Consider the following 54,357-nt stretch of genomic DNA (forward strand, 5'->3'; position numbering starts at 1 on the left):
GCCCCGCAGTCGCGAACAAAGGCGGTCCAGTGAGGGTTGGGCAGGTGTTGCTGGTTGCCGTGCTGGCGGTGCCGGCGCTGGGTGCGGTCGCGGTGGTGGCGACACCCCGGGACCGGGCGGCCCGGCTGGTCGGGACGGTCGCGGCGGCGCTGACCCTGGTGGCCGCGGTGGCGCTGGTGTTCGGCCGTCTGCAGTGGGTGGGCTGGCCGGGCGAGTTTCCGGGGGTGTACCCCTGGCACTACCTGGATCGGCCCTGGGTGCCCGGCCTGGAGTTGCGTTTCCACCTCGGCGTCGACGGCATCTCCTGGCCGCTCGTGGTGTTGACCGCGCTGCTCACGTTGCTCTGCTGCGCGTACACGGTGTGGCGGGTGCCGGACGGCGGCAGCGGCCGGGCGCTGGTCGCGCTGCTGTTGGTGGTCGAGGTGGGCATCCTGGGCACCTTCCTCGCCCTGGACCTGGTGCTGTTCTTCCTCTTCTTCGAGGTCGTCCTGCTGCCGATGTACGCGATCATCGCCGGCTGGGGCGGCGCGGACCGGCGTCGGGCGGCCCGGAAGTTCGCGCTCTACACGCTCTTCGGTTCGGTGTTGCTGCTGGTCGGCGTTTACGTGGTGGTCGCGGCCACCGGCACCGCGGACCTGGTGGCGTTGACCGGCGGCGCGGGGATGTCCCGGGGCACCCAGTTGGCCGCGTTCACCCTGTTCGCGATGGCGTTCGCGGTGAAGAGCCCGCTGTGGCCGCTGCACTCCTGGCTGCCCGACGCGCACACCCAGGCCCCCACCGTGGGCAGTGTCGTGTTGGCCGGGGTGCTGCTGAAGATGGGCACCTACGGGCTGATCCGGGTGGCGGTGGGGGTGGCACCGGAGGGTGCCCGCTGGGCGGCGCCGGTGCTCGGGGTGCTGGCCGTCGCCGCGATCCTGATCGGTTCGCTCGTCTGTCTGGCCCAGACCGACGTGAAGCGGCTGATCGCGTACTCAAGCGTGGGGCACATGGGTTTCGTGCTGCTCGGCGTCGCCACGCTGACCACCGTGGGCATCCAGGCGGCGTTGATCGGCAACATCGCGCACGGCGTACTCACCGCTCTGCTGTTCTTCCTGGCCGGTGCGGTGAAGGACCGTACCGGCACGGGCACCCTGGCCGAGTTGTCCGGGCTGCGGGAGACCGCGCCCCGGTTGGCCGGCCTGCTCGCGTTCGCGGCGATCGGCTCGCTCGGCCTGCCCGGGTTGGCCGGCTTCTGGGGTGAGGCGTTCGCGGTGATCGCCGCCGTCCAGGTGGGCGGCCCACTCTGGACCACCCTCGGGGTGTTGGCCGCGGTCGGTGGGGCGCTCACCGCCGCGTACTTCCTGCGCCTTTTGCGCCAGGTCACCCACAATCGGCCGAGTGTCGCCGTCGGTCGGGTCGGTCCCGGCCTGGCCGGTGCGGAGCTGACCGCGTGGGTGCCGCTGGTGCTGCTCGCGTTGGCCATCGGGCTGGCCCCGACGCTGGTCCTCGGCATCAGCGAGGCTCCCGTCGAGGACCTGATCGGGGTGGTCTTCCCATGACCGGCGTGCAGAGCGTGGACAACGTCGCGCTGCTACCGGCCTACCTGGCCGCCGGCACCGCCGTACTCGTGCTCATCACCGACCTGCTCCTGGCCCGGCCCCGGGCCACGATCGCGGTGGCGGCGCTCGGCGCGCTCGGCACCGCCGTCGGCGCCGCCCTGGTCGGCGCGGCCGGAGAGCGGCGGACGTTCTGTGTTGGCACCGACTGCTCCTGGATCTTCGGCGGTCGGGCCGCGCTGGTCGGCGCGGTGGTGGCGCTGCTGACCCTGGGCGTGCTCGGGCTGTCCGTGCCGGCGCTGCGGGGCGGACGGTCGCCGGTGGGGGAGTACTGCTTCCTGCTGGCCTGTTCGATGACCGGTGGCGTGGTGCTCGGCGCGGCCGGCGACCTGATCACGTTGATCGTGGCACTGGAGACGTTGACCCTGCCGCTGTACGTGCTTGTCGGCCTGCGTCGGGGCAGCCTCGCCAGCGCCGAGGCGGCGCTTACCTTCTTCGTGGTCAGCGTGGTCGCGACCACCATCACGCTGCTCGGCGCGGCGCTGCTGTACGCGGTGACCGGCGGGCTGCACCTGGACCGGCTCGGCGCGCTGCTCGCCGAGCGGCCGGAGGCGCGGGACCTGCCGCTGACCACCGCGGCGGTGGCGTTGCTGCTTGTCGGGTTGGCGTTCAAGGTGGCGGCGGTGCCGTTCCACGCCTGGGCGCCGGCCACCTACGACGGGGCGCCGCTGCCGGTGGCCGCGTACCTGTCGACGGCGTCGAAGCTGGGTGGCCTCGTCGCGCTGCTCGCCGTGGTGCAGCGGGCACTCCCACCGGAGCAGACCGGGCCGGTGCTCGCCCTGCTCGCGGTGCTCACCATGACCGTCGGCAACCTGGTCGCGCTGCGCCAGCGGCGTACCGTCCGGCTGCTCGCCTGGTCGTCCGTCGCGCAGGCCGGCTACATCCTCGCCCCGCTGGGGGCGTTGGCGCTGGCCGCCGGCCGCACCGACGAGGCACGCTCCGCCGCGTACGCCGCCGCGGTGGCGTACGCGGTCTTCTTCGTGGTGTTGGAGCTGGCCGCGTTCGCCGGGGTGACCGCGTTGCGGCCGGCCGGTGCGGACGGCGGCACGCTTGACGACCTGCGCGGCGCAGCCCGCCGGCACCCGTGGCGGGCTGCGGCGCTCGGGCTCGCGCTGGTGGGCCTGGCCGGCCTGCCGCCCGGTCTGGCCGGCCTGTTCGCGAAGGTGACAGTGGTGCGGGCGCTGCTCGACGGTGGGGCGGCCTGGCTGGCGCTGGTGGTGGCGCTGAATGCGGTGATCGGGCTGGCGTACTACCTGCGGGTGACCGCCGCCCTCTGGGCACCGGTGACGACGGAGCCCGGCCCGGTCGCGGCGCCAGCCGGGGGCGGTGCGGTCGCCGTACCCCTGGTGGGTGTGGTGGCCGTGGTGCTGGCGGTGACGACGGTGGCCGCCGTGGTGCTGGGCTTCGCCCCGCAGTTGGTGCTCGACCTCGCGGGCCGCTGACCTGCGAATTCCGGTCTCAGTGAACTCTCAGCGTTGAGACGGATGGTTGGCGGGTACCGGGTTGTTGCACCGGTCAGCGGATCCCGGCGATCCGTGCACCGAAGGAGACATCGTGCACCACAACCGTCTGAAGACCGCCGCCCTGCTCGGCCTGCTCTCCGCGCTGATCCTCGCGGTGGGCTACGGGTTCGGTGGCAGCGGCGGCCTGGTCATTGCCGTCCTCATCTCGCTTGTCATGAACGGCGTCACCTACTTCTACTCGGACAAGCTCGCGCTGCGCTCGATGGGCGCGCAACCGGTCACCGAGGCACAGTTCCCCGAGTTGTACCGGATGGTGCGGGAGTTGGCGACCGACGCCCGGCAGCCGATGCCGCGCCTGTACGTCAGCCCGACCGCGCAGCCGAACGCGTTCGCCACGGGACGTAACCCTCAGCACGCGGCGGTCTGCGTGACCCAGGGCATCACCGAGATCCTCGACTACCGTGAGCTGCGTGGCGTGATCGGGCACGAGCTGTCCCACGTCTACAACCGGGACATCCTGATCTCCAGCGTGGCGGCCGGTCTGGCCAGCATCATCACTCTCCTGGCCAACCTCGCCTTCTTCATCCCCCTGGGCGGCGGGGACGACGAGGACCGTCCGAACCCGGCCGTGCTGCTGCTCACCCTGATCCTTGGCCCGATCGCGGCAACCGTGATCCAGTTGGCGATCAGCCGGAACCGCGAGTTCCAGGCGGACGCCTCGGGCGCCGAGTTGAGCCGTGATCCGCTGGCCCTGGCCAGCGCGCTCCGCAAGATCGACGCGGTGGCCCGACGTCGGCCGTTGCCGGCCCAGGGCCAGCTCACCAGCACCGCGCACCTGATGATCGCCAACCCGTTCCGGGGTGGCGGCATGGCCGCGCTCTTCTCCACCCACCCGAAGATGGAGGACCGCGTCGCACGGCTGGAGCAGATGGCCGCCAACGCGGGGCCGGTGCAGTTCCAACGCTGACCCGCTGATTCACCGCCTCCGCCCGTACCCGCGCACAGCGGGTACGGGCGGAGTGCGGTATTTCGGTTGTCTGCCGGCACAGCGGTCGCGTTAGGGTCGTAACGGCTCACGCTCATTACATCTCTGGAGGTTTCCGGTGGCCGCGCTGCGTCAGTACCTGGGTGTCTGGCGGATTCCCGGCGCCCCGATGCTGCTGATCCTCGGCATCGTCGGGCGGCTCGGGATCGGCATGACCCCACTGGCGCTGCTGCTGGTGGTCGAACAGGTGACCGGGCGATACGCGCTGGCCGCCATCGCGGGCGGGATCTACGCGGTCGCCGGCGCCGCCCTCAGCCCGGTTGCCGGGCGGATCGCCGACCGGGTCGGCCCCAGCCCCGTCCTGCTGGTCACCGCCGTGGCTCACCCGCTGGCGCTCATCGGGCTGCTGCTGGCCAGCCGCTCGGGCGACGACGCGCTCCCCGCCATCTACCTCGCCGCAGGCGTGGCCGGCGCCACCTACCCGCCGCTCACCGCTGCCATCCGTGGCGCCTGGAACGACCTGACCGGCCCCGGATCCGGCCGCTACCCCCTGCGCAACACGGCGCTCGCCGCCGAGACCTCACTGTTCGAAATCGTCTTCGTACTCGGCCCACTGCTCGTTGCAGCCTTCGTGCTCATCGCCGACGCGGCGGCCGCGCTGATCGGAGCGGCAGTGGTCACTCTGGTCGGCACCACCGCCGTGGCCCTCGGCCGGGTGATGCGCGGTTGGCGTCCGCACCCGCGCGAGCACCACGCCCGAGGGCTCGGCCCGCTGCGGGTCGCCGGCTTCCCCGCCCTGCTGGTCTGCGTGGCCGGCCTGGGCATCGCCTTCGGTGCCGCCGGGGTGATCGTCCCGGCGTACGCGAGCGGCCACACCACCGGCGACCCGGAAAGTCTGGCCGGCCTTCTCCTGGCAGTGTGGGGAATCGGCAGCGCCATCGGCGGATTCTGGTTCGGCGTCCGCAAGCCGGCGAAGAACATGACCCGGCAGTTCGCCCTGCTGCTCGCCGCGCTGGCCGCCACCTTCGCCGTGTTCGCGGTGATGCCCACCCCGCTGGCGCTGGGCGTCGCCCTGATCGTCGGCGGAGCGACAATCGCGCCCGCGCTGACCCTGGAGAACACCCTGGTCGGCCGGATCGCCCCGGCCGGCATGCTGAACGAGGCGTACACCTGGGTGGTCACCGTCGCGGTGGCGGCGAGCGCTGCCGGCGGCTCGGTGGCCGGCCTGATCGTGGATCACGCCGGTGGCGTCCGGTGGGCGTTCCTGTTCGCCGGGGCGGCCGTCGCCGTCGGAGCCGCGGTCGCCGCCCTGCCCGCCGGGCCCATCGCCCGCGCCGAAACCACAGCGGTACGCGCCGAAGACCTCGTCCCGGTCTGACCCGTCCCGGTCGAGGCGCTGGCGTGTCGTACGGCTGTTCAGGCGCGGTGGTGCTGGCGGTACATGATTCGCTGGATACAGCGGACTGTGTATCGTCAGGATCGTGGAGACGCTGACGCACGGGCAGGTGCTGGCCCGGTTCGGTCATGCCCTGTCCGACCCGATTCGCGCCCGGCTGCTGCTGGCCCTCCGCGAAGGCCCGGGTTATCCGGCCGAGCTGGCCGAACTGGTGGGCACCAGCCGACAGAACCTCTCCAACCATCTGGCCTGCCTGCGCGGCTGCGGCCTGGTGGTGGCCGTGCCGGAGGGGCGACGCACCCGCTACGAGCTGACCGACCGGCGGTTGGCGCATGCCCTGGGCGACCTACTCGGCCTGGTCCTGACCGTCGACCCGGCCACCTGCGCAGCCGCAGACGACAAGGACTGCTGCTGATGGGTGATCCGACGGCCCAGGCGCGGTCGTCCGACGGGGCGGCGCAGCGACGACGGGTGCTTGCTCGGCGGGTACGACTGCTGGTGGCCGCCTCGATCACGTACAACGTCATCGAGGCGACAGCCGCGATCACCGCCGGTGCGGTGGCGTCATCCACAGCGCTGATCGGCTTCGGCCTGGACTCGGTGATCGAGGTGTCCTCGGCGGCCGCGGTGGCGTGGCAGTTCGCTGGACGCGACCCGGAGGCGCGGGAGAAGACAGCACTACGGATCATCGCGGTGTCGTTCTTCGCCCTGGCCGCCTACCTGACCGTCGAGTCGACTCGCGCGCTGCTCGGCGGCAGAGAGGCCGAGCACTCCACCGTCGGACTTGCCCTGGCCGCGCTGTCACTGCTCATCATGCCGGTGCTGTCCCACGCCCAGCGTCGGGCCGGCCGTGAGCTGGGTTCCCGGTCAGCGGTGGCCGACTCCAAGCAGACCCTGCTCTGCACGTACCTCTCGGCCGTGCTGCTGGTCGGGCTCGGACTCAACAGCCTCCTGGGATGGTCGTGGGCCGACCCGCTGGCCGCGCTGGTCATCGCGGCGGTCGCGGTCAAAGAGGGCCGCGAGGCGTGGCGCGGTGACGCCTGCTGCGCCGCGCCCCTCGCCCCGCCTCAACCGCCCACGGCGCCGACCCTCGGTGACAGCTGCGGGTGCCGACCCGGCTGCTCGTGCTGTCCGCGAGAGGAAGCGATGCGGCCGTAGGCCTGCACGGTCCGCAGGTTGTCTGCGGTCGAGCCGCCTACCGGTAGTTGTCGAACTGGAGGGCGACGCCGAAATCCTCGCCCTTGAGCAGGGCGATGACGGCCTGGAGGTCGTCCCTCTTCTTGCCGGTGACGCGCAGCTGGTCGCCCTGGATCTGCGCCTGCACGCCCTTCGGGCCCTCATCGCGGATCTTCTTGCTGATGGCCTTGGCCTTGTCCTGCTCGATGCCCTCGACAACCTTGCAGTCGATCTTGAAAATCTTGCCGGACTGGCGCGGCTCGCCGGCGTCCAGCGCCTTCAGCGAGATGTTCCGCTTGATGAGCTTCTCCTTGAACACGTCCAGTACGGCACGAACACGCTCCTCGGTCTCCGCCTGAAGGCCGATCGCCTCCTTGCTGGACCAGGAGATCTCCGCCCCGGTGCCGCGGAAGTCGAACCGAGTCGTGAGCTCCTTCGCCGCCTGTCGGACGGCGTTGTCGACCTCCTGGTGGTCAACCTTGCTCACAATGTCAAACGACGGGTTCGCTGCCATGTTTCTGCTCCTGCTGTCCGGCGGTCTGGGCCTGCCGTCGGCCACCGACCAGCGGCACGACCCCCTGACCGTACCCGGTTGCGTCGGCACCGGGGGCAGCCGCTATCCTTGCTTCCGCCGCCGCGTTACGACGCGGTGGGGTGCCCTGGCGGGTTGCCCGAGCGGCCAATGGGAGCGGACTGTAAATCCGTCGCGAAAGCTTCAGAGGTTCGAATCCTCTACCCGCCACCAGGTGCAGACACGGCCCCTGACCAGCAGAGATGCTGATCGGGGGCCGTTGTCGTTGATCTAGTCTGGGGCGCCCTTCACTGTTGTAGGTGCGCCGTGGGCAAGCGAGTCCCACGGTTGGACTGGCACGGCGGCCGTAAGCCCAGACCCTCGGCCCAGTTCACCCGTCCTGCTTCCGCACCGCCTGCCGCGACCGCGCCTGGTGACCCTGACCAGCCCGGCGAAGCGGGGCCCGGCCGATTGACGCGCTGCGCCGTTGGCCGGGGCGGGTGACACGCCGGCCAGGTCCGTGGCGCGGACATGCGCGGCGCTCGACGCGGAACGAGGCAGGCGACGGTGACGATCTCAACGAGCGGTGATACCCCGTGTCCCGATCGAAGAGTTCCACCTTGACCGATACGTTGATGATCTGCTTATGTTGATGACATGACTAAGCCATCCCCGGCGATGCGCGAACCCACATATTTCATCCTCGCCGCGTTGCAGGACGAACCGTTGCACGGCTACGCCATCGTCAAGCGCGCGCAGGAGTTGTCCGACGGGCGGGTGCGGTTGACGACCGGCACGCTGTACGCCGCGCTGGACCGGCTAACCGGTGAGGAGATGGTGCGGGTGGCCGAGGAGACGGTGGTCAACGGTCGCGCCCGTCGCACGTACGAGCTGACCGAGCGCGGATTGTCCGCACTGCACGAGGAGGCGGCGCGGCTGATCGCCGCGGCTCGGGTCGTTCGAGACCGCTCCGTACGGTTGACGGCCGCGACGGTTCGGACGGCGCCGGCATGACCGGCCTGGAGCGCCGCTACCGGTGGCTGCTGCGCGCGTACCCGCGGGACTACCGGCAGTACCGCGCCGACGAGATGCTGGAAACGCTGCTGGTCGCGGGCGAGACGGACCGGAGGCACCCGAGGCTTCGGGAATCCCTCGCACTCGTGGTGGGAGGTCTGCGGGTTCGCTCCGGTGTGGACCGGCTCGGCTCCCGGGAGACCCTGCGGTACTCCGCGCTGCGATTGACCGCGCTGTCTCTGCTCGTGTGCGGCGTTGCACTCGCGGCTCTGCCTCCCCTGTGGCGCATGTGGATGCTGGTGCCGGGTCGATCCGCCAGCTATGAGTATGAGGGGAGCCTGGTCACGCCCGTATTGCTGCTTCTCGCGGTGGCCGCCGCGGCATGGGCTCGTTACCGTCTCGCACTCGCCATGACGATCGGCGCCTTCGGCGCTGAGATCTGGTACGCCGTGGCGAATGGACCGTGGTATTTCGAGCCGTGGGCGGGGCTTGACACGCTGTTGGGGGTCCGGACGGGTCTCTACCTGCCCATGCAACCCTCTATGTGGGCGTGCGCGCTGGCCGCGCTGACGATGGTGCCGCTGCTCCGGGCGCGTCAATCACGGGCGGCACGACCATGGGTCTGGCTTGTCGTCGTGGCAATGACCATAACTGTCGTGACGCCTAATCCGCTCAATGGCTGGGTCGACCAGTTGACCCTGCCGGTCATCGTGGCCGCGGGGCTGGTGGCGGCTCTCGTGGGCGGGGTGCTCGACGTGCGGATATCGATCGCGGCCAGCGCAGTCCTTGTGGCGCTACTCCTGCCCATGTTGGCCGATAAGCAGAATCATTGGGTGCTTTACGGTCTGGAGGAGTTCGGACCGCGAGATGTTCTGCTCGGAGCCGTCCTCGGAGTCTTGGCGATCAATATCGCGGTAAGCCGATTGGCCGCCCGCCGGCAAGTCGCCCTTTGAGCAGCGCAGCACGGTGCGGGCCGACGGGAGAGTGGGCCATAAGCTGGCGCGATGGTGGCGGAGCGTGCAGTGATCGACCTGAACGACCACGATCGCCAACCGGCGGCGTACGAACCGGACCGCTTCGTACCCAGGTCGAAGGTGGTTGTGCGGTTGGTCGCTGTCTTCCTGGTCGGCGCTCTGCTTGGTGGTGCCGGTGTGAACGAGCTGCGAGCCTCGCAGGCAGAGCGGAAGCGCGCCGCTTCGGTCTCACTCGTGGCCATCCCCGCGTCTGCCGGAGGCGGAGGCTTGGACGTCGAGGGCGTCCTGCGGTTGGAGGGGCAGCTCGCGGTGATCAACATTGGTCCGGCGCCGATCACGGTCGTTGCGGTCACCGGGCAACGACCCGGCGCTGAGGTGCATGACATCGGCAGGTCTGTGGTGTTACGTCCCGGTGGCACCGGCTGGGTCGAGGTCAAGCTCCGCTTCGAATGCGCGACCGCGTTCGGCAGTGAGCCGTTGTCGGTGCGACTGTCGGTCGAGACCGCCGACCGGCGGGCGAGAGAGGTCACCTACTCCGTCGCTCTGGCCGGAAGCGTCTGGCACCTCAATGCGGAACGACCATGCGAGTACCTCGCGCGCGAGGGTTCAGCGCGCCAGCAGGTGGACAGCCCCGGCAGCTAGGCGCGCGGCGTCAGGGACCGGCAGGACAGCCCGCTGGGCACCGACTCCGTGCGGCGGCGGGCGAGCCAGCCGAGCTGGGCTGGGAGAACGGGCGCATCGCGCGGGCGTGGGCGGAGCTGATGAACCGCCTCGGTTACGCGCCACGTCGCGCAGGGGGCGATGTGGGTGCCGCCGTCACGGACGCCATGGGCCGCCAGGCGCCTGCGCGGCTGCTCGGCATCCACGTCGACCTGCTGGTCGCTGCGATTGGCATCAGGGACCAACTGCCGGCGGAGTCCGGGCAGGAACGTGCCGCGCACGACGCGCTCAACCTGTTCACGATGGATGGATTCGGTTACTTCCAGGAGCAGACCACCCGGCCGCAGGCGATCGGCTACTCCCTGCTGGACTCACCCATCGGGCTGGCGGCCCGGATGTTCGACCACGACACCGACAGCTACTACAAGATCTCCCGAGCGCTCGTCGATGGCGAACCCGTAGGCGGTCTCAGCCGGGACACGATCGTCGACAACGTCACGCCGTACTGGCTGACCGGCACCGGTGCCTCGTCCGCGCGGTGGTACTGGGAGTTCGGACGGTTCCTGGCGGCGACCGCCGCGGCCGGCCAGGCTCCGCCGCCGGTCACGGTTCCGGTCGGGTTCACCACGTTCCCCGGCGAGATCTGGCCCGCCCCGCGCAGTTGGGCGGAGACGGTCTACCCGGGCCTCGCGTACTTCAACGAGGCCGACCGTGGCGGCCACTTCGCCGCGTGGGAGGAGCCGGAGACGTTCGCCGTAAAGCTGCGGGCGGCGTTCCGGCCGCTGCGCGACTCCTGAGCTCCAACCGGCGCGCTCACCAGATAGATGACAGTGACCTGTTGCCCCGACGTAGCGACGAGTAGTGTGCGTACGGATGGAGGGGAGACAGTTCAATTCAACTGTTACGTCTAGTAGGTGCGCTTTCTCTACTAGGTCGTTTCTTGGGCATTCCCACCTGGGTTGATCAGCGGATGGTCTGGCCGGACGTTGTGCCCGCCCGGCCGAGCGGGTCGGCTCGCGGGTCGGTTGGCCCGATCGCGGGTGGAGAGCTTTCCTGGCGGACGTCGCTGTGGCACCATCGTGGAATCTCTACCCCCCGCACAGCCCCCTGCTGACAGGAGTTCCCAATGTCTGGTCGAAAGTTTGGCCGGCTGCGCATGGCGTCGTTCGTCCTCGCCGCGCTGGCCGTTGGCGTCCTAGGTGCCCAACTCGTCGGCGACTTCCAGTCCGACGCCGCCGAATGGGGCGCACCCACTGGCCACAGCGTTTCGGTTCCGGGTGGAGCGCAGTCCGTCGTCTCCCGGTGACCCCGGTGCGGCGATGACGTAAGCGATGACAGGGCGGTGCGGTGTCACCTAAGGCTGTCCGACGTCGTACGACCGAACATGCCTGGCTGATCACGGCTCCACTCGCCGGGATGGCGTTGCTGGGTTGTCTGGTCATCGCCCTCTCGGTGCCGAGCCGCCTGGAGGACTGGCCGATTGCTGTGGCGCTGCTGGTGGTGATGGTTGCTGCCGGGATACCAACGCTCAGCATGGTGGCCCGCCGCCAGGCGGTGGTGGTGACGCTCGTCGACATCCCGCTGGTGCTCGTGGCGTACTGGTTGTCGCCGCTCCTCGTGGTCGTCGTCGCCACGGCAGCCGAACTCTTCACCCAGATGCAGCGCGGCTACGCCCCGCCGAAGTTCTGGTTCAACGTCGCCCGGGCGGCGGCCGGCAGTTCGGTGGCCGGCCTGGTGCTGGCCAGCGTGCCGCATCAGGACCGAGTAGGCCCTGCGACCTGGGGCGTGCTCTTCGCCGCTGTCACCGCCAATACGCTCGTCAGCGTGGTCTCCGTGGTCGGCGTGATCACGCTCCTGCAGGGCTGGCAGGGCACCCGGGATACGGTGCGCACGGCCGTTCAGGTCCTGCTGACCACGGTGCTGAACGTGGCGATCGGGCTGATCATCCTCATCGTGCTGACGCGGACGCTTTGGTCGAGTCTGCTTCTGCTGGCCCTGGCGGTGGCCGGCGTCCTGCTCTACCGCTCATACTCACAGTTCATTCGGCAGCACCGCACCCTGGGAGACCTGTACGAGCTGACCCGGGCGATGAGCGAGTCGGGCCAGAACGGCAACCTGACGGACGCGCTGCTCGGCCGGGTCCGTTCTCTCATGCAGGCGGAGTACGCCACGCTGTGGCTTCCGGCGCAGGGCCGGCACCCCGAGGTCCTGCTGACCGCACGCCTCGACGACCGGGGTCTGCTCGACGTGGCCCCGACGCCGCCCGAGTTCCGGGAGCAGACGCGTAAGTCGGGTCGGACGGTCGCTCTCGGTCGGGCCTTCGGTGGTGATCCGATACTGCGGTCCGCGCTCGCCGACTCCAAGGTCAAGGACGTCATCGCGGTGCCCCTGCGTTCCGGGCAGGCGGTGATCGGCACGCTGGAGGTGGCCAACCGGCTCAGCGACGTGGGCCACTTCGCTCCGGCTGACATCCCCATCTTCGAGACCGTGGCGGCGCACGCCGCCGTCGCCCTGGAGAATTCGCGGCTGGTCGACAGGCTCCGGCACGACGCGTACCACGACGCGCTGACCCGGCTGCCCAACCGCCGGCGGATCACCGGCGCGCTCGCGGAGTCGTTCACGATCGCCGCCCCCGGCGAGGTGGTGGCACTGCTGCTCTTCGACGTGGACGGGCTGCGCCAGGTCAACGAGTCCCTCGGGCACGCGGCGGGCGACAAGGTCCTCGCCGAGGTCGCCAGCCGGTTGCGGGCCAGCGCACCGTCGTCGGCCCTGGTCGGCCGCGCCGGTGGGGACGAGTTCCTGGTGACACTGCGGTTGGAGAGCGTGGAGGCGGCGCTTGAGTTGGCCGCTCAACTACGCGACCAGATTCGCGACGAGATGGTCTTCGACGCGCTCACCCTCGACGTGAACACCGCCGTCGGGGTGGCCGTACACCCCGATCACGGCAGCGACGCGGCGACCCTGCTGCTCCGGGTCGACCTCGCGGCCACGGCGGCCAAGTCGGTGCCGGGCAGCGTGCAACTGTTCAACCCCGCACTGGAGTCCCGGTCGTTGCGCCGGCTGGGTCTGGCGGGCGATCTGCGCCGCGCACTGGATCAGGACGAGCTGGAGGTCTACTTCCAGCCCAAGGTGACGCTGCGGGATCGGCGTCTGGTCGGTGTCGAGTGCCTGGCCCGCTGGGAGGACCCGACGCACGGCACAGTCGCTCCCGAGGATTTCGTGGCGGTGGCGGAGCACACCGGCCAGTTGAGCAGGCTCACCGAGGTGGTCCTCCGCGAGGGGCTGCGCCGCAGTCGGGACTGGGCGCTGGCCGATCACCCGCTGCCGATCGCGGTCAACATCGCCGCTCGTACGCTCACCGACCAGCACTTCCCGGACCGGGTCCAGGAGTTGCTGACCGAGTATGGAGTGCCGGCACAGCGGCTGACCCTGGAGATCACCGAGGCGGGGGTGTTGGACGGCACCGATCGGCCCATCCCGACCCTGCAACGGCTGCGCGACCTGGGTGTGAGGCTGTCGGTCGACGACTTCGGCACGGGCGACTCGTCTCTGGCACACCTGCGCCGGCTGCCGGTGCACGAGGTGAAGGTGGACCGCTCCTTCGTCCAGGGCATGGCGACCGACCCGGGGGACCTGGCCATCGTCAACGCCGTGGTGACCCTCTCCCAACAGTTCGGCCTGGCGGTGGTCGCCGAGGGCGTGGAGAGTGAGCTGACCCTGGAGCTTCTCCAGGACATCGGCTGCGAGATCGGGCAGGGCTTCCTGTTCAGCCGGCCGCTGCCGTACGAGCGGCTGGCCGCCTGGTTCGGCGCTCAGGTCGAGCCGGAATCGATCTCCAGCGGGGAGCTGCCGCGCCTTCGCGTGGTGCCCTGAGCAGGGCGAAGACGATCACCGGGGATCCGATTTCACCTGTCGAGCCGGGCCGTGTACTCTTACCTCTGCGCGCCCCACGGGGAGTTCGCGCAGGCCCCCTTAGCTCAGTCGGCAGAGCGTCTCCATGGTAAGGAGAAGGTCTACGGTTCGATTCCGTAAGGGGGCTCGAGGGTTCAGCTGGACCCATCGCAGCGGTGTAGCTCAGATGGTAGAGCAAGCGGCTCATAATCGCTGTGTCGCCGGTTCAAGTCCGGCCACCGCTACTCTCGTCTTCCGGGCTGGTTGCCGGTGGTCGTAAGAAATGGGCGCTTCCGGCGCCCACTTTGCATGTCCGCGCTGTCAGCGTCTAGGCTGGCGCGTCGTAGTTGTTTCCGTTAGCGAGGAAGGCACTCCGCCGTGGCGAAGGCTACCGATGTCCGGCCGAAGATCACTTTGGCGTGTGTGGAGTGCAAGGAGCGCAACTACATCACGCGCAAGAACCGGCGCAACGACCCCGACCGCATCGAGCTGAAGAAGTTCTGCCCGCGCGACGGTCGGCACACGGTGCACCGCGAGACCCGCTGACTGTTGGCCGGCCTCAGCCGGCCGCTGTCGAAGCTTTCCAATCGCCGATCTGACCGGTTTGACGCGGCTCCGCCGCCGCCTACCGATCAGGTCGGCGATTGGGCTTTCCGTGTAGGTTCGCGGCATGTCCCTGGACCCTTCCTTCGTCGGCCGGACCTATCCGCCGACCGCCCCCTACCAGGTGGGCCGAGAAAAGATCCGCGAATTCGCCAGCGCCATCGGCGCCACCGACCCGGCCCACCACGACCCGGCGGCCGCGCGGGCGCTGGGCCACCCCGACGTGGTGGCCCCGCCGACCTTTCCGGTGATCGTGACGATGGCCGCGAGCAGCCAGATCATCGAGGACCCGGCCCTGGGTGTCGACTACAGCCGCCTGGTGCACGGCGACCAGCGGTTCGCGTACACCCGGCCGGTGGTCGCCGGCGACGAGCTGGTCTGCGTCAACACCATCGAGAACGTCAGCACCAGGGGTGGGCACGGCTTCCTGACCACGCGCACCGACGTGAGCACCGTCGGCGGGGACCCCGTGGTCGCGGTCTGGGCCAGGTATGTCATTCGCGGGGAGGAGTGAGATGGAGTTGCCAGCACAGACGTTTCAGGTGACCCGTGCGGACCTGGTCCGCTACGCCGGCGCCTCGGGCGACTTCAACCCGATCCACTGGAGCGACCGGGTGGCCACCAAGGTGGGTCTGCCCGGGGTGATCGCCCACGGCATGTTCACCATGGCGCTGGTCGGTCGGGCGGTCACCGAGTGGGCCGGCTCGCCGGGCGCGGTGGTCGAGTACGGCGTGCGTTTCACCCGGCCGGTGGTGGTCCCCGACGACGACCAGGGGACCGAGATCGAGGTCACCGCGCGGGTCCGTGAGGTGACCGAGGACGGTCTCACCCGGCTCGAGGTGACCGCCACCTGCCTGGGCGAGAAGGTGCTGGCACAGGCGCGGGCAACCATCCGGACGGCGCGCTGAACCGAGCCCGCCACGCGTGGCGGAGAGACCGGTTGGGAAAGTCGGGCGGGTACCCGTACACTGGTCCGCCGTGGGGCAAGTGACCCCTGCTCGGTCGTCTGTGGCCGCGTGGGGCGAGTGTTGCCACATAGGGGTGTAGCTCAATTGGCAGAGCAGCGGTCTCCAAAACCGCAGGCTGCAGGTTCAAGTCCTGTCACCCCTGCGCCTCAGGCCTGACCGTTCCCGTGGGTCGCGCCGCCAGTTTGGCGGCGTCCGGCCCGTGGTGGTGGAATCGGCGGGGTGGTTCCGAGGCAATCGGGCCCTCCGGATGATCCACCGGCCGCGGCCCGTCGCGGGACGGTTGGGTCCGGCCGGCGTGACCAGCGCCGCGTACGCCACTCGGCGTGCGACCCCAGATTCCGCGACGGAGGGCGAAGTGGCCGACAACAAGCGGCGCGGCGAGGACGCCGGCGACGATCGTCTGGACGACGATGTCGTCGACGAGGTTGCCGACGACGACGACGCCTCCAGCGCGGACGAGCCGGTTTCCCGGGGAGGCACCGCCACGCGGTCCCGTGCCCGGGCGGAGTCGGCGGACAGCCGGCCGACCACGCGGTCGGAAACGGGTCGGGTGGGCGTGTTCGGCCGCATCGCCCGGTTCTTCCGCGAGGTGGTAGCCGAACTGCGTAAGGTCATCTGGCCGACCCGCAAGGAGTTGCTGACCTACACCGCCGTGGTGGTGGCGTTCGTCGCGGTGATGCTGACGATCGTGGGTGTGCTGGACTTCGGCTTCGCCAAGGTCGTGTTGTTTGTCTTTGGCAACTCGGACTGACCGGCTGCCTCCAGCCGATAGTGATGGAAGTGAGCGAGCGTGCCTGAGTACGACGAGACCGCCGGACCCGTGGACGAGCAGTCCACGGTCGCGACGGCGGCTGGTGACGAGTCGATTGAGGCCGCCAGCGAGCCGGAGTTTCCCACGACCGAGCCCGCGCCGGACGAGGATTTCGACCCCGTCGCCGAGTTGAGGCAGAAGCTGCGCTACGCGCCGGGTGACTGGTACGTCGTGCACTCGTACGCCGGGTACGAGAACAAGGTCAAGACCAACCTCGAGACCCGGATCACGAGCCTCGACATGGAGGACTTCATCTACCAGGTCGAGGTGCCGACCCGGGAAGAGGTCGAGGTCAAGAACGGCAAGCGTTCGCAGATCCAGGCCAAGGTCTTCCCGGGCTACATCCTGGTCCGGATGGAGTTGACCGCCGAGTCGTACTCGTGTGTCCGGAACACGCCGGGCGTGACCGGCTTCGTCGGCGCGACCGACAGGGCCGACCGGCCGGCTCCGCTCTCGCTCGACGAGGTGCTGAAGTGGCTGGCGCCGGCCGTCGAGACCGAGCAGAAGAAGTCGAAGCCCGAGATCAGGGTCCTCGACTTCGAGGTGGGCGACTCCGTCACCGTCACCGACGGCGCGTTCGCGTCGCTGCCGGCCACGATCAGCGAGATCAACGCCGACCAGCAGAAGCTCAAGGTGCTGGTGTCGATCTTCGGTCGCGAGACGCCGGTGGAGCTCAACTTCAACCAGGTCGCCAAGATCTGATTGGTCGTCGGCGGCGGGTCCGGCCCGCCGCCGACGTCGGCGTACGCCCTCCCGCTCGACCTCGGCGGACGAGTGGGCTGCGGCCTGCGCTACTCTTGAATGTCGCCGCTGTCGCACCGCGCTGACCGTGCGCGCTCCGAGGGCGGCGACAGCCGCATTTTCCCAGCTCCAAGCCCCAGGAAGTGACATGCCTCCGAAGAAGAAGCTCGTCAAGACGTTCACGCTTCAGTTGCCGGCGGGCCAGGCCACGCCGGCGCCGCCGGTCGGCCCCGCGCTGGGCCAGCACGGCGTGAACATCATGGAGTTCTGCAAGTCCTACAACTCGCAGACCGAGTCCCAGCGGGGCGACATCGTTCCCGCCGAGATCAGCGTGTACGAGGACCGCTCCTTCACGTTCGTGCTGAAGACCCCGCCCGCTGCCCGGCTGCTGATCAAGGCTGCCGGTGTGCAGAAGGGTTCGGGTGTTCCGCAGTCCGAGAAGGTCGGCTCGGTCAGCCGCGCCCAGCTGCGTGAGATCGCCGAGAAGAAGATGGCCGACCTCAACGCCAACGACCTGGCCCAGGCCGAGAAGATCATCGCCGGCACCGCCCGGTCGATGGGCATCACCGTCAACGACTGACGTCGGCCCAGGCCGTCGATCCGACCGTGGGAGGGCCCGCGCCGAGCGGCCCGCCAGAGACCACAGGAGTAATCAGCAATGCAGCGCAGCAAGAGCTACCGCAAGGCCGCCGATGTCATCGACCGGTCGAAGCTCTACACCCCCGCCGAGGCCGTGAAGCTGGCCAAGGAGACCACGAACGTCAAGTTCGACGCCACGGTCGAGGTCGCCATGCGCCTCGGCGTCGACCCCCGCAAGGCGGACCAGATGGTCCGCGGTGTGGTCAACCTGCCGCACGGCACCGGTAAGACCGCCCGCGTGATCGTGTTCGCGAGCGGCGCGAAGGCCGAAGAGGCCGCTGCCGCGGGTGCGGACGAGGTGGGCACCGACGAGTTGGTCGCCCGGATCCAGGGTGGTTGGCTCGACTTCGACGCGGCTATCGCCACGCCGGACCAGATGGCCAAGATCGGCCGGATCGCGCGGATCCTGGGCCCGCGCGGTCTCATGCCGAACCCGAAGACCGGCACGGTGACCATGGACGTCACCAAGGCGGTCTCGGACATCAAGGGCGGCAAGATCACCTTCCGGGTCGACAAGCACTCCAACCTGCACCTGATCATCGGTAAGGCCTCCTTCACGGAGAGCCAGCTGGTGGAGAACTACGCTGCGGTGCTCGACGAGGTGCTGCGTGCCAAGCCGTCCGCGGCCAAGGGCAAGTACCTCCGCAAGGTCATCGTGACCTCCACGATGGGTCCGGGTGTCCCGGTCGACCCCAACCTGGTCAAGAACCTCACCGGAGACGCCGCCGAGAGCTGAGCGACGATCTGCTCCACCGGGGCGCCGCCACGATCGTGGCGGCGCCCCGTCGCGTCTGTGGTGTGGCACCCTCTATCCCTATGCGGCTGGAGAATGTCTGGTTGCGGTACCACCGGCGTGGGCCGTGGGTGCTGCACGGCGTGGACGTCCGGATCGGTCCGGGCGAGGTGGCTGTCGTTCTGGGTCGCAACGGGGCCGGCAAGTCGACACTGCTCCAGGTGGCCGCGGGGGTGCTCCGGCCCGACCGGGGGCGGGTCACCGACCGTCCGGCACGGGTGGGGTGGGTGCCGGAGCGTTTCCCCGCCGACCAGCCGTTCACCGTGACCGGCTACCTGACCGGGATGGCCCGCGCGGCGGGCCTGGGCGCGGCGGCGGCCGACGAGGCGGTGGCCTCCTGGACCGACCGGCTCGGGTTGTCCGCCTTCCGTTCGGTCCGCCTGCCGGAGCTGTCCAAGGGCACCGCGCAGAAGGTGGGCCTCGCCCAGGCGATGCTGCGTCCACCGGGCCTGCTGGTGCTCGACGAGCCGTGGGAGGGGCTGGACGCCACCACCCGCGAGCTGGTTCCCGAGCTGATCGCCGAGGTGCTCGCCGCCGATGGTGCCGTGCTGGTCAGCGACCACCGCGGCGAGACGGTCCGGCTGCCGACAGCGCGTCGCTGGTCGGTGGCCGACGGGACACTGACCGAGGAGACGTCGTCGGCGGACGAGACCTTCTCGGTGGTCGAGGTCGCGGTGCCGACCGCGCGGGTCGCCGGCACCGTCGCCCGGTTGCGGGCCGAGGGTCACCACATTCTTCGGGTACGCGCCGACGCCTCCACCCCCGCACCGAAGGCTCGTCCCGCATCGACCGCCCCGACCCGCCCGGACGGTGCGCCGGCAGCCGAACAGCCCACGGCCGCCGAGGGCGTGCACACGGTCGAGCAGGCAGCGGAGGAGGCCCGGTGAGCGCCCTGGTACGGATGCGGCTGGCCGGCCTCCTGCGGACCGGTCGGGCGTTGGCGCCGCTGCTCGCCGGCCTCATCGTGCTCGGCACGCTCTACGGCGGCGGCCGAGCCCAGCCAGCGGAGGCGTACGGCGTCTCGGCCGTGGTGCTCTTCCCGGTGCTCGCCTGGCAGACCAAGATCCTGCTGGACGTCGAGCCGGACGTGCAGCGCCGGCTGGCCCAGGTGACCGTCGGGGTGGCCCGCGAGCGGCTTGCCGGGCTCCTCGCCGCGGGGGTGGCGGCGCTGCCAACGGTGGCCGTCGCGCTGCTCTTTCCGTGGCTGGTCGGCGGGGTCACCGGCCCGGTGGAGCCGGGGGACCGGTCGATCCCGGTCGGGATCGCGCTGGGGCTGTGGGCGCACCTGCTCGCCGTACCCGCCGCTGTCGCCCTCGGTGCGCTGGCCAGCCGCGCGTCGGTGGGCGGTGCCGCGTACGGCGTCGCGGTGCTGACCCTCGGCGGTGTCGGCGCGGTGGTGCTCGGCCTGAGCGATTCGGTGGTGCCCTGGCTGGCGCCGCCGATCATGGCCGCCGCCCGCGCCACCGCGAGCCACGCCACAGCGCTCACCCTGCTGGGGTTGACCGGGTGGGCGCTGGCCTGGAGCGCCGCAGTCCTCGGCGGCTACCTGTGGCGGCGGCGGGCCCACGGCTGAGCGGCGCCCGCGTCGGTGACGTGGCTCACCAGGTGCGATTTGGTGCTGGTGGCCTGGGCGCGTAGTCTTCAACCGTCATCCGTGCTCTCATGGATGAGGAACCACCCAAAGACCGCTGGTCACCGTGCTTCGGCACGGTCGAAGGTCCCGCGACGACGGGCGACCCGCGTAGGGCGGCAAGCGTAACTCGGCAGTGAGACATGGTCCGCCGACTGTGTTGATCCACCGGCCCTCGCCCCGTGCGCCCTGCGCCGGGGCTTTTCGTTGTCGTGCTGCCTCCGCCCCCGTTCCGGTTTCGGCCGTGACGGGGACCAGCCTCGAGTAACGAGAGAGGAGGGACATGGCGGACAAGCCAATCCGGGCCGACAAGGCCACGGCCGTCGCAGAGCTGACCGAGAGCTTCCGCAGCGCAGGCGCCACCGTGCTGACCGAGTACCGCGGTCTGACGGTTTCCCAGCTCACCCAGCTTCGGCGCACGCTCGGCGCCGAGACCAGCTACACGGTCGCGAAGAACACGCTGGCGAAGCGCGCAGCGACGGACGCGGGCATCACCGGCCTCGACGAGCTGTTCACCGGTCCTACCGCGCTGACTTTCGTTTCGGGCGACGTCGTCGAGGCGGCGAAGGGGCTTCGCGACTTCGCGAAGGCCAACCCGAAGCTCGTCATCAAGGGCGGTGTCTTCGAGGGCAAGGCCATTTCCGCGGCCGAGGTCACGAAGCTCGCCGACCTGGAGTCCCGCGAGGTGCTGCTGGCCAAGCTGGCCGGCGCGATGAAGGGCAACCTGAGCAAGGCCGCGGCCCTGTTCCAGGCCCCGCTGTCGAAGACCGCCCGTCTGGCGGCCGCACTGCAGGACAAGCGCGAGAAGGAGAGCGCCGAGGCGGCCTGAGGCCCCCACGGCGCACCAGTTCTTTACTTAACAGAATCAGGAAAGGACGCCAGATATGGCGAAGCTCAGCACCGACGAGCTGCTCGACGCGTTCAAGGAGATGACGCTGATCGAGCTCTCTGAGTTCGTGAAGCAGTTCGAGACGACCTTCGAGGTCACCGCCGCGGCTCCGGTCGCGGTGGCTGGCCCGGGCGCTGCCCAGCCCGCCGCCGAGGCCGCCGAGGAGCAGGACGAGTTCGACGTCATCCTCGAGGCTGACGGTGGCAAGAAGATCCAGGTCATCAAGGTCGTGCGTGAGCTGACCGGCCTGGGTCTCAAGGAGGCCAAGGACGCGGTCGAGTCCGCTCCGAAGGCCATCCTGGAGAAGGTCAACAAGGAGACCGCCGAGAAGGCGAAGGCCAAGCTCGAGGGTGAGGGCGCCAAGGTCACCCTCAAGTGACCTGAGCTCCACCTGCGCGTACCTGGCTCGTGAGCCGGGACACGATCGCGTCGCGGCGGGCGGTGATCCGACACGGATCGCCGCCCGCCGTGTTTGTGGTTCCGGAGCCGACCTGCCCCTGAGCTGGGCACCGATGGCCGTACCTGTCGATCCGGACGCGCCTGGCGGGTCGCCCTGCGGTGGGAAAGAAGAGCCGACCCGGATACCGGCCCTTGACGCGGCCCGGGGCTGCCAGGCACGCTGGCACCAGCAAGACACCGCGCTTGCGACGGCCACGACGTGGGTATGACAGCGGCGGCACCATCGGCCGCGTCGACCTGAGCGGCCCAGTGGGGACGTTGCGTTCCGAGCGGCCCGGCAGACCCGGTTCACGGGGGCCGAGGCACGTTCCGCAAACGACCTGCGGGGTGGGCTGGACAGCGGTTAGCCTCTCGGCTACACTGCTAGTTTGCGCTGCCTTCCGACTTGACCCCTGCTCGGAAATGTCCGTTTACGGATATTTCTGGTGGGGTCATTGGAGTGCACGCGTACCAGCCGTTCTGCAGCACCGGTCCTCGGAAGGACGCATCTTGGCAGCTTCCCGCCCTGCGAAGACCAGTCGTACGTCGAGCGCATTCGCTCCCCGCCGAGTTTCATTCGGCAGGATCACCGAACACCTCGAGGTCCCCAACCTCCTTGCCATCCAAAACGAGTCCTTCGACTGGCTCGTGGGCAACGAGGCTTGGCAGGGCCGGTCGGCGGACGACCCGCACGCACGCTCGGGTCTCGCGGAGATCCTTGAAGAGATCAGTCCCATTGAGGACTTCTCCGGCACCATGTCGCTCTCCTTCTCGGCGCCGCGCTTCGACGAGGTCAAGGCCTCGATCGAGGAGTGCAAGGAGAAGGACCTGACCTACTGCGCTCCGCTCTTCGTGACCGCGGAGTTCACCAACAACACCACTGGCGAGATCAAGAGCCAGACGGTGTTCATGGGTGACTTCCCGATGATGACGCCCAAGGGCACCTTCGTCATCAACGGCACCGAGCGCGTCGTGGTCAGCCAGCTCGTCCGGTCCCCGGGCGTGTACTTCGACAAGCAGCCGGACAAGACCTCCGACCGCGACCTCTCCAGCGTCAAGGTCATCCCCAGTCGGGGTGCCTGGCTGGAGTTTGACATCGACAAGCGCGACACGGTCGGCGTACGCATCGACCGCAAGCGTCGGCAGGCCGTCACGGTCCTGCTCAAGGCCATCGGCTGGTCGGCCGAGCGGATCCGTGAGAAGTTCGGCTGGTCCGAGCTGCTGATGACCACGCTCGAGAAGGACCACATCGCCGGCCAGGACGAGGCCCTGCTCGACATCTACCGCAAGCTGCGCCCTGGCGAGCCGCCGACGCGCGAGAACGCCCAGACCCTGCTCGACAACCTCTTCTTCAACCCGAAGAGGTACGACGTCGCCAAGGTCGGGCGCTACAAGTTCAACAAGAAGCTCGAAGTCGCCGTGCCGATCACCACCGGCACGCTGACCGAGGACGACATCGTCGCCACCGTGGAATACCTCTGCCGGCTGCACGCCGGTGAGGACGGCTACGAGGCCGACGACATCGACCACTTCGGCAACCGGCGCCTGCGTACCGTGGGTGAGCTGATCCAGAACCAGGTCCGGGTCGGCCTGTCCCGGATGGAGCGGGTCGTCCGCGAGCGGATGACCACGCAGGACGTCGAGGCGATCACCCCGCAGACCCTGATCAACATCCGCCCGGTGGTGGCGGCGATCAAGGAGTTCTTCGGGACGTCTCAGCTGTCCCAGTTCATGGACCAGACCAACCCGCTGGCGGGTCTCACCCACCGGCGCCGGCTGAGCGCGCTCGGCCCGGGTGGTCTGTCCCGGGAGCGGGCCGGCTTCGAGGTCCGCGACGTGCACCCGTCCCACTACGGCCGGATGTGCCCGATCGAGACGCCGGAAGGCCCGAACATCGGCCTGATCGGCGCGCTGTCCACCTTCGCCCGGGTCAACCCGTTCGGCTTCATCGAGACGCCGTACCGGAAGGTTGTCGAGGGTCGGGTCACCGACCAGATCGACTACCTGACCGCGGACGAGGAGGACCGGTTCGTCAAGGCCCAGGCCAACGCGCGCCTGAAGGCTGACGGCACGTTCGCCGAGGACCGGGTGCTCTGCCGTCGTAAGGGCGGCGAGACCGAGGACGTCATCCCCGGTGCCGTCGACTACATGGACGTCTCGCCCCGGCAGATGACCTCGGTCGCGACCGCCATGATCCCGTTCCTCGAGCACGACGACGCCAACCGGGCACTGATGGGCGCGAACATGCAGCGCCAGGCGGTGCCGCTGGTCAAGGCCGAGGCGCCGCTCGTGGGTACGGGCATGGAGTACCGGGCCGCGGTCGACGCTGGCGACGTGGTTGTCGCCGAGGTCGGCGGTGTGATCGAGGATCTCTGCGCCGACTACGTCACCATCCACCAGGATGACGGCCACCGCCGGACGTACCTGCTGCACAAGTTCCGGCGCTCCAACGCCGGCTCCTGCGTCAACCAGAAGCCGGTGGTCTTCGAGGGCGACCGCGTCGAGGCCGGTCAGGTCATCGCCGACGGTCCGTGCACCGACGAGGGCGAGATGGCACTCGGACGCAACCTGCTGGTGGCGTTCATGTGCTGGGAGGGTCACAACTACGAGGACGCGATCATCCTGTCGCAGCGCCTCGTGCAGCAGGACGTGCTCACCTCGATCCACATCGAGGAGCACGAGGTCGACGCTCGGGACACCAAGCTCGGCCCGGAGGAGATCACCCGCGACATCCCGAACGTCAGCGAGGAAATGCTCGCCGACCTCGACGAGCGCGGCATCATCCGGATCGGTGCCGAGGTCGTTCCCGGCGACATCCTGGTCGGCAAGGTCACGCCCAAGGGTGAGACCGAGCTGACCCCGGAGGAGCGCCTGCTCCGCGCGATCTTCGGTGAGAAGGCGCGTGAGGTTCGGGACACCTCGCTGAAGGTGCCGCACGGCGAGACCGGCACGGTCATCGGTGTGCGCACGTTCTCCCGCGAGGACGGCGACGAGCTGCCGCCGGGTGTCAACGAGCTGGTCCGGGTCTACGTCGCCCAGAAGCGCAAGATCCAGGACGGCGACAAGCTCGCCGGCCGGCACGGCAACAAGGGTGTCATCTCGAAGATCCTGCCGATCGAGGACATGCCGTTCCTGGAGGACGGCACCCCGGTCGACATCGTGCTCAACCCGCTCGGTGTGCCGAGCCGGATGAACATCGGCCAGGTGCTGGAGACCCACCTCGGTTGGGTCGCCAAGACCGGTTGGAAGGTCGAGGGCGACGACACCGACTGGAAGCGTCAGCTCCGCTCGATCGACGCGCACGAGTCCGAGGGGGACACCAATGTGGCCACCCCGGTCTTCGACGGTGCCCGCGAGGAGGAGATCTCCGGTCTGCTCGAGTCGACCCTGCCCAACCGGGACGGCAAGCAGCTGATCGGCCGTACCGGCAAGGCGCAGCTGTTCGACGGTCGTTCCGGCGAGCCGCTGCCGGACCCGATCGCGGTCGGCTACGTCTACATCCTGAAGCTCAACCACCTGGTCGACGACAAGATCCACGCTCGTTCGACCGGTCCGTACTCGATGATCACGCAGCAGCCGCTGGGTGGTAAGGCGCAGTTCGGTGGTCAGCGTTTCGGTGAGATGGAGTGCTGGGCGATGCAGGCGTACGGCGCCGCGTACGCCCTGCAGGAGCTGCTCACGATCAAGTCCGACGACGTGCTCGGCCGGGTGAAGGTCTACGAGGCCATCGTCAAGGGCGAGAACATCCCGGAGCCGGGCATCCCGGAGTCGTTCAAGGTGCTGCTCAAGGAGCTGCAGTCGCTGTGCCTCAACGTTGAGGTGCTGTCCAGCGACGGTGTGGCCCTGGAAATGCGCGAGACCGACGACGAGGTGTTCCGGGCCGCTGAGGAGCTGGGCATCGACCTGTCCCGGCGCGAGCCGAGCTCGGTCGAAGAGGTCTGAGGTGAGTGGTCGGGGGCCGGCTCGCCGGCTCCCGACCCCACCCGAGAATTAGCAGTACAGACGACGACATAGGGGACATAGTGCTCGACGTCAACTTCTTCGACGAGCTGCGCATTGGTCTCGCCACCGCCGACGACATCCGTCAGTGGTCGCATGGCGAGGTCAAGAAGCCTGAGACGATCAACTACCGCACCCTGAAGCCGGAAAAGGACGGGCTCTTCTGCGAGAAGATCTTCGGTCCGCAGCGGGACTGGGAGTGCTACTGCGGTAAGTACAAGCGCGTCCGGTTCAAGGGCATCATCTGTGAGCGCTGCGGCGTCGAGGTGACTCGCTCCAAGGTCCGTCGTGAGCGGATGGGGCACATCGAGCTCGCCGCTCCGGTGACCCACATCTGGTACTTCAAGGGCGTGCCGAGCCGGCTGGGCTACCTGCTGGACCTCGCCCCCAAGGACCTCGAAAAGATCATCTACTTCGCCTCGTACGTCGTGACGAGCGTGGACGCCGAGTCGCGTCACCGTGACCTCTCGACGATCGAGAACGAGATCCTGGCCGAGAAGCGGCAGTCCGAGAACAGCCGCGACTCGGAGATCGAGAAGCGGGCCGCCAAGCTCGAGGCCGACCTGGCCGAGCTGGAGGCCGAGGGTGCCAAGGCGGACGTCCGGCGCAAGGTCAAGGAGGGCGGAGAGCGCGAGATGCGCCAGATCCGCGACCGGGCCCAGCGCGAGATCGACCGCCTGGACGAGGTGCTGGACACCTTCCGCAAGCTGGAGCCGAAGCAGCTGGTCACCGACGAGCTGCTCTACCGCGAGCTGCGCGACCGGTTCGGTGAGTACTTCACCGGTTCCATGGGCGCGGAGGCGATCAAGGCGCTGGTCCAGAACATGGACCTCGACGCCGAGGCCGAGAGCCTGCGGGAGACCATCCGGTCCGGCAAGGGTCAGCGGAAGATCCGGGCGCTCAAGCGACTCAAGGTCGTCGCGGCGTTCCTGAATACCCGCAACTCGCCGCTCGGCATGGTGCTGGACTGCGTACCGGTCATCCCGCCGGACCTGCGCCCGATGGTGCAGCTCGACGGTGGCCGGTTCGCGACCTCGGACCTGAACGACCTGTACCGCCGCGTGATCAACCGGAACAACCGCCTCAAGCGACTGATCGACCTCGGCGCGCCCGAGATCATCGTCAACAACGAGAAGCGGATGCTCCAGGAGGCCGTCGACGCGCTGTTCGACAACGGCCGTCGTGGTCGGCCGGTCACCGGTCCGGGTAACCGCCCGCTCAAGTCGCTGTCCGACATGCTCAAGGGCAAGCAGGGCCGGTTCCGCCAGAACCTGCTGGGCAAGCGCGTCGACTACTCCGGCCGTTCGGTCATCGTGGTCGGCCCGAAGCTCAAGCTGCACCAGTGTGGTCTGCCCAAGCAGATGGCACTGGAGCTGTTCAAGCCGTTCGTGATGAAGCGGCTGGTCGACCTCAACCACGCACAGAACATCAAGTCCGCCAAGCGGATGGTCGAGCGTCAGCGCCCGGTCGTGTGGGATGTGCTGGAAGAGGTCATCGGCGAGCACCCGGTGCTGCTGAACCGCGCGCCGACCCTGCACCGCCTGGGCATCCAGGCCTTCGAGCCGCAGCTGGTCGAGGGCAAGGCGATCCAGATCCACCCGCTGGTCTGCACCGCGTTCAACGCCGACTTCGACGGTGACCAGATGGCGGTGCACGTGCCGCTGTCCGCCGAGGCTCAGGCCGAGGCGCGGATCCTGATGCTGTCGTCGAACAACATCCTCAAGCCGGCCGACGGCAAGCCGGTCACGATGCCCACCCAGGACATGGTCATCGGCCTGTACCACCTCACCCACCTCAGAGCCGGTGAGAAGGGCGAGGGCCGGGCGTTCAGCTCGGACGCCGAGACGCGGATGGCCTTCGACAACGGCGAGCTGCACCTGCAGGCGCCTGTGAAGATCCGCCTGCGTGGCGTGGTCGGTGTCGACAACGGCGCCGGCGCCGAGGCGTGGACCGCTCCGGAGGGCTGGGCCGAGGGTGACCCGCTGACCGTGGAGACCACCCTGGGTCGGGTGCTGTTCAACGAGACGCTGCCGCAGGGCTACCGCTTCGTGAACTACGAGATCCGCAAGGGTCAGCTCTCTGCGATCGTCAACGACCTCGCCGAGCGCTTCCCCAAGGTGGCGCTGGCCGCCACCCTGGACGGGCTCAAGGAGGCCGGTTTCCACTGGGCCACCTGGTCCGGCGTGACGATCGGCATGGAGGACGTCATCGCTCCGCCGCGCAAGGCGGAGATCCTGGCGAAGTACGAGAAGGAAGCCGACCAGATCGACAAGCAGTACCAGCGTGGTCTGATGACCGCCGAGGAGCGTCGCGGCGAGCTCATCACGATCTGGACCAAGGCGACCAACGAGGTCGCCAAGGAGATGGACACCGCGCTGCCGCAGGAGAACCCACTGTGGAAGATGATCAATTCGGGTGCTCGCGGTAACCTGCTGCAGCTTCGGCAGATCGCCGCGATCCGCGGTCTGGTGGCCAACCCGAAGGGCGAGATCATCCCGCGGCCGATCAAGGCCAGCTACCGGGAGGGTCTGTCCGTGCTGGAGTACTTCATCTCCACGCACGGTGCCCGTAAGGGTCTCGCCGACACCGCGCTGCGGACCGCCGACTCGGGTTACCTGACCCGTCGTCTGGTGGACGTCTCGCAGGACGTCATCATCCGCGAGGAGGACTGCGGCACCGACCGGGCGATCCCGATGCAGATCGGCGAGAAGCTCGACGGCAAGCTCGTCGTCCACACCCACGCCGAGACCAGCGTGCACGCCCGGACCCTGGCCGACGACATCAAGGGGCCGGACGGCACCGTGGTCGCCGAGCGCGGTCAGGACATCAACTCCATCGGGGTCGACAAGATCGTCGCCGCTGGCGTGGAGACGGTCCGGGTGCGCAGCGTGCTCACCTGTGAGTCGAAGCTCGGCGTCTGCGCGGCCTGCTACGGCCGGTCGCTGCCGACCGGCAAGTCGGTCGACATCGGCGAGGCGGTCGGCATCATCGCCGCCCAGTCCATCGGTGAGCCCGGTACGCAGCTGACGATGCGTACCTTCCACACCGGTGGTGTCGCTGGTGAGGACATCACCCAGGGTCTGCCGCGTGTGCAGGAGATCTTCGAGGCTCGGGTCCCGAAGGGTAAGGCGCCCATCGCCGACACCCCGGGTCGGATCCGGATCGAGGACGGCGAGCGCTCGCGGAAGATCATCGTGGTGCCGGACGACGGCAGCGAAGAGATCGTCTACGACAAGATCTCGAAGCGGGTCAAGCTCCGTACCCACGACGGCGGTCACGTCGCGGTCGGCGAGAAGCTGACCGAGGGCACCATCGACCCGCACGAGCTTCTGCGGATCATGGGTCCGCGGGCGGTCCAGGTCCACCTGACCAGTGAGGTCCAGGAGGTCTACCGCTCGCAGGGTGTGCTCATCCACGACAAGCACATCGAGATCATCATCCGCCAGATGCTCAAGCGGGTGACGGTCATCGACTCCGGCTCGACCGAGTTCCTGCCGGGTGTGCTCGTTGATCGGGCGCTGTTCGAGTCGGAGAACCGCCGGCTCGTCTCGGAGGGCGGCGAGCCCGCCGCCGGTCGTCCGGTGCTCATGGGTATCACCAAGGCATCGCTGGCCACCGACTCCTGGCTCTCGGCGGCCTCCTTCCAGGAGACCACCCGGGTGCTGACCGACGCTGCGATCAACTCGCGCAGCGACTCGCTGGTCGGCCTCAAGGAGAACGTGATCATCGGAAAGCTCATCCCGGCCGGTACGGGCATCAGCAAGTACCGCAACGTCCGGGTCGAGCCGACCGAGGAGGCCAAGGCCAAGGTCTACTCGATGACCGGGTACCCGGAGACCGACTACGGCTTCGGGCCGGCCAGCGGGCAGGCCGTGCCGCTGGACGACTTCGACTTCGGGTCGTACCGCTAAGCACCAGTCACCCGACGAGGCCCCCGGTGAAAGCCGGGGGCCTCGTCGGGTCCGTGCCCACCCACCCGTGGGCCGAGTTCGGCATGATGGGGGGATGACGACCGCACCCGGGCAGGTGTCCGTCGCGTCTCAGGGCCTGCGCCACCCGTTGGACCCGGATCCGGCCCGCGCCACGAAGGCTCGGGCGGTTTTCGCTCTCGGGCTGCTCGGCCTGCTGACCGGGCTGTTCATCGGCGGGGTGGTGCCGGCGACGGTGGCACTGCAACTGGCGCGGCAGGCGCGACGTGAGGCGTACGCCTCGGGGGGTTTCCTGACCGGCGGCAGCTCGCTGCGGCGGGGTGAGCGGATGGCCTGGACCGGCCTGGTGCTGGTCGCCGTCAGCGTGGTGGCCGTGGTGGTGATCGGCGTGGTGCGGTTGGCCGGTGCGCCGTTCGGTCACGACTACCCGGCGAACATGGACTGAGCCGCCGCGCCCGGCGTTGGCGCCGGCACCCCCGGCGGTAGCCTGGCCGGTGTCCGCCGCGCGGCGGTGGCGGCCTTTTCGACAGGAGGACCTCGTGACGGATCCGGCGCGGCCCCCTGCCGACCAGCCGGCCGGCCAGCCGGCGTCGTCCGAGCTGACGCCGTCCGAGGCCACCCAACTGGCCCCGAGTGGCCAGCCGCAGCCACCCGCGCCCACGCCGGGTTGGGCGACGCCGACCTCCGCCGCGCCGCAGCCCGGCTGGGGTACGACCAGTCCGCCCGACGCCGGCCAGCCGTACCCGGGCGCCGGGGTGCCCATCCCGGCACCGCCGGGTTGGGGTCCGCCGCAGTCCGGGGCTGCCGTGCCCTACGGGTGGGGTCCGCCGCAGTCCGGGGCTGCCGTGCCCTACGGGTGGGGTCCGCCGCAGTCCGGTGTGCCGGCGGGTTGGGGTCCGCCGCGGTCCGGGCCGGGTTGGGGGCCGCCGTCGCCCGGTCCCGCACCCGGTTGGCCCGGGATGCCGGGTCATCCGGTTCCGCCACCCACCGACGCCCAGCATCTGCCGCCGAAACGGGTGGAGGCGGTGCCGGGCACCCCGTTCGGGGTCGTACACCTGGAGGTGGCCCCGGTCACGTCGGGACTGGCTATCGGATCCCTGGTGGCCGGCATCGCGTCGATCCTGGTGTCGTTGCTGGTGATCTGTTTCGGAGTGGCCTTCGCGAACGATGGCGGGGCCTGGGCTTCCGGAGCGTTCGCCGCCCTCGGGTTGTTGGCCGGCGTGGGGGCGGTCGTCATCGGTCTGCTCGGCCGGCGGCAGATCCGTCGTCCGGCCGCGCCCCCTGCGGTCCGGTTCACCGGGCGAGGGCTTGCGGTGGCCGGAATCAGTTGTGGCGCGGCGGGGGCACTGCTCAGCCTCCTGGGTCTCGGCCTCGCGCTGCTGCTCACCCTGACCTGAGGCTGGTCTCGGCGCTCGACCCGTTTCTGCCCGCTTGCCGCTGCCCGGCCGGGGCCGACGGGTGGTCCGCGGGGGGAGCCGGTACACTTGTGTCTGTAGGTGCCCGTCGCGGGCGACGGGGCAGGACGAGATTCGGCCGGCGGGTGTACGACAGCCGCCGGACCCTTCCGTTTTGACCTGGGCGGTTGTGGTAGGTACTCTTTCCCCTTGTGCCCGGGCATGCCCGGGCAACTCGTGCGTGCGCTGTTTCCGGATCCCGGACGGCGGCACGACAAGCCAAGGATCCGGGGCGGGGCGACCCGTGCGCCGGTGACACAAACCCAATCGCACGCGCAAGCGTCCGGAACGGGACCGCGGAGAGGCGACACGCCCGACCGCGGGTGCCGGGGCTTCCGTCAGGTGGCCCAGGTCGGAATGTAGGAGAGCCGGTCAGCAGGCCGGCTAACGAGCAGACGGCGCGGCCGCGAATGCGGCCGAAGGGAGCGGAGAAACCCGGTGCCCACGATCCAGCAGCTGGTCCGAAAGGGCCGCCAGGCGAAGACGACCAAGACCAAGACCCCGGCGCTGAAGGGTTCCCCTCAGCGGCGCGGCGTGTGCACCCGCGTGTACACCACCACCCCGAAGAAGCCGAACTCGGCGCTGCGCAAGGTCGCTCGCGTGAAGCTCAGCAGCCAGATCGAGGTGACGGCCTACATCCCGGGCGTCGGTCACAACCTCCAGGAGCACTCGATCGTGCTCGTGCGTGGTGGCCGGGTGAAGGACCTCCCCGGCGTGCGTTACAAGATCGTCCGCGGTTCGCTGGACACCCAGGGTGTCCGTAACCGCAAGCAGGCGCGCAGCCGTTACGGCGCCAAGAAGGAGAAGAGCTGACATGCCGCGTAAGGGACCCGCTCCGCGGCGGCCACTGGTCGCTGACCCGGTGTACAACTCGCCGCTGGTCACCCAGCTGGTGAACAAGATCCTGCTGCGCGGCAAGCGCCAGCTCGCCGAGACCATCGTGTACGCGGCCCTCGAGGGCTGCCGCGAGAAGTCCGGCACCGACCCGGTCGTCACCCTCAAGCGGGCGATGGACAACGTCAAGCCGACCCTCGAGGTGCGTAGCCGTCGTGTCGGTGGTGCCACCTACCAGGTGCCGGTCGAGGTCCGCCCGACCCGGGCGACCACCCTGGGCCTGCGCTGGCTGGTCACCTACTCTCGCGCGCGGCGTGAGAAGACCATGGTCGAGCGGCTGATGAACGAGCTGCTGGACGCGAGCAACGGCCTCGGTGCCGCCGTCAAGCGGCGCGAGGACACGCACAAGATGGCCGAGTCGAACAAGGCCTTCGCGCACTACCGCTGGTAACACCCTGGTTCCGGCGCCTCCGGGCGCCGGAACCGCCACCAGTTGTGTCGAGACGACGATAAGTAGGGATTGAAGTGGCCGCCGCAGACGCGCTCGCCAAGGTACGCAACATCGGCATCATGGCGCACATCGATGCCGGTAAGACCACGACCACCGAGCGGATCCTGTTCTACACCGGCATCACGTACAAGATCGGTGAGGTCCACGAGGGCGCTGCCGTCATGGACTGGATGGAGCAGGAGCAGGAGCGTGGTATCACCATCACCTCCGCTGCTACCAAGTGTGAGTGGAAAGACCACACGATCCAGATCATCGACACGCCCGGTCACGTCGACTTCACGGTCGAGGTCGAGCGGTCGCTGCGGGTCCTGGATGGCGCGGTCGCGGTCTACGACGGTGTCGCCGGCGTGGAACCGCAGACGGAGAACGTCTGGCGGCAGGCCGACAAGTACAACGTCCCGCGGATGTGCTTCGTCAACAAGCTCGACCGGACCGGCGCCGACTTCTTCCGCTGCGTGCAGATGATGATCGACCGGTTGAACGCCACCCCGCTGGTGCTCCAGATCCCGATCGGGCTCGAGGGTGACCACATCGGTGTCGTCGACCTGATCGGCATGCGCGCGCTCACCTGGCGCGGGGAGACCCAGAAGGGTGACGACTACGCGATCGAGGAGATCCCGGCCGAGCTGGCCGACTCCGCGGCCGAGTGGCGCGAGAAGCTGATGGAGACCCTGGCTGACGTCGACGACGCGGTGATGGAGAAGTACCTGGAGGGCGAGGAGATCTCCGACGCGGAGATCAAGGCGGCCATCCGGCGTGCCACCATCGCCGGCAAGGCCAACCCGGTGCTCTGCGGCTCGGCGTTCAAGAACAAGGGCGTTCAGCCGATGCTCGACGCCGTTGTCGACTTCCTGCCGTCGCCGCTCGACGTTCCGGCGATCGAGGGTACGGCCACCGACGGCGAGACCCCGTTGCTGCGGAAGCCGTCCAACTCGGAGCCCTTCTCCGGCCTGGCGTTCAAGATCCAGACGGACAAGCACCTCGGTAAGCTCACCTACGTGCGGGTCTACTCCGGCACGCTCGATTCCGGTTCCCAGGTGGTCAACTCCACCAAGGACCGCAAGGAGCGCATCGGCAAGATCTACCAGATGCACGCCAACAAGCGGGAAGAGCGTCCGTCGGCGCAGGCCGGCGACATCATCGCCGTGCAGGGTCTCAAGCAGACCACCACCGGCGACACGCTCTCCGACCCGGCGAACCCGGTGATCCTGGAGTCGATGACCTTCCCGGAGCCGGTCATCTCGGTGGCGATCGAGCCGAAGACCAAGTCCGACCAGGAGAAGCTGGGCACCGCCATCCAGCGCCTGGCCGAGGAGGACCCGACCTTCCGCGTCCAGCTGGACGAGGAGACCGGTCAGACGGTCATCTCCGGCATGGGTGAGCTGCACCTGGACATCCTGGTCGACCGGATGCGCCGCGAGTTCAACGTCGAGGCCAACGTCGGCAAGCCGCAGGTGGCGTACCGCGAGACCATCCGCCGCAAGGTGGACAAGGTCGAGTACACCCACAAGAAGCAGACCGGTGGTTCCGGCCAGTACGCCCGCGTGATCGTGAGCGTCGAGCCGCTGCCGCTGGACAACGACTCGCCGACCTACGAGTTCGCCAACGCCGTCAGCGGCGGCCGGATCCCCCGGGAGTTCATCCCGTCGGTGGACGCCGGTGCGCAGGACGCGCTGCAGTACGGCATCCTGGCGGGCTTCCCGCTGGTCGGCGTGAAGCTGACCCTGCTGGACGGCCAGTACCACGAGGTCGACTCGTCGGAAATGGCATTCAAGATCGCCGGCTCGATGGTGATGAAGGACGCGGCCCGCAAGGCCGATCCCGCGTTGCTCGAGCCGATGATGGCCGTTGAAGTCACCACTCCTGAGGAGAACATGGGTGACGTCATCGGTGACCTCAACTCCCGCCGCGGCATCATCCAGGCGATGGAGGAGCGCAGTGGCGCCCGCATCGTCAAGGCTCTGGTGCCGTTGTCGGAGATGTTCGGCTACGTCGGCGACCTGCGGTCGAAGACCCAGGGCCGGGCTAGCTACAGCATGCAGTTCGACTCCTACGCCGAGGTTCCGCAGAGCGTCGCGAGGGAGATCATCGCCAAGGCAACGGGCGAGTAACGCCCTGAGCAGGTGATTCGTGGTTGGTCGCGGGTAGGTTCGCCCGCCCGCGGCCACCACGATCGGATCGCGTGAGACCGGGCCTGTAGGCTTCATCGCCGCAGAACCCACAAAGGCTCTCCGACCGTCAGGTCGGAAAGGCTGTCGACAGAGTCCTAAGCGCCGACCGGCGCGCCGGGCGTACGAACCAAGAAGTCCACAGGAGGACACCAGTGGCGAAGGCTAAGTTCGAGCGGACTAAGCCGCACGTCAACATCGGCACCATTGGTCACATCGACCACGGTAAGACGACGCTGACGGCGGCCATCACCAAGGTCCTGCACGACCAGTTCCCGGACCTGAACCCCTACACGCCGTTCGACGAGATCGACAAGGCGCCGGAGGAGAAGGCCCGCGGCATCACGATCTCGATCGCGCACGTCGAGTACCAGACCGAGGCGCGGCACTACGCGCACGTCGACTGCCCCGGCCACGCGGACTACATCAAGAACATGATCACCGGTGCCGCGCAGATGGACGGCGCGATCCTGGTGGTCGCGGCGACCGACGGCCCGATGCCGCAGACCCGCGAGCACGTGCTGCTGGCCCGTCAGGTTGGCGTGCCGTACATCGTCGTGGCGCTCAACAAGAGCGACATGGTCGATGACGAGGAGCTCCTGGAGCTCGTCGAGCTCGAGGTTCGTGAGCTGCTCTCCTCGCAGGAGTACCCGGGTGACGACCTGCCGGTCGTTCGGGTGTCGGCGCTGAAGGCCCTCGAGGGTGACCCCGAGTGGACCGGCAAGCTGCTGGACCTGATGACCGCTGTCGACACCTCGATCCCGCAGCCGGAGCGCGAGGTCGACATGCCGTTCCTGATGCCGGTTGAGGACGTCTTCACGATCACCGGTCGTGGCACCGTCGTCACCGGTCGCGTGGAGCGCGGCGTTCTCCTGCCGAACGAGGATGTTGAGCTCGTCGGTATCAAGGAGAAGAGCTTCAAGACCAAGGTCACCGCGATCGAGATGTTCCGGAAGACCCTGGACGACGCTCGCGCAGGCGAGAACGTCGGCCTGCTGCTGCGTGGCACCAAGCGCGACGAGGTCGAGCGCGGCATGGTCGTCGTGAAGCCGGGCTCGAACACCCCGCACACGGAGTTCGAGGCGACGGTCTACATCCTCTCCAAGGAGGAGGGTGGCCGTCACACCCCGTTCTTCCAGAACTACCGTCCGCAGTTCTACTTCCGGACCACGGACGTTACCGGTGTCGTCACCCTTCCCGAGGGCACCGAGATGGTCATGCCGGGCGACAACACGTCCATGTCGGTGAAGCTGATCCAGCCCATCGCCATGGAGGAGAACCTCAAGTTCGCGATCCGCGAGGGTGGCCGTACCGTCGGCGCCGGGTTCGTCACCAAGATCATCAAGTGAACTAGGTAACCCCGATTAGACCCGCCGCCAGTCGTGCGGCATACTAGTCAGGTTGCGTAACGACAGTTCGTCGCCTGTGTTCGGCTTTCGCTGAACCTCCGGGTGGCGAGTTCAGTCGAGCGTAGGGTGGTTGGCGGCCCAGTCGTCAACCACCCTCGCACGGCGTTCAGGTCGCGGTAATGCGATCGGCGCCTTGACCCACCGCGCGGTCAGCACCACTCCGGAACCACGGGGCGGAGCCCGGCCCGAGGGCGCGACACGCCCGACCGCGGGGGTCGGCGAAGTGGGCCTGTGCCAGCCGGCACAGGCGCCCGCAACACAGCGGCATCGAGAGAAGGAACAGAAGCCACCATGGCGGGACAGAAGATCCGCATCCGGCTCAAGGCCTATGACCACGAGGTCGTCGACTCCTCGGCTCGGAAGATCGTCGAGACGGTGACGCGCACCGGGGCGCAGGTCGCAGGCCCGGTGCCGCTGCCCACGGAGATCAACCGTTTCTGCGTTATCCGCTCGCCGCACAAGTACAAGGACTCGCGCGAGCACTTCGAGATGCGCACGCACAAGCGGCTGATCGACATCATCGACCCGACCCCGAAGACGGTCGACTCGCTCATGCGCCTCGACCTGCCGGCTGGCGTCGACATCGAGATCAAGCTGTAGGGACCGGACAAATGGACAGGCAAGTCAAGGGGATCCTGGGCGCCAAGCTCGGCATGACCCAGGTCTGGGACAACAACCGTGTTGTTCCCGTGACCGTGGTCGAGGCCGGCCCGTGCGTCATCAGCCAGGTTCGTAGCGCCGAGAAGGACGGTTACTCCGCGGTCCAGCTGGCCTACGGCACCATCGACCCGCGCAAGGTCAAGAAGCCGATCAGCGGGCACTACGCCAAGGCGGACGTGGCGCCGCGCCGGCACATCGTCGAGCTGCGCACCACGGACGCCGGGGAATACTCGCTCGGCCAGGAAGTCACTGTCGAGGAGTTCCCGGCCGGCGTCACCATCGACGTCACCGGCAAGACCAAGGGCAAGGGCTTCGCCGGCGCGATGAAGCGGCACGGCTTCCACGGTCTGGGCAGCAGCCACGGTGTCGAGCGCAAGCACCGCTCGCCCGGTTCCATCGGCGCCTGCGCCACCCCGGGTCGTGTCTTCAAGGGCACCCGGATGGCCGGCCGGATGGGTGGCGTTCGCTACACCGTGCAGAACCTGACCGTCCAGGCGGTCGACACCGAGAACAACCTCCTGCTCGTCCGGGGTGCCATTCCTGGCCCCAAGGGCGCGCTGGTTCTGGTCCGTACCGCGGCCAAGATCAAGGTGAAGAAGGGCGGTGCGGCCAAGTGACCACCGTTGACGTGCGCACCGTCGAAGGCACCACCAGCAGCTCCGTCGAGCTGCCGGCGGACATCTTCGACGTGCAGGCCAACGTCGCGCTGATGCACCAGGTCGTGGTGGCCCAGCTCGCGGCGGCCCGACAGGGCACGCACAAGACCAAGACCCGCGCCGAGGTTTCTGGTGGCGGCAAGAAGCCGTACAAGCAGAAGGGCACCGGTCGCGCCCGGCAGGGCTCGATCCGCGCGCCGCAGTTCGCCGGCGGTGGCGTCGTGCACGGTCCCGTGCCGCGTGACTACAGCCAGCGGACCCCGAAGAAGATGAAGGCCGCCGCTCTGCGGGGTGCCCTCTCTGACCGGGCCCGCGCCGGGCAGGTGCACGTCGTCGAGGCGTTCGTCTCGGGCGAGAAGCCGTCGACCAAGGCCGCCCTGGCCACGCTGACCAAGCTCACCGAGGCCCGTCGGGTCCTGGTCGTGCTGAGCAGCACCGACGAGCTGAACTGGGTGTCGCTGCGCAACGAGTCGCGCGTGCACCTGATCGAGTCCGGCCAGCTGAACACGTACGACGTGCTGGTGGCCGACGACGTGGTCTTCACCAAGGACGCCCTGGACGAGTTCCTGGGCGTGCCCGCCGAGACCACCGAGGAGGGTGGCAAGTGAGCACGATCGCCGACCCGCGCGACATCATCGTGGCGCCGGTCGTCTCGGAGAAGAGCTACAGCGAGCTGAACCGGAACTGGTACACCTTCCTGGTGCACCCGGACGCGAACAAGACCGAGATCAAGATCGCTATCCAGCAGATCTTCAACGTCCGCGTCCTGACGGTCAACACGCTCAACCGCCAGGGTAAGCGCAAGCGCACCAAGACCGGCTTCGGTCAGCGCAAGGCGACCAAGCGGGCGATCGTGAAGCTGGCTGACGGTGACCGCATCGAGGCCTTCGGCGGCCCGGTCAGCTGAGGGGTGTAGACAATGGCTATCCGTAAGTACAAGCCGACGACGCCGGGCCGACGTGGCTCGAGTGTCGCTGACTTCGCCGAGATCACCCGGTCCACGCCGGAGAAGTCGCTGCTGGTTCCGCTGCCGAAGAAGGGCGGGCGTAACGCCCACGGCCGGATCACCACGCGGCACCACGGCGGCGGTCACAAGCGCCAGTACCGTCTGATCGACTTCAAGCGGGTCGACAAGGACGGCGTGCCGGCGAAGGTCGCTCACATCGAGTACGACCCGAACCGCACGGCGCGCATCGCGCTGCTGCACTACGCCGACGGCGAGAAGCGGTACATCATCGCGCCGAAGGACCTGAAGCAGGGCGACCGCGTCGAGTCCGGACCGGGCGCCGACATCAAGCCGGGTAACAACCTGCCGCTGCGCAACATCCCGGTCGGTACCACGGTCCACAACGTGGAGCTGCGTCCGGGTGGCGGGGCCAAGCTGGCCCGGTCCGCCGGCGTCGGTATCCAGCTGCTCGGCCGCGAGGGCGCGTACGCGACCCTGCGTATGCCGTCCGGCGAGATCCGGCGGGTGGACGTTCGCTGCCGCGCAAGCGTCGGCGAGATCGGCAACGCCGACCAGTCGAACATCAACTGGGGCAAGGCCGGCCGGATGCGGTGGAAGGGCAAGCGCCCGACCGTCCGTGGTGTCGCCATGAACCCGGTCGACCACCCGCACGGTGGTGGTGAGGGTAAGACCTCCGGTGGTCGCCACCCGGTCAACCCGCAGGGTAAGCCCGAGGGCCGCACCCGCCGTAAGGGCCAGCCGAGTGACCGGCTGATCGTCCGCCGCCGCTACGCCACGCGTAAGCGCGGCTGAGGGAGATAAGACATGCCTCGCAGCCTGAAGAAGGGCCCGTTCGTCGACGACCACCTGCTCAAGAAGGTGGAAGTACAGAACGACAAGGGCTCCAAGAACGTGATCAAGACCTGGTCGCGGCGTTCGACGATCATCCCCGAGATGCTGGGGCACACGATCGCCGTTCATGACGGACGCAAGCACGTCCCGGTGTTCGTGACCGAGGCGATGGTCGGGCACAAGCTCGGCGAGTTCGCGCTGACCCGTACGTTCAAGGGTCACGAGAAGGACGACCGGAAGAGCCGTCGGCGCTGACGCCGCGGGCATACGGATAGAGGGAACAAGGGGTTACAGCGATGCCAGGAAAGGGCGACGCTCCGGTGCTTCCGGGCGCGCGGGCGGTTGCGCGGCACGTGCGCATCTCGCCGATGAAGGCGCGCCGGGTGGTCAACCTCGTCCGCGGCCTGCCCGCGAAGGAGGCGCTCACGGTGCTGCAGTTCGCGCCGCAGGCTGCGAGCGAGCAGGTGTACAAGGTGCTCGCTAGCGCGATCGCCAACGCGGAGAACAACGAGCGGCTGGACCCCGACGCGCTGCTCGTCAGCGAGGCCTTCGTGGATGAGGGCCCGACGATGAAGCGGTTCCAGCCGCGGGCGCAGGGTCGGGCGTACCGAATCCGCAAGCGCACCTGCCACATCACCGTGGCGGTCGAAGCGGTCGCGCCGGCAGCGCCGAGGAAGGCCGCGGCGAAGAAGGCCGCCCCGGCCACGGAGGCCGCACCGGCCGAAGCGCAGAGCAAGACGGAGGACGCCGAGTAATGGGTCAGAAGGTTCACCCCACTGGGTTCCGGCTCGGCATCTCGACCGACTGGAAGTCCCGCTGGTTCGCGGACAAGCTCTACAAGGACTACATCGGCGAAGATGTCAAGATTCGCCGGATGATGTCCAAGGGCCTCGAGCGAGCCGGCATTTCCAAGGTCGACATCGAGCGCACCCGCGACCGGGTTCGGGTCGACATCCACACCGCCCGGCCGGGCATCGTCATCGGCCGTAAGGGTGCGGAGGCCGACCGGATCCGCGGCGAGCTTGAGAAGCTCACCGGCAAGCAGGTTCAGCTGAACATCATCGAGGTGAAGAACCCCGAGTCGGACGCTCAGCTGGTCGCGCAGGGCGTGGCCGAGCAGCTGTCCAGCCGGGTCAGCTTCCGTCGGGCGATGCGCAAGGCCATGCAGTCGGCGATGAAGAACCCGGTCTGCAAGGGCATCCGGGTTCAGGTCTCGGGTCGCCTCGGCGGCGCCGAGATGAGCCGGACCGAGTTCTACCGTGAGGGCCGGGTTCCGCTGCACACGCTGCGGGCCAACATCGAGTACGGCTTCTTCGAGGCTCGTACCACGTTCGGCCGGATCGGTGTGAAGGTCTGGATCTACAAGGGCGACGCCGTCCCGGGCCGGGAGGCTCCGGCCGAGGCCGGTCCGTCCCGCCCGCGTCGTGGTGAGCGTGGCGACCGTCCCGAGCGTCCGCGTCGTGGCCGGTCGGGTTCGTCCGGCACCACGGCCGGTGGCACCGAGGCCGGGCGGGCTGCTGCGACCACCATCGCGCAGCAGGCCGAGACGCCGAGCGGCGAGCCGGTGGACAGCGCAGCTGTCGCCGCCGCGGCTGCTCCGGCAGAAACGCAGCAGGAGGGCTGACAGATGCTGATGCCGCGCAAGCCCCCGAAGGGCTTCCGCAAGCCGCACCACCCGGACCGCAGTGGCGCGTCCAAGGGTGGTAACCGGGTGGTGTTCGGCGAGTTCGGGATCCAGGCTCTCGAGCCGGCGTACGTGACGAACCGGCAGATCGAGTCGGCACGTATCGCGATGACTCGCCACATCAAGCGTGGTGGCAAGGTCTGGATCACGATCTTCCCGGACCAGGCCCTCACCAAGAAGCCTGCCGAGACCCGGATGGGTTCCGGTAAGGGTTCGCCCGAGTGGTGGGTCGCCAACGTCAAGCCGGGGCGGGTTCTCTTCGAGATGTCCTTCCCCAACGAGCAGACCGCGCGAGAGGCCATGCGTCGCGCGATCCACAAGCTCCCGATGAAGTGCCGCATTGTTACGCGCGAAGTGGGTGAATCCTGATGGCAGCGGGCGTTAAGGCGACCGAGCTGCGTGAGCTCTCCGAAGAGGAGCTGGTCACGAAGCTGCGGGAGGCCAAGGCGGAGCTGTTCAACCTCCGCGTGCAGGCCGCAACCGGGCAGCTCGACAACAACCGGCGGTTGCAGGTCATCCGTCGGGAGATCGCCCGGATCTACACGATCATGCGTGAGCGCGAGCTGGGGCTCTCGGCCGCGCCGACTGAGGTGACTGCATCATGACCGAAGAGACCGCCACCGCCGCCGCGCGGTCGCGCCGCAAGGTCCGCGAGGGCCTGGTGATCAGCGACAAGATGGACAAGACCGTCGTCGTCGAGGTCGAGGACCGGGTTCGGCACGCGCTGTACGGCAAGATCATGCGCCGTACGGCCAAGCTGAAGGTGCACGACGAGCAGAACGCCGCTGGCACCGGTGACCGGGTTCTCATCATGGAGACCCGGCCGCTGAGCGCCACCAAGCGTTGGCGGATCGTGGAGATCCTGGAAAAGGCCAAGTAGCGAAGGCTCGATCTTGCCCGGCGTTGCGTCGGGCGTAGGTTCCGCCAGGCTCCGGCCGCTACGGCGGCCGGAGAACCGGCAGACATAGGAGATAGACGTGATTCAGCAGGAGTCGCGACTGCGCGTCGCCGACAACTCGGGTGCTCGGGAGATCCTGTGCATCCGGGTTCTCGGTGGCTCGGGTCGGCGCTACGCGAGCATCGGCGACGTCATCGTGGCCACGGTCAAGGACGCGATCCCGGGTGCCGGTGTGAAGAAGGGCGACGTCGTCAAGGCGGTCGTCGTTCGCACGGCCAAGGAGAGGCGTCGGCCGGACGGCTCGTACATCCGCTTCGACGAGAACGCCGCCGTCATCATCAAGGACGGCGGGGACCCGCGTGGTACCCGCATCTTCGGCCCGGTGGGCCGGGAACTGCGGGACAAGCGGTTCATGAAGATTATTTCCCTCGCGCCGGAGGTGTTGTGACCGTGAAGGTCAAGAAGGGCGACACGGTCGTCGTCATCGCCGGCAAGGACAAGGGTGCCAAGGGCAAGGTCATTCAGGCCTACCCGCGGCAGGACAAGGTCCTGGTCGAGGGCGTGAACCGGGTCAAGAAGCACACCCGCATCAGCACCACCCAGCGTGGCGCCAAGACCGGCGGCATCGTCACTCAGGAGGCCCCGATCCACGTCTCGAACGTGCAGGTCCTGGACTCCGACGGCAAGCCGACCCGCGTCGGTTACCGGATCGACGACAACGGCCAGAAGGTCCGCATCGCGCGTAGCACCGGTAAGGACCTGTGATGACCACGGCTACCGAAAAGACCCTGCCGCGCCTCAAGGAGCGGTACCGCAACGAGATCGTGGCCCAGCTGCGCGAGCAGCGCAGCTACGGCAACCCCATGCAGGTGCCGCGGCTGGTCAAGATCGTCGTCAACATGGGTGTCGGCGAGGCTGCTCGCGACGCCAAGCTGATCGACGGCGCGGTCCGCGACCTCGCCACGATCACCGGCCAGAAGCCGCAGGTGCGGCGGGCGACCAAGTCCATCGCGCAGTTCAAGCTGCGTGAGGGCATGCCGATCGGTGCGAAGGTGACCCTTCGCGGCGACCGGATGTGGGAGTTCCTGGACCGGCTGCTGTCCATCTCGCTGCCGCGTATCCGCGACTTCCGCGGTCTGGACGGGCGCAAGCTGGACGGGCACGGCAACTACACGTTCGGTCTGACCGAGCAGTCGGTGTTCCACGAGATCGACCAGGACCGGATCGATCGCCAGCGGGGCATGGACATCACGGTGGTCACGACCGCCACGACCGACGACGAGGGCCGGGCGCTGCTCAAGCTCCTGGGCTTCCCGTTCAAGGAGAACTGAGATGGCCAAGAAGGCGCTGATCATCAAGGCGGCCGCGAAGCCGAAGTTCTCGGTTCGCGCGTACACCCGCTGCCAGCGGTGCGGGCGTCCGAAGGCGGTCTACCGCAAGTTCGGGCTCTGCCGGGTCTGCATCCGGGAGATGGCTCACCGCGGTGAGCTGCCGGGCGTGTCCAAGGCTTCCTGGTAAGGGCGACCGCGTCCCGGCCGTCGGCCGGGAACTCCTGCACCGATTAGGTATTGCTCTTCGCCGTAGGCCCGGGGCTGATGCCCCGGGAACCCCGGCGAGAAAGGCTGACGAAATCCATGACGATGACCGACCCGATCGCAGACATGCTCACGCGTCTGCGTAACGCCAACCAGGCGTACCACGATCAGGTGAAGATGCCCTACTCCAAGATCAAGGCGAACATCGCCGAGGTCTTGAAGGCCGAGGGTTACATCGCCACCTGGTCGGTCGAGGAGCCCGAGGAGGGTGCCGTCGGCAAGCGACTGGTCGTCGAGCTGAAGTACGGCCAGAACCGCGAGCGGAGCCTGGCCGGCATCAAGCGCGTGTCCAAGCCCGGTCTCCGGGTGTACGCCAAGTCGGACGGGCTCCCGCGGGTGCTCGGTGGGCTGGGCGTGGCGATCATTTCGACGTCCCAGGGGCTGCTGACCGACCGGCAGGCCCGCAAGCGGAGTGTTGGCGGGGAAGTCCTCGCCTTCGTCTGGTAACGGGAGACTGGTAGAAATGTCGCGAATTGGACGTAAGTCGATCCCGGTACCGGCCGGCGTCGACATCACGATCGACGGGCAGACCGTCAAGGTCAAGGGCCCCAAGGGCCAGCTTGAGCACACCCTCGCCGAGCCGATCACGGTCGAGCGGGCCGAGGATGGGCAGCTGAACGTCAACCGGCCGAACGACGAGCGCAAGGCCAAGGAACTTCACGGCCTGAGCCGTACGCTGGTTGCCAACATGATCGTCGGGGTCACCGAGGGCTACCGCAAGAGCCTGGAGATCGCCGGCACCGGTTACCGGGTCACCGCCAAGGGTTCGGACCTCGAGTTCGCGCTCGGGTTCTCGCACCCGGTGGTCGTCCCCGCCCCGGCGGGCATCACCTTCACGGTGGAGCGGCCGACCCTGTTCCACGTGGCTGGCATCGACAAGCAGCAGGTCGGTGAGGTCGCCGCCAACATCCGGAAGATCCGCCCGCCGGAGCCCTACAAGGGCAAGGGCGTGAAGTACCAGGGCGAGGTCATCCGCCGCAAGGCCGGAAAGGCAGGTAAGAAGTGAGCGCCACGCTGCTCAAGCGCCGCCGCGGTGTCGCCGCCAAGCGCGCCGTTGGGCGTGCGCGTCGGCACTTCCGCGTCCGCAAGAACGTCAGCGGTACGTCCGAGCGTCCGCGTCTGGTCGTCACCCGTTCGCTGCGGCACATGGTCGCCCAGATCGTCGACGACACCAAGGGCCACACCCTGGCGTCGGCGTCGACCCTGGACGCCTCGCTGCGCGGTACGGAGGGCGACAAGAGCGCCCTCGCCGGCAAGGTGGGCGCACTGCTCGCCGAGCGGGCCAAGGCCGCCGGCGTCTCCAAGGTCGTCTTCGACCGCGGCGGCAACCGGTACGCGGGGCGAGTCGCCGCGCTTGCCGACGCCGCCCGCGAAGCCGGGCTCGAGTTCTAACAACCCCGTCACGAGAGATAAGGAAGGCTGCTGATGCCAGGTCAACAGCGCCGTGGCGGCGGGTCCGGTGGCAACGAGGGTGGTCGCCGCGACAACCGCCGTGAGGGCGGCCGCGGAAACGCGCCCGTCGAGAAGACCCCGCACCTTGAGCGGGTCGTCGCGATCAACCGCGTCGCCAAGGTCGTGAAGGGTGGTCGTCGCTTCAGCTTCACCGCCCTCGTGATCGTGGGCGACGGCGACGGCACGGTCGGCGTGGGCTACGGAAAGGCCAAGGAGGTGCCCGCGGCCATCGCCAAGGGTGTCGAGGAGGCCAAGAAGCACTTCTTCAAGGTCCCGCGGATCGGTCAGTCGATCCCGCACCCGGTGACGGGTGAGGACGCCGCTGGCGTCGTGCTGCTCAAGCCGGCCTCGGCCGGTACGGGTGTCATCGCCGGTGGTCCGGTGCGCGCCGTGCTGGAGTGCGCCGGGATCCACGACGTGCTCTCGAAGAGCCTCGGCTCCTCGAACCCGATCAACATCGTGCACGCCACCGTGGCGGCCCTGAAGGGGCTCGAGTCCCCCGAGCAGGTCGCGGCGCGTCGTGGTCTGCCGGTGGAGGACGTCGCGCCGGCCGCCATGCTGGCGTCGCGTGCGGGGGTGGCGCGCTGATGGCACGTCTGAAGGTCACCCAGCTCCGGTCCGGTATCGGGACCAAGCACAACCAGCGTGAGTCGCTGCGTTCGCTCGGTCTCAAGCGGATCAACGACGTGGTGGTCAAGGAGGACCGGCCCGAGATCCGCGGCATGATCTTCACTGTGAGCCACCTCGTGAAGGTCGAGGAGGTCGAGTAATGACGATCAAGGTTCACCACCTGCGCCCGGCGCCCGGATCCAAGACCGCGAAGACCCGTGTGGGTCGCGGTGAGGGTTCCAAGGGCAAGACCGCCGGTCGCGGTACCAAGGGTTCCAAGGCCCGGAAGAACATCTCGGCGGCGTTCGAGGGTGGGCAGATGCCCATCCACATGCGCCTGCCGAAGATGAAGGGCTTCAAGAACAAGTTCAAGGTGGTCTTCCAGGTGGTCAACCTGGACCGACTCGCTGAGCTGTTCCCGAACGGTGGTCAGGTCGGCCCGCTGGAGCTGGTTGAGTCCGGCGCGGTCCGCAAGGGTCACCCGGTCAAGGTCCTCGGCACCGGGGACCTCGGCGGAGTGGCGCTCCAGGTGACCGCGCACGCGTTCAGTGCGTCGGCCAAGGAGAAGATCGCCGCCGCCGGTGGCTCCGCCACCGAGCTGTAAGGCGTACCGCCCATGGCGCCCGTCCAGTTGTGAGCAACTGACGGGCGCCATGGTCTGCCTGGGCCTCAAGTGCCCGGTAACATCGGAATCGATTTATGTAGTCGGGCGCATCTGCCCGGACCGGGGTCGGACTGTTAGAGTCCCATCCCAGCCATGGATTGCGGGCACTCGCCCGTGATCCACCCCCACCCGCCAGGGATCACCGGCGGCCCGCCTCGCGCAGGAGGAAGAAGTTGCTGTCCGCCTTTCTCAGTGCGTTCCGTACGCCTGACCTGCGCAAGAAGCTGCTGTTCACAGTAGGCATCATCGCGGTCTACCGGCTGGGTGCGACGCTCCCCAGCCCGGGCGTCTCGTACGGCAACGTGCAGAAGTGCCTCGACTCCATCTCGGGTGACACGACGGGCCCGCTGAATCTGCTCAACCTCTTCTCCGGCGGAGCGCTGCTACAGCTCTCGGTCTTCGCGCTGGGCATCATGCCCTACATCACCGCGTCGATCATCCTGCAGCTGCTGACCGTCGTGATCCCACGGCTGGAGCAGCTCCGCAAGGAGGGCCAGGCCGGCCAGGCGAAGATCACGCAGTACACCCGCTACCTGACCCTCGGTCTCGGTGTGCTGCAGGCCTCGGCGTTCGTGGCGCTGGCCCGCTCGGGCCAGCTGTTCCAGAACCGCTGCGACCAGTTCCCGATCATCCCGACCGGCACCGGCATCCCGGACTGGCTGACCCTGACCATCCTGGTGATCACCATGACCGCCGGCACCGGCATGGTCATGTGGCTCGGCGAGCTGATCACCGACCGGGGCGTCGGCAACGGCATGTCCGTCCTGATCTTCACCTCGATCGCGGCCCGGCTGCCCGGCGAGGGCTGGCAGATCAAGACCAGCCAGGGTTGGGGCAAGTTCGCCCTCGTCATCGCGCTGGTCCTGGTGGTCATCACCGCGGTCACCTTCATCGAGCAGGCGCAGCGCCGGATCCCCGTGCAGTACGCCAAGCGGATGATCGGCCGGCGGATGTACGGCGGCACCTCGACCTACATCCCGCTGAAGGTCAACCAGGCGGGTGTGATCCCGGTCATCTTCGGCTCGTCCCTGCTCTACCTGCCGCAGCTGGCCCTGCAGTTCTTCGACCAGAACGATCCGGGCAAGGTCCAGGCGTGGATCCAGAACAACCTGGTCGCTCCGAACAGCCCGATCTATATCTCGGTCTACTTCCTGCTGATCATCTTCTTCACGTACTTCTACGTCTCGATCACGTTCAACCCGACCGAGGTCGCGGACAACATGAAGAAGTACGGCGGGTTCGTGCCGGGCATCCGGCCGGGCAAGCCGACGGCCGACTACCTGGACTTCATCCTCAGCCGGATCACCCTGCCGGGCGCGCTCTACCTCGGCATCATCTCGATCCTGCCGAACTTCTTCTTCATCTGGCTGGACAGCCAGCAGTACCAGAACTTCCCGTTCGGTGGCACCGCTGTGCTCATCATGGTCGGCGTCGGTCTGGAGACCGTGAAGCAGATCGAGAGCCAACTCATGCAGCGGAACTACGAAGGGTTCCTGCGGTAGATGAGACTCGTTCTGGTTGGCCCGCCGGGTGCGGGTAAGGGCACGCAGGCTGAGTTCGTCGCTGCGCACCTATCGGTACCCAAGATCTCGACCGGAGACATCTTCCGCTCGAACGTCACCCAGGGCACGCCGCTCGGCGTCGAGGCGAAGCGCTACATGGACGCAGGCGAGCTGGTTCCGGACGAGGTAACCATCAACATGGTCCGGGACCGGCTGGCCGAGCCCGACGCCAGCGAGGGTTTCCTGCTCGACGGCTTCCCGCGGACCACTCCGCAGGCGGCCGCCCTGGACAAGCTCCTCGCCGACCTGGGCACCGCGCTGGATCTCGTCCTGGAGCTGGTGGTCGACGACGACGAGGTGATCCGGCGGCTCTCCGGTCGGCGTACCTGCCGGGGCTGCGGCAAGATCTGGCACGTCGAGTTCGACGCCACCACCCGGTCGGGTATCTGCGACAGGTGCGGCGCCGAGCTGTTCCAACGCGACGACGACAAGCCAGAGACGATCGCCACCCGGCTTCGTGAGTACAGCGAGAAGACCGCGCCCCTGGTCGACTACTACGGCGCTCAGGGCAAGCTGGTCGGGATCGACGCCACCGGCCCGGTGGAGGACGTCACCACCCGGGCCATCGACGCACTGCGGTCGTACGGCGGCTGAGGTCCTGCCGGACCACGGCGGATAGAGTGCGAACAGCGGGGTACGCATGACGTGCCCCGCTGTTCGGCAACGAAAGGTAATCGCTCCATGCGTCGTCCCCAGCTGGACATCCAGCTGAAGACCCCTGACCAGATCGAGAAGATGCGGGCCGCCGGGCTGGTGGTCGCCGAGGCGCTCCGCCGGATGCGGGAGGCAGTCGCCCCGGGCGTGAGCACCGCCGATCTGGACGCCATCGCCGAGTCGACCATCCGCGAGGCCGGTGGTGTGCCGTCGTTCAAGGGCTACCACGGTTTCCCGGCGTCGATCTGCTCCTCGGTCAACGAGCAGATCGTGCACGCGATCCCGTCGCCGACGCAGGTGCTCGAGGCTGGTGACCTGATCTCGATCGACTGCGGCGCGGTGCTGGACGGGTGGCACGGCGACTCCGCCATCACCGTCGGGGTCGGCGACGTCGACCCGGCGCTGCTGAAGATGGCCGAGGTCGCCGAGGACGCCATGTGGGCCGGCATCGCCGCCGCCGCGCGCGGCGCGGCCAGCGGCAAGGGCCGGCTCACCGACATCTCGCACGCCGTGGAGAGCGCCGTTCGCAAGGGCGGCCGGTACGGCATCGTCGACGGCTACGGCGGGCACGGCATCGGCACCGAGATGCACCAGGACCCGCACGTGCTCAACCACGGCCGGCCGGGCAAGGGTCCACGTCTGGTGCCGGGCATGGCGTTGGCCATCGAGCCGATGATCACCATGGCGTCCCCGCGTACGGTCGAGTTGGCCGACGGCTGGACGGTCGTCACCCGGGACGGCTCGATCGCGGCGCACGTCGAGCACTCGATGGCCCTGCTGCCGGACGGCGTGTGGGTGCTCACTGCCTTCGACGGCGGCCGGGCCCGCCTGGGTGACCTGGTGACCGCCCGCCAACCAGCAGCCTCCACCACCCCGTAATCCCCACGCCGCCCCACTCGAGCCCCGCCCCACCCCGTCCGCCCACCCCCGCTGATCCTGGGGTTACGGCGCGATACGCCGCTGCCCGGCCGATAGCCCCATGATCGACCGGCGATCGGCGATCGGCGATCGGCGATCGGCGATCGGCGATCGGCGACCGGCGACCGGCGGGGGCGGTTTGGTGGCGCGCGGGGGTGGCTTGGGAGTGGCATGCTTGCCGGCATGGACGGGCGCGACGGAATGCGAGCCGCGGACGCGGACCGTGCGGCGGTGGCGGAACGGCTGCGGGTCGCCCTCGACGAGGGTCGACTGGACCTGCACGAGTACGACGAGCGGTTGCAGCGGGCCTACGCGGCCCGGACGTACGCCGAGTTGGAAGCTCTGCTCACCGATCTGCCGCCGGTGACGCCGCCGCAGTCGTCGGTCCTGGCGCCGGCATCGGTCGGTGGACCGGCGGTCAGCCCGCTGGCCGGCCAGCCCGACCAGGTGCCGACCGGTGACGCCACCGCACGTTGGTTGGGTGAGGTGTGGCTGCCGTACCTGAAGGTGATCGCCATCGTGGTGGCCATCTGGGCGGTGACGTCGGTGCTCAGCCAGCAGTTGCTCTACTTCTGGCCAGGCTGGGTGGCGGGGCCCTGGGGTGCGGTGCTGGTGGTGCGTACGGTCACCGGGTTGGCCGGGGGAGAGCCCCGGCGTCAGGCGATCGAGCGGGCGCGGCGGCGGCAGCGCAAACGGGCGAAGCGGGAACGCCGGCGGGAGCTGCGGTCCGCTGAATCGAACGAACGGGACGATCCGCAGCCGGCTGGCTGACCACCCGCGACGTCGCCTCGGGCTGGGAGTGGCCGGGGTCACCGATCGACAGGCGACCTCGTGGAGATCAACTGGCCCTCGGATGGGGCTCAGCACCTGAGCCGGCGGCGTGTTGGGTGGCCGGTTTGGCGTGCGACTACAGGCCGGCGTACACTTTCAGATCGGCGCACAGCGTCCACTCCGGCATGCCCACCCTGCGCTTCGGTGGGAGCTGGAGCCGCGGCTGGCGCGGTCTTCTGATTCTGGTCAGATTTCCGTGTAAGACGTTGTGGGCCGCCCGGAGCAATCGACGTCAGGACAGCGGAGGACATGCCGAAAAAAGACGGAGCCATTGAGATCGAGGGTCGGGTCATCGAGCCTCTGCCGAACGCCATGTTCCGGGTGGAGCTCGCGAACGGCCACAAGGTGTTGGCTCACATCAGCGGCAAGATGCGGCAGCACTACATCCGCATCCTTCCGGAGGACCGGGTCGTCGTCGAACTCTCGCCGTACGACCTGACCCGCGGGCGCATCGTCTACCGCTACAAGTAGTCCTGACGACGGCCGGGAAGTCCCGTGTCTGTCTTCGACGTCCGGTGTCGCGTGGAGCGCGTCCCTGGGCCAGATGGGAAGTAAGGCAACCGTGAAGGTCAACCCGAGCGTCAAGAGGATCTGCAACAAGTGCCGGGTTATCCGCCGGCACGGCCGGGTCATGGTCATCTGCAGCGACCCGCGCCACAAGCAGCGCCAGGGCTGACTCAGCCGTCCGGCCGGAACACGGCCGGGTGGTGTTGGTCCAGGCAGTCCGCAGCGACACACACATCACACATGCTCGTCCCAGCCGCGAGCGGTACGCCAGACGTACCTCAGCGTGGCTGACCCCCGGTCGGAGGCCGGGGCCCGCTCGGGCAGCGACCGATCCCGGTCGCCGGCGCTCACCGCGTCGGAAAGACGGGACGGCCGGTAGCGGGGTGGGACGGGTCCACACCTCCGCCACACATCACGAGGAGTACGCCCGCACATGGCTCGTCTAGTCGGCGTGGATCTCCCCCGCGAAAAGCGGTTGGAGATCGCGCTCACCTACATCTTCGGGGTCGGTCGCACCCGTTCCCTGGAGACACTCGCCGCTACCGGCATCTCGCCGGACAAGCGCGCTCGGGACCTCACGGACGAGGAGCTCGTGCAGCTCCGCGACCACATCGAGGGCAACTACAAGGTTGAAGGCGACCTGCGCCGCGAGGTCGCCGCTGACATCCGCCGCAAGGTTGAGATCGGCTGCTACGCCGGCATCCGGCACCGCCGGGGCCTGCCCGTGCGTGGCCAGCGGACCAAGACCAATGCCCGGACCCGCAAGGGCCCGAAGCGGACCGTCGCCGGCAAGAAGAAGCCCGGCAAGAAGTAGTTCTTGACCGGATGACGGGGTCGGCCGCCGCCGAGGTGGGTCAGGCCGCAACCCAATCCGGAAAGTCAACTAGGAGCGCACAGACTTATGCCACCGAAGGCTCGTGCCGGAGCCGCTGTAAAGAAGGTCCGGCGCAAGGAACGCAAGAACGTCGCCCACGGGCAGGCGCACATCAAGAGCACGTTCAACAACACCATCGTGTCCATCACGGACCCGACCGGTGCGGTCATCGCTTGGGCCTCCGCTGGCCAGGTGGGCTTCAAGGGCTCCCGCAAGTCGACTCCGTTCGCCGCGCAGCTGGCCGCCGAGGCTGCCGCGCGTCGTGCCATGGAGCACGGCATGCGCAAGGTCGACGTGTTCGTCAAGGGCCCCGGCTCCGGCCGGGAGACCGCCATCCGTTCGTTGCAGGCCGTCGGGCTGGAGGTCGGCCAGATCGCCGACGTCACCCCGCAGCCGCACAACGGATGCCGTCCGCCCAAGCGTCGTCGGGTCTGAGAGGTAGAGAGAGATGGCTCGTTACACCGGTGCAGACTGCCGCCGTTGCCGGCGGGAGAAGATGAAGCTGTTCCTCAAGGGCAGCAAGTGCGATGGTCCGAAGTGCCCGTTCGAGTCCCGGCCGTTCCCGCCCGGGCAGCACGGCCGCGGCCGCACGAAGGAGACGGAGTACCTGCTCCAGCTCCGCGAGAAGCAGAAGGCCCGCCGGGTTTACGGCGTGCTGGAGAAGCAGTTCCGCGGTTACTACGAGGAAGCCGTTGGCAAGCAGGCGAAGACCGGTGAGGTCCTCCTGCAGATCCTCGAGTCGCGGCTGGACAACGTCGTTTACCGGGCCGCCTACGCCCACTCGCGGGACATGGCCCGCCAGCTGGTCAAGCACGGTCACTTCACGGTGAACGGCAAGAAGGTCGACATCCCGTCGTACCGCGTCAAGGAGCACGACATCATCGAGGTTCGGGGCAAGAGCAAGGAGCTCACCCCGTTCGTCATCGCGCAGGCTCAGGCCGGCTCGAAGACGGTTCCGGCGTGGCTTGAGGCCATCCCGAGCCAGATGAAGGTGCTCGTGCACTCCCTCCCGGCCCGGCAGGTCATCGACACGCAGGTCCAGGAACAGCTGATCGTCGAGCTCTACTCCAAGTAGTCCGAGCTCGTTCGGTGGCCCGCCCTCCGGGGCGGGCCACCGGAACAGTTTGTGTCGTGGGCGTCAAATAGCGGGCGTCCCGGAAGAGAAGAGAAAAGATGCTCATCAGTCAGCGGCCCTCCCTCTCCGAGGAGTCGATCAACGAGACCCGGTCGCGGTTCGCCATCGAGCCGCTCGAGCCGGGCTTCGGCTACACCCTGGGTAACTCGCTGCGGCGCACGCTGCTGTCGTCGATCCCGGGCGCGGCCGTCACCTCGATCAAGATCGACGGTGTCCTGCACGAGTTCACCACGATCCCCGGTGTCAAGGAGGACGTGGTCGAGCTCGTCATGAACATCAAGGAGCTGTGCGTCAGCTCCGAGCACGACGAGCCGGTCAGCATGTACCTGCGCAAGCAGGGCCCGGGCGACGTGACCGCGGGCGACATCCAGCCGCCGGCCGGCGTCTCGGTGCACAACCCGGATCTCAAGCTCGCCACCCTCAACGGCAAGGGCCGGCTCGACATGGAGCTGACCGTCGAGCGGGGCCGGGGCTACGTGACGGCGGCGCAGAACAAGCAGTCCGGCGCCGAGATCGGCCGTATCCCGGTCGACTCGATCTACTCGCCGGTGCTGAAGGTGACCTACCGCGTCGAGGCGACCCGTGTCGAGCAGCGCACCGACTTCGACCGGCTGATCATCGACGTCGAGACCAAGCCGTCGATGGGTCCGCGTACCGCGCTGGCCTCCGCCGGTTCGACGCTTGTCGAGCTGTTCGGGCTGGCCCGGGAGCTGGACGAGACCGCCGAGGGCATCGACATCGGGCCGTCCCCGCAGGACGCCCAGCTGGCGGCGGACCTGGCCCTGCCGATCGAGGAGTTGGACCTCACCGTCCGCTCCTACAACTGCCTCAAGCGCGAGGGCATCAACTCCGTTGGTGAGCTCATCGGGCGTACCGAGGCCGACCTCCTCGACATTCGCAACTTCGGTCAGAAGTCGATCGACGAGGTCAAGATGAAGCTCGCCGGGATGGGTCTCGGGCTGAAGGACTCGGCTCCGAACTTCGACCCGGCGAACGTCGTGGACACCTTCGGCGAGGCCGACTACGACACCGACGACTACCGCGAGACCGAGCAGCTCTAGTCCGCGCTGCCGCCACAACTGAGGAGCACCAAAAATGCCCACGCCCACCAAGGGCCCCCGCCTCGGCGGCAGCCCCTCGCACGAGCGGCTGATGCTCGCCAACCTGGCGACCGCGCTGTTCCAGCACGGCAAGATCCAGACCACCGAGACGAAGGCCCGTCGGCTGCGTCCGCTGGCCGAGCAGCTCATCACCAAGGCCAAGCGCGGTGACCTCGCCTCGCGGCGGCGGGTGCTGGGTGTCGTCAAGGACAAGGACGTGGTCTACGCCCTGTTCGACCAGATCGCGCCCCGGTACTCCAACCGCCCCGGCGGTTACACCCGGATCGTGAAGACCGGTCCGCGCAAGGGTGACAACGCGCCGATGGCCATCATCGAGCTGGTGGAGGAGCTTCAGGTCGCCGAGCCCAAGGTGAACAAGAAGACCGCCTCCCGCAAGGCCGCGCAGCAGGACAAGGTCGAGGCGCTCGCCCCGGTCGAGGAGACCCCGCAGTCGGCCTCGACCGACCAGGACTCCGAGGCGCCGGTGTCGGCGTCCGGTGACACCGACGCCGCCCGCGAGGACAGCGACGAGGCCACCGAGAACAAGGCCTGATCAAGGGCAACGTCGGGCCCGGCACCCCTCACGGGGTGCCGGGCTCGATCCGTAACAGGAGGTACGAGGTGGACGAGCGGATCCGGCTGCGGCTGGACGTCTCGTACGACGGCACGGGCTTCTCCGGCTGGGCCGCCCAGCCGACCCGGCGCACCGTCGCGGGTGTGCTCGTCGAGACCCTGGATCTGGTCCTCGGCGCCGGCGCGGTCACCGGGCTGACGGTGGCCGGGCGTACCGACGCGGGAGTCCACGCCACCGGGCAGGTCTGCCACCTGGATCTGCTTGTCGACGTGTGGCGGCAGCACGAGGGGCGGCTGCTGCGTCGCCTGGCCCGGCTGCTCCCCACCGACGTGCGTGTCCGGGCGATGACCGAGGTGCCCGCCGACTTCGACGCCCGGTTCTCGGCGACCTTCCGGCGCTACGAGTACCGGGTCATCGATGCGCCCTTCGGCGCGGAGCCGCTGCGCCGGCACGAGGTGCTGGCCTGGCCGAAGCCGTTGGACCTGGCGGCGCTGAACGCCGCCGCGGCCGGGCTGGTGGGGGAGCACGACTTCGCCGCGTACTGCCGGCGCAAGGAGAACGCGACCACGTTGCGCGAGGTGACCCGGCTGGACTGGCGCCGTGATCCGGACGGCCTCCTGGTCGCCACCGTGCAGGCCGACGCGTTCTGCCAGGCGATGGTGCGCAGCCTGGTGGGGGCGATGCTGGTGGCCGGGGACGGTCGCC

General features: G+C 68.6%; 65 protein-coding genes and 4 tRNA genes (1 of these 69 only partly in view). 68 read left to right on the forward strand and 1 reads right to left on the reverse strand.

Features of this window, described 5'->3' with window-relative positions; all coding sequences use genetic code 11:
• Nucleotides 1-29 precede the first annotated feature (29 nt).
• The 6 genes from ACFYPM_RS07550 (at nucleotide 30) to ACFYPM_RS07575 (ending at nucleotide 6,597) form a co-directional block, all read left to right on the forward strand.
• Nucleotides 30-1,538 carry a NuoM family protein gene (locus ACFYPM_RS07550; RefSeq protein WP_387192248.1) on the forward strand — a complete coding sequence of 503 codons (1,509 nt, stop codon included), beginning with the start codon at nucleotides 30-32 and terminating at the stop codon, nucleotides 1,536-1,538.
• Nucleotides 1,535-3,037 carry an NADH-quinone oxidoreductase subunit N gene (locus ACFYPM_RS07555; protein WP_387192250.1) on the forward strand — a complete coding sequence of 501 codons (1,503 nt, stop codon included), beginning with the start codon at nucleotides 1,535-1,537 and terminating at the stop codon, nucleotides 3,035-3,037. Before ACFYPM_RS07550 ends, ACFYPM_RS07555 begins: the two co-directional genes overlap by 4 nt.
• 112 nt (nucleotides 3,038-3,149) lie before the next feature.
• Nucleotides 3,150-4,025, forward strand: a complete 876-nt coding sequence (gene htpX / locus ACFYPM_RS07560) for a zinc metalloprotease HtpX (protein WP_387192252.1) — start codon at nucleotides 3,150-3,152, stop codon at nucleotides 4,023-4,025.
• Nucleotides 4,026-4,161: 136 nt separating this feature from the next.
• Nucleotides 4,162-5,421: an MFS transporter gene (locus ACFYPM_RS07565; RefSeq protein WP_387192254.1), complete on the forward strand. Its 1,260-nt coding sequence runs from the start codon at nucleotides 4,162-4,164 to the stop codon at nucleotides 5,419-5,421.
• A gap of 103 nt (nucleotides 5,422-5,524) precedes the next feature.
• Complete coding sequence (locus tag ACFYPM_RS07570; RefSeq protein WP_387192256.1) at nucleotides 5,525-5,854, forward strand: ArsR/SmtB family transcription factor; 330 nt, start codon at nucleotides 5,525-5,527, stop codon at nucleotides 5,852-5,854.
• Nucleotides 5,854-6,597, forward strand: coding sequence for a cation transporter (locus ACFYPM_RS07575; RefSeq protein WP_387192258.1), 744 nt, complete (start codon nucleotides 5,854-5,856; stop codon nucleotides 6,595-6,597). Before ACFYPM_RS07570 ends, ACFYPM_RS07575 begins: the two co-directional genes overlap by 1 nt.
• Nucleotides 6,598-6,634: 37 nt before the next feature.
• Here the strand turns inward: ACFYPM_RS07575 and ACFYPM_RS07580 are convergent, their stop codons facing one another.
• The gene (locus ACFYPM_RS07580) at nucleotides 6,635-7,129 is read right to left on the reverse strand and encodes a YajQ family cyclic di-GMP-binding protein (protein ID WP_357253617.1); all 495 of its coding nucleotides are present in this window, start codon (nucleotides 7,127-7,129) and stop codon (nucleotides 6,635-6,637) included.
• 147 nt (nucleotides 7,130-7,276) lie between these two features.
• On the opposite strand from ACFYPM_RS07580, the gene ACFYPM_RS07585 reads away from it, so the two are divergent.
• From ACFYPM_RS07585 to truA, 62 genes are all read left to right on the forward strand, one after another.
• Nucleotides 7,277-7,360: transfer RNA gene (locus tag ACFYPM_RS07585), tRNA-Tyr, on the forward strand.
• A 423-nt stretch (nucleotides 7,361-7,783) separates the two neighbouring features.
• Nucleotides 7,784-8,140 (forward strand): PadR family transcriptional regulator, encoded by a 357-nt coding sequence (locus ACFYPM_RS07590; RefSeq protein WP_387192260.1) that lies wholly within the window; start codon nucleotides 7,784-7,786, stop codon nucleotides 8,138-8,140.
• The gene (locus ACFYPM_RS07595) at nucleotides 8,137-9,093 is read left to right on the forward strand and encodes a hypothetical protein (RefSeq protein WP_387192262.1); all 957 of its coding nucleotides are present in this window, start codon (nucleotides 8,137-8,139) and stop codon (nucleotides 9,091-9,093) included. The genes ACFYPM_RS07590 and ACFYPM_RS07595 overlap by 4 nt, the downstream gene beginning before the upstream one ends.
• Nucleotides 9,094-9,291: 198 nt before the next feature.
• Nucleotides 9,292-9,756 carry a hypothetical protein gene (locus tag ACFYPM_RS07600; RefSeq protein ID WP_387192263.1) on the forward strand — a complete coding sequence of 155 codons (465 nt, stop codon included), beginning with the start codon at nucleotides 9,292-9,294 and terminating at the stop codon, nucleotides 9,754-9,756.
• Nucleotides 9,757-9,917: 161 nt separating this feature from the next.
• Nucleotides 9,918-10,571: a hypothetical protein gene (locus tag ACFYPM_RS07605; RefSeq protein WP_387192264.1), complete on the forward strand. Its 654-nt coding sequence runs from the start codon at nucleotides 9,918-9,920 to the stop codon at nucleotides 10,569-10,571.
• Nucleotides 10,572-10,900: 329 nt separating this feature from the next.
• Nucleotides 10,901-11,080 carry a hypothetical protein gene (locus tag ACFYPM_RS07610; RefSeq protein WP_387192266.1) on the forward strand — a complete coding sequence of 60 codons (180 nt, stop codon included), beginning with the start codon at nucleotides 10,901-10,903 and terminating at the stop codon, nucleotides 11,078-11,080.
• 110 nt (nucleotides 11,081-11,190) lie between these two features.
• Complete coding sequence (locus tag ACFYPM_RS07615; protein WP_387192268.1) at nucleotides 11,191-13,647, forward strand: putative bifunctional diguanylate cyclase/phosphodiesterase; 2,457 nt, start codon at nucleotides 11,191-11,193, stop codon at nucleotides 13,645-13,647.
• Nucleotides 13,648-13,740: 93 nt separating this feature from the next.
• Nucleotides 13,741-13,813: transfer RNA gene (locus ACFYPM_RS07620), tRNA-Thr, on the forward strand.
• A gap of 24 nt (nucleotides 13,814-13,837) precedes the next feature.
• Nucleotides 13,838-13,910, forward strand: a tRNA-Met gene (locus tag ACFYPM_RS07625).
• Between the two features lie 133 nt (nucleotides 13,911-14,043).
• Nucleotides 14,044-14,211, forward strand: a complete 168-nt coding sequence (gene rpmG, locus ACFYPM_RS07630; RefSeq protein ID WP_007073056.1) for a 50S ribosomal protein L33 — start codon at nucleotides 14,044-14,046, stop codon at nucleotides 14,209-14,211.
• Nucleotides 14,212-14,335: 124 nt separating this feature from the next.
• Nucleotides 14,336-14,782, forward strand: a complete 447-nt coding sequence (locus tag ACFYPM_RS07635) for a MaoC family dehydratase N-terminal domain-containing protein (protein ID WP_387192271.1) — start codon at nucleotides 14,336-14,338, stop codon at nucleotides 14,780-14,782.
• A 1-nt stretch (nucleotide 14,783) separates the two neighbouring features.
• Nucleotides 14,784-15,176, forward strand: a complete 393-nt coding sequence (locus ACFYPM_RS07640; protein ID WP_387192273.1) for a MaoC family dehydratase — start codon at nucleotides 14,784-14,786, stop codon at nucleotides 15,174-15,176.
• 129 nt (nucleotides 15,177-15,305) lie between these two features.
• Nucleotides 15,306-15,378, forward strand: a tRNA-Trp gene (locus ACFYPM_RS07645).
• Between the two features lie 213 nt (nucleotides 15,379-15,591).
• A complete protein-coding gene (secE, locus tag ACFYPM_RS07650) occupies nucleotides 15,592-15,987 on the forward strand; it encodes a preprotein translocase subunit SecE (protein ID WP_387192276.1) in 396 nt (131 codons plus the stop codon).
• A 39-nt stretch (nucleotides 15,988-16,026) separates the two neighbouring features.
• Nucleotides 16,027-16,749, forward strand: a complete 723-nt coding sequence (nusG, locus tag ACFYPM_RS07655; protein WP_387192279.1) for a transcription termination/antitermination protein NusG — start codon at nucleotides 16,027-16,029, stop codon at nucleotides 16,747-16,749.
• A 187-nt stretch (nucleotides 16,750-16,936) separates the two neighbouring features.
• Complete coding sequence (rplK, locus tag ACFYPM_RS07660) at nucleotides 16,937-17,368, forward strand: 50S ribosomal protein L11 (RefSeq protein ID WP_088950247.1); 432 nt, start codon at nucleotides 16,937-16,939, stop codon at nucleotides 17,366-17,368.
• Between the two features lie 78 nt (nucleotides 17,369-17,446).
• On the forward strand, nucleotides 17,447-18,163 hold the full coding sequence (gene rplA, locus ACFYPM_RS07665; RefSeq protein WP_387192283.1) for a 50S ribosomal protein L1: 717 nt from the start codon (nucleotides 17,447-17,449) through the stop codon (nucleotides 18,161-18,163).
• An 80-nt stretch (nucleotides 18,164-18,243) separates the two neighbouring features.
• The gene (locus ACFYPM_RS07670; protein ID WP_387192286.1) at nucleotides 18,244-19,107 is read left to right on the forward strand and encodes an ATP-binding cassette domain-containing protein; all 864 of its coding nucleotides are present in this window, start codon (nucleotides 18,244-18,246) and stop codon (nucleotides 19,105-19,107) included.
• Nucleotides 19,104-19,793, forward strand: coding sequence for a hypothetical protein (locus ACFYPM_RS07675; RefSeq protein ID WP_387192289.1), 690 nt, complete (start codon nucleotides 19,104-19,106; stop codon nucleotides 19,791-19,793). The genes ACFYPM_RS07670 and ACFYPM_RS07675 overlap by 4 nt, the downstream gene beginning before the upstream one ends.
• 340 nt (nucleotides 19,794-20,133) lie before the next feature.
• Entirely contained in the window at nucleotides 20,134-20,679 is a 546-nt protein-coding gene (gene rplJ / locus ACFYPM_RS07680; protein WP_109818686.1) for a 50S ribosomal protein L10, read from the forward strand.
• Nucleotides 20,680-20,734: 55 nt separating this feature from the next.
• Nucleotides 20,735-21,118, forward strand: coding sequence for a 50S ribosomal protein L7/L12 (gene rplL / locus ACFYPM_RS07685; RefSeq protein ID WP_387192292.1), 384 nt, complete (start codon nucleotides 20,735-20,737; stop codon nucleotides 21,116-21,118).
• Nucleotides 21,119-21,687: 569 nt separating this feature from the next.
• Entirely contained in the window at nucleotides 21,688-25,119 is a 3,432-nt protein-coding gene (locus ACFYPM_RS07690; RefSeq protein ID WP_357253583.1) for a DNA-directed RNA polymerase subunit beta, read from the forward strand.
• An 80-nt stretch (nucleotides 25,120-25,199) separates the two neighbouring features.
• Entirely contained in the window at nucleotides 25,200-29,087 is a 3,888-nt protein-coding gene (locus tag ACFYPM_RS07695) for a DNA-directed RNA polymerase subunit beta' (RefSeq protein WP_387192296.1), read from the forward strand.
• Between the two features lie 94 nt (nucleotides 29,088-29,181).
• Entirely contained in the window at nucleotides 29,182-29,550 is a 369-nt protein-coding gene (locus ACFYPM_RS07700) for a hypothetical protein (protein WP_387192299.1), read from the forward strand.
• Between the two features lie 580 nt (nucleotides 29,551-30,130).
• On the forward strand, nucleotides 30,131-30,502 hold the full coding sequence (locus tag ACFYPM_RS07705; RefSeq protein WP_357253708.1) for a hypothetical protein: 372 nt from the start codon (nucleotides 30,131-30,133) through the stop codon (nucleotides 30,500-30,502).
• A gap of 495 nt (nucleotides 30,503-30,997) precedes the next feature.
• Nucleotides 30,998-31,372: a 30S ribosomal protein S12 gene (gene rpsL, locus ACFYPM_RS07710; protein ID WP_007465318.1), complete on the forward strand. Its 375-nt coding sequence runs from the start codon at nucleotides 30,998-31,000 to the stop codon at nucleotides 31,370-31,372.
• Between the two features lies 1 nt (nucleotide 31,373).
• The gene (gene rpsG, locus ACFYPM_RS07715; RefSeq protein WP_030489583.1) at nucleotides 31,374-31,844 is read left to right on the forward strand and encodes a 30S ribosomal protein S7; all 471 of its coding nucleotides are present in this window, start codon (nucleotides 31,374-31,376) and stop codon (nucleotides 31,842-31,844) included.
• Nucleotides 31,845-31,918: 74 nt separating this feature from the next.
• Nucleotides 31,919-34,015 carry an elongation factor G gene (gene fusA / locus ACFYPM_RS07720; RefSeq protein WP_387192302.1) on the forward strand — a complete coding sequence of 699 codons (2,097 nt, stop codon included), beginning with the start codon at nucleotides 31,919-31,921 and terminating at the stop codon, nucleotides 34,013-34,015.
• Nucleotides 34,016-34,227: 212 nt separating this feature from the next.
• Entirely contained in the window at nucleotides 34,228-35,421 is a 1,194-nt protein-coding gene (gene tuf, locus ACFYPM_RS07725; protein WP_357253575.1) for an elongation factor Tu, read from the forward strand.
• A 351-nt stretch (nucleotides 35,422-35,772) separates the two neighbouring features.
• Nucleotides 35,773-36,081: a 30S ribosomal protein S10 gene (gene rpsJ, locus ACFYPM_RS07730; RefSeq protein WP_007073037.1), complete on the forward strand. Its 309-nt coding sequence runs from the start codon at nucleotides 35,773-35,775 to the stop codon at nucleotides 36,079-36,081.
• Nucleotides 36,082-36,092: 11 nt separating this feature from the next.
• Nucleotides 36,093-36,758: a 50S ribosomal protein L3 gene (rplC, locus tag ACFYPM_RS07735; protein WP_184178725.1), complete on the forward strand. Its 666-nt coding sequence runs from the start codon at nucleotides 36,093-36,095 to the stop codon at nucleotides 36,756-36,758.
• A complete protein-coding gene (rplD, locus tag ACFYPM_RS07740) occupies nucleotides 36,755-37,405 on the forward strand; it encodes a 50S ribosomal protein L4 (RefSeq protein WP_387192305.1) in 651 nt (216 codons plus the stop codon). The genes rplC and rplD overlap by 4 nt, the downstream gene beginning before the upstream one ends.
• Nucleotides 37,402-37,704, forward strand: a complete 303-nt coding sequence (rplW, locus tag ACFYPM_RS07745; protein ID WP_007465304.1) for a 50S ribosomal protein L23 — start codon at nucleotides 37,402-37,404, stop codon at nucleotides 37,702-37,704. Before rplD ends, rplW begins: the two co-directional genes overlap by 4 nt.
• 12 nt (nucleotides 37,705-37,716) lie before the next feature.
• Nucleotides 37,717-38,556 (forward strand): 50S ribosomal protein L2, encoded by an 840-nt coding sequence (gene rplB, locus ACFYPM_RS07750; RefSeq protein ID WP_357253573.1) that lies wholly within the window; start codon nucleotides 37,717-37,719, stop codon nucleotides 38,554-38,556.
• Between the two features lie 12 nt (nucleotides 38,557-38,568).
• Nucleotides 38,569-38,850: a 30S ribosomal protein S19 gene (gene rpsS, locus ACFYPM_RS07755; RefSeq protein ID WP_007465299.1), complete on the forward strand. Its 282-nt coding sequence runs from the start codon at nucleotides 38,569-38,571 to the stop codon at nucleotides 38,848-38,850.
• A 41-nt stretch (nucleotides 38,851-38,891) separates the two neighbouring features.
• Nucleotides 38,892-39,350, forward strand: a complete 459-nt coding sequence (gene rplV, locus ACFYPM_RS07760; RefSeq protein ID WP_007465297.1) for a 50S ribosomal protein L22 — start codon at nucleotides 38,892-38,894, stop codon at nucleotides 39,348-39,350.
• Nucleotides 39,350-40,219, forward strand: a complete 870-nt coding sequence (gene rpsC, locus ACFYPM_RS07765; RefSeq protein ID WP_007465294.1) for a 30S ribosomal protein S3 — start codon at nucleotides 39,350-39,352, stop codon at nucleotides 40,217-40,219. Before rplV ends, rpsC begins: the two co-directional genes overlap by 1 nt.
• Before the next feature lie 3 nt (nucleotides 40,220-40,222).
• Nucleotides 40,223-40,648 (forward strand): 50S ribosomal protein L16, encoded by a 426-nt coding sequence (gene rplP, locus ACFYPM_RS07770; RefSeq protein WP_053653940.1) that lies wholly within the window; start codon nucleotides 40,223-40,225, stop codon nucleotides 40,646-40,648.
• Nucleotides 40,648-40,884: a 50S ribosomal protein L29 gene (gene rpmC, locus ACFYPM_RS07775; protein ID WP_007465283.1), complete on the forward strand. Its 237-nt coding sequence runs from the start codon at nucleotides 40,648-40,650 to the stop codon at nucleotides 40,882-40,884. Before rplP ends, rpmC begins: the two co-directional genes overlap by 1 nt.
• The gene (gene rpsQ / locus ACFYPM_RS07780; RefSeq protein WP_030489590.1) at nucleotides 40,881-41,159 is read left to right on the forward strand and encodes a 30S ribosomal protein S17; all 279 of its coding nucleotides are present in this window, start codon (nucleotides 40,881-40,883) and stop codon (nucleotides 41,157-41,159) included. Before rpmC ends, rpsQ begins: the two co-directional genes overlap by 4 nt.
• A gap of 97 nt (nucleotides 41,160-41,256) precedes the next feature.
• Nucleotides 41,257-41,625, forward strand: coding sequence for a 50S ribosomal protein L14 (gene rplN, locus ACFYPM_RS07785; protein ID WP_357253571.1), 369 nt, complete (start codon nucleotides 41,257-41,259; stop codon nucleotides 41,623-41,625).
• Nucleotides 41,622-41,942 (forward strand): 50S ribosomal protein L24, encoded by a 321-nt coding sequence (gene rplX / locus ACFYPM_RS07790; RefSeq protein WP_172899047.1) that lies wholly within the window; start codon nucleotides 41,622-41,624, stop codon nucleotides 41,940-41,942. Before rplN ends, rplX begins: the two co-directional genes overlap by 4 nt.
• Nucleotides 41,942-42,508, forward strand: coding sequence for a 50S ribosomal protein L5 (gene rplE, locus ACFYPM_RS07795; protein ID WP_110563094.1), 567 nt, complete (start codon nucleotides 41,942-41,944; stop codon nucleotides 42,506-42,508). The genes rplX and rplE overlap by 1 nt, the downstream gene beginning before the upstream one ends.
• A 1-nt stretch (nucleotide 42,509) precedes the next feature.
• Complete coding sequence (locus ACFYPM_RS07800; RefSeq protein WP_007465272.1) at nucleotides 42,510-42,695, forward strand: type Z 30S ribosomal protein S14; 186 nt, start codon at nucleotides 42,510-42,512, stop codon at nucleotides 42,693-42,695.
• A gap of 116 nt (nucleotides 42,696-42,811) precedes the next feature.
• On the forward strand, nucleotides 42,812-43,219 hold the full coding sequence (rpsH, locus tag ACFYPM_RS07805) for a 30S ribosomal protein S8 (RefSeq protein WP_007465270.1): 408 nt from the start codon (nucleotides 42,812-42,814) through the stop codon (nucleotides 43,217-43,219).
• 16 nt (nucleotides 43,220-43,235) lie between these two features.
• A complete protein-coding gene (gene rplF, locus ACFYPM_RS07810) occupies nucleotides 43,236-43,778 on the forward strand; it encodes a 50S ribosomal protein L6 (protein ID WP_266246314.1) in 543 nt (180 codons plus the stop codon).
• Nucleotides 43,775-44,164, forward strand: a complete 390-nt coding sequence (rplR, locus tag ACFYPM_RS07815) for a 50S ribosomal protein L18 (RefSeq protein WP_357080808.1) — start codon at nucleotides 43,775-43,777, stop codon at nucleotides 44,162-44,164. Before rplF ends, rplR begins: the two co-directional genes overlap by 4 nt.
• A 33-nt stretch (nucleotides 44,165-44,197) precedes the next feature.
• Nucleotides 44,198-44,812: a 30S ribosomal protein S5 gene (gene rpsE / locus ACFYPM_RS07820; protein WP_007465263.1), complete on the forward strand. Its 615-nt coding sequence runs from the start codon at nucleotides 44,198-44,200 to the stop codon at nucleotides 44,810-44,812.
• Entirely contained in the window at nucleotides 44,812-44,994 is a 183-nt protein-coding gene (rpmD, locus tag ACFYPM_RS07825) for a 50S ribosomal protein L30 (RefSeq protein ID WP_007465262.1), read from the forward strand. The genes rpsE and rpmD overlap by 1 nt, the downstream gene beginning before the upstream one ends.
• Nucleotides 44,994-45,437 (forward strand): 50S ribosomal protein L15, encoded by a 444-nt coding sequence (rplO, locus tag ACFYPM_RS07830; RefSeq protein ID WP_357253568.1) that lies wholly within the window; start codon nucleotides 44,994-44,996, stop codon nucleotides 45,435-45,437. The genes rpmD and rplO overlap by 1 nt, the downstream gene beginning before the upstream one ends.
• Before the next feature lie 233 nt (nucleotides 45,438-45,670).
• On the forward strand, nucleotides 45,671-46,999 hold the full coding sequence (gene secY / locus ACFYPM_RS07835) for a preprotein translocase subunit SecY (protein ID WP_357253566.1): 1,329 nt from the start codon (nucleotides 45,671-45,673) through the stop codon (nucleotides 46,997-46,999).
• The gene (locus ACFYPM_RS07840) at nucleotides 47,000-47,653 is read left to right on the forward strand and encodes an adenylate kinase (RefSeq protein ID WP_387192314.1); all 654 of its coding nucleotides are present in this window, start codon (nucleotides 47,000-47,002) and stop codon (nucleotides 47,651-47,653) included.
• Between the two features lie 87 nt (nucleotides 47,654-47,740).
• A complete protein-coding gene (map, locus tag ACFYPM_RS07845) occupies nucleotides 47,741-48,592 on the forward strand; it encodes a type I methionyl aminopeptidase (protein WP_357253564.1) in 852 nt (283 codons plus the stop codon).
• A gap of 222 nt (nucleotides 48,593-48,814) precedes the next feature.
• On the forward strand, nucleotides 48,815-49,402 hold the full coding sequence (locus ACFYPM_RS07850) for a DUF1707 domain-containing protein (RefSeq protein ID WP_387192316.1): 588 nt from the start codon (nucleotides 48,815-48,817) through the stop codon (nucleotides 49,400-49,402).
• A 309-nt stretch (nucleotides 49,403-49,711) separates the two neighbouring features.
• Nucleotides 49,712-49,933 carry a translation initiation factor IF-1 gene (gene infA, locus ACFYPM_RS07855; protein ID WP_007073013.1) on the forward strand — a complete coding sequence of 74 codons (222 nt, stop codon included), beginning with the start codon at nucleotides 49,712-49,714 and terminating at the stop codon, nucleotides 49,931-49,933.
• Nucleotides 49,934-50,024: 91 nt separating this feature from the next.
• Complete coding sequence (gene rpmJ, locus ACFYPM_RS07860; RefSeq protein WP_076466651.1) at nucleotides 50,025-50,138, forward strand: 50S ribosomal protein L36; 114 nt, start codon at nucleotides 50,025-50,027, stop codon at nucleotides 50,136-50,138.
• A 264-nt stretch (nucleotides 50,139-50,402) separates the two neighbouring features.
• Complete coding sequence (gene rpsM, locus ACFYPM_RS07865) at nucleotides 50,403-50,783, forward strand: 30S ribosomal protein S13 (protein ID WP_327033940.1); 381 nt, start codon at nucleotides 50,403-50,405, stop codon at nucleotides 50,781-50,783.
• Nucleotides 50,784-50,870: 87 nt separating this feature from the next.
• On the forward strand, nucleotides 50,871-51,278 hold the full coding sequence (gene rpsK, locus ACFYPM_RS07870; protein WP_354944325.1) for a 30S ribosomal protein S11: 408 nt from the start codon (nucleotides 50,871-50,873) through the stop codon (nucleotides 51,276-51,278).
• 13 nt (nucleotides 51,279-51,291) lie between these two features.
• Nucleotides 51,292-51,918 (forward strand): 30S ribosomal protein S4, encoded by a 627-nt coding sequence (gene rpsD, locus ACFYPM_RS07875; protein ID WP_387192319.1) that lies wholly within the window; start codon nucleotides 51,292-51,294, stop codon nucleotides 51,916-51,918.
• Between the two features lie 98 nt (nucleotides 51,919-52,016).
• Nucleotides 52,017-53,039 carry a DNA-directed RNA polymerase subunit alpha gene (locus ACFYPM_RS07880; RefSeq protein ID WP_053653923.1) on the forward strand — a complete coding sequence of 341 codons (1,023 nt, stop codon included), beginning with the start codon at nucleotides 52,017-52,019 and terminating at the stop codon, nucleotides 53,037-53,039.
• 34 nt (nucleotides 53,040-53,073) lie between these two features.
• Nucleotides 53,074-53,631 carry a 50S ribosomal protein L17 gene (rplQ, locus tag ACFYPM_RS07885; RefSeq protein ID WP_387192323.1) on the forward strand — a complete coding sequence of 186 codons (558 nt, stop codon included), beginning with the start codon at nucleotides 53,074-53,076 and terminating at the stop codon, nucleotides 53,629-53,631.
• Between the two features lie 68 nt (nucleotides 53,632-53,699).
• A protein-coding gene (truA, locus tag ACFYPM_RS07890) for a tRNA pseudouridine(38-40) synthase TruA (protein ID WP_387192326.1) crosses the window boundary here: on the forward strand, nucleotides 53,700-54,357 show its 5' portion. The gene runs 173 nt beyond the window's last position; 658 of the gene's 831 nt are visible here — the first part of the coding sequence; it begins with the start codon at nucleotides 53,700-53,702; its stop codon lies beyond the right edge, outside the window.

Origin of the sequence: Micromonospora sp. NPDC005203 (assembly GCF_042872705.1) — a bacterium.
GTDB lineage: Bacteria > Actinomycetota > Actinomycetes > Mycobacteriales > Micromonosporaceae > Micromonospora.

What these genes read in the sequence shown, in the direction of transcription:
- ACFYPM_RS07555 (WP_387192250.1), top strand. Translation starts at nt 1,535, where the DNA reads ATGACCGGCGTGCAGAGCGTGGACAACGTCGCGCTGCTACCGGCCTAC.
- ACFYPM_RS07575 (WP_387192258.1), top strand. Translation starts at nt 5,854, where the DNA reads ATGGGTGATCCGACGGCCCAGGCGCGGTCGTCCGACGGGGCGGCGCAG.
- ACFYPM_RS07580 (WP_357253617.1), bottom strand. Translation starts at nt 7,129, where the DNA reads ATGGCAGCGAACCCGTCGTTTGACATTGTGAGCAAGGTTGACCACCAG.
- ACFYPM_RS07590 (WP_387192260.1), top strand. Translation starts at nt 7,784, where the DNA reads ATGACTAAGCCATCCCCGGCGATGCGCGAACCCACATATTTCATCCTC.
- ACFYPM_RS07595 (WP_387192262.1), top strand. Translation starts at nt 8,137, where the DNA reads ATGACCGGCCTGGAGCGCCGCTACCGGTGGCTGCTGCGCGCGTACCCG.
- ACFYPM_RS07610 (WP_387192266.1), top strand. Translation starts at nt 10,901, where the DNA reads ATGTCTGGTCGAAAGTTTGGCCGGCTGCGCATGGCGTCGTTCGTCCTC.
- ACFYPM_RS07615 (WP_387192268.1), top strand. Translation starts at nt 11,191, where the DNA reads ATGGCGTTGCTGGGTTGTCTGGTCATCGCCCTCTCGGTGCCGAGCCGC.
- ACFYPM_RS07635 (WP_387192271.1), top strand. Translation starts at nt 14,336, where the DNA reads ATGTCCCTGGACCCTTCCTTCGTCGGCCGGACCTATCCGCCGACCGCC.
- ACFYPM_RS07640 (WP_387192273.1), top strand. Translation starts at nt 14,784, where the DNA reads ATGGAGTTGCCAGCACAGACGTTTCAGGTGACCCGTGCGGACCTGGTC.
- rplK (WP_088950247.1), top strand. Translation starts at nt 16,937, where the DNA reads ATGCCTCCGAAGAAGAAGCTCGTCAAGACGTTCACGCTTCAGTTGCCG.
- rplA (WP_387192283.1), top strand. Translation starts at nt 17,447, where the DNA reads ATGCAGCGCAGCAAGAGCTACCGCAAGGCCGCCGATGTCATCGACCGG.
- ACFYPM_RS07670 (WP_387192286.1), top strand. Translation starts at nt 18,244, where the DNA reads ATGCGGCTGGAGAATGTCTGGTTGCGGTACCACCGGCGTGGGCCGTGG.
- rplJ (WP_109818686.1), top strand. Translation starts at nt 20,134, where the DNA reads ATGGCGGACAAGCCAATCCGGGCCGACAAGGCCACGGCCGTCGCAGAG.
- rplL (WP_387192292.1), top strand. Translation starts at nt 20,735, where the DNA reads ATGGCGAAGCTCAGCACCGACGAGCTGCTCGACGCGTTCAAGGAGATG.
- ACFYPM_RS07700 (WP_387192299.1), top strand. Translation starts at nt 29,182, where the DNA reads ATGACGACCGCACCCGGGCAGGTGTCCGTCGCGTCTCAGGGCCTGCGC.
- rpsG (WP_030489583.1), top strand. Translation starts at nt 31,374, where the DNA reads ATGCCGCGTAAGGGACCCGCTCCGCGGCGGCCACTGGTCGCTGACCCG.
- rpsJ (WP_007073037.1), top strand. Translation starts at nt 35,773, where the DNA reads ATGGCGGGACAGAAGATCCGCATCCGGCTCAAGGCCTATGACCACGAG.
- rplC (WP_184178725.1), top strand. Translation starts at nt 36,093, where the DNA reads ATGGACAGGCAAGTCAAGGGGATCCTGGGCGCCAAGCTCGGCATGACC.
- rplB (WP_357253573.1), top strand. Translation starts at nt 37,717, where the DNA reads ATGGCTATCCGTAAGTACAAGCCGACGACGCCGGGCCGACGTGGCTCG.
- rpsS (WP_007465299.1), top strand. Translation starts at nt 38,569, where the DNA reads ATGCCTCGCAGCCTGAAGAAGGGCCCGTTCGTCGACGACCACCTGCTC.
- rplV (WP_007465297.1), top strand. Translation starts at nt 38,892, where the DNA reads ATGCCAGGAAAGGGCGACGCTCCGGTGCTTCCGGGCGCGCGGGCGGTT.
- rpsC (WP_007465294.1), top strand. Translation starts at nt 39,350, where the DNA reads ATGGGTCAGAAGGTTCACCCCACTGGGTTCCGGCTCGGCATCTCGACC.
- rplP (WP_053653940.1), top strand. Translation starts at nt 40,223, where the DNA reads ATGCTGATGCCGCGCAAGCCCCCGAAGGGCTTCCGCAAGCCGCACCAC.
- rpmC (WP_007465283.1), top strand. Translation starts at nt 40,648, where the DNA reads ATGGCAGCGGGCGTTAAGGCGACCGAGCTGCGTGAGCTCTCCGAAGAG.
- rpsQ (WP_030489590.1), top strand. Translation starts at nt 40,881, where the DNA reads ATGACCGAAGAGACCGCCACCGCCGCCGCGCGGTCGCGCCGCAAGGTC.
- rplE (WP_110563094.1), top strand. Translation starts at nt 41,942, where the DNA reads ATGACCACGGCTACCGAAAAGACCCTGCCGCGCCTCAAGGAGCGGTAC.
- ACFYPM_RS07800 (WP_007465272.1), top strand. Translation starts at nt 42,510, where the DNA reads ATGGCCAAGAAGGCGCTGATCATCAAGGCGGCCGCGAAGCCGAAGTTC.
- rpsH (WP_007465270.1), top strand. Translation starts at nt 42,812, where the DNA reads ATGACGATGACCGACCCGATCGCAGACATGCTCACGCGTCTGCGTAAC.
- rplF (WP_266246314.1), top strand. Translation starts at nt 43,236, where the DNA reads ATGTCGCGAATTGGACGTAAGTCGATCCCGGTACCGGCCGGCGTCGAC.
- rpsE (WP_007465263.1), top strand. Translation starts at nt 44,198, where the DNA reads ATGCCAGGTCAACAGCGCCGTGGCGGCGGGTCCGGTGGCAACGAGGGT.
- rpmD (WP_007465262.1), top strand. Translation starts at nt 44,812, where the DNA reads ATGGCACGTCTGAAGGTCACCCAGCTCCGGTCCGGTATCGGGACCAAG.
- rplO (WP_357253568.1), top strand. Translation starts at nt 44,994, where the DNA reads ATGACGATCAAGGTTCACCACCTGCGCCCGGCGCCCGGATCCAAGACC.
- ACFYPM_RS07840 (WP_387192314.1), top strand. Translation starts at nt 47,000, where the DNA reads ATGAGACTCGTTCTGGTTGGCCCGCCGGGTGCGGGTAAGGGCACGCAG.
- map (WP_357253564.1), top strand. Translation starts at nt 47,741, where the DNA reads ATGCGTCGTCCCCAGCTGGACATCCAGCTGAAGACCCCTGACCAGATC.
- ACFYPM_RS07850 (WP_387192316.1), top strand. Translation starts at nt 48,815, where the DNA reads ATGGACGGGCGCGACGGAATGCGAGCCGCGGACGCGGACCGTGCGGCG.
- infA (WP_007073013.1), top strand. Translation starts at nt 49,712, where the DNA reads ATGCCGAAAAAAGACGGAGCCATTGAGATCGAGGGTCGGGTCATCGAG.
- rpsM (WP_327033940.1), top strand. Translation starts at nt 50,403, where the DNA reads ATGGCTCGTCTAGTCGGCGTGGATCTCCCCCGCGAAAAGCGGTTGGAG.
- rpsK (WP_354944325.1), top strand. Translation starts at nt 50,871, where the DNA reads ATGCCACCGAAGGCTCGTGCCGGAGCCGCTGTAAAGAAGGTCCGGCGC.
- rpsD (WP_387192319.1), top strand. Translation starts at nt 51,292, where the DNA reads ATGGCTCGTTACACCGGTGCAGACTGCCGCCGTTGCCGGCGGGAGAAG.
- ACFYPM_RS07880 (WP_053653923.1), top strand. Translation starts at nt 52,017, where the DNA reads ATGCTCATCAGTCAGCGGCCCTCCCTCTCCGAGGAGTCGATCAACGAG.
- rplQ (WP_387192323.1), top strand. Translation starts at nt 53,074, where the DNA reads ATGCCCACGCCCACCAAGGGCCCCCGCCTCGGCGGCAGCCCCTCGCAC.